53 protein-coding genes, 1 pseudogene and 1 riboswitch (1 of these 55 only partly in view) are annotated in these 55,476 nt (G+C 72.1%); of the genes and pseudogenes, 29 read left to right on the top strand and 25 right to left on the bottom strand.

What is annotated here, in order from left to right:
* The 3 genes in view from ACIBBH_RS23855 to otsB are tightly spaced (at most 36 nt apart) and all read left to right on the top strand, a layout consistent with a single transcriptional unit that may run on beyond the window.
* On the top strand, positions 1–988 hold the 3' portion of the coding sequence (locus ACIBBH_RS23855) for an extracellular solute-binding protein (protein WP_399407989.1). The gene continues 233 nt to the left of window position 1, outside the view; the window shows 988 of its 1,221 coding nt (coding positions 234–1,221); its start codon lies beyond the left edge, outside the window; the stop codon is at positions 986–988.
* 35 nt (positions 989–1,023) lie between these two features.
* A complete protein-coding gene (locus tag ACIBBH_RS23850) occupies positions 1,024–1,257 on the top strand; it encodes a DUF3263 domain-containing protein (RefSeq protein WP_399407706.1) in 234 nt (77 codons plus the stop codon).
* Positions 1,258–1,293: 36 nt separating this feature from the next.
* Entirely contained in the window at positions 1,294–2,169 is an 876-nt protein-coding gene (gene otsB / locus ACIBBH_RS23845) for a trehalose-phosphatase (RefSeq protein WP_399407704.1), read from the top strand.
* A 279-nt stretch (positions 2,170–2,448) separates the two neighbouring features.
* On the opposite strand, the gene ACIBBH_RS23840 is transcribed toward otsB, so the two are convergent.
* A complete protein-coding gene (locus ACIBBH_RS23840) occupies positions 2,449–3,849 on the bottom strand; it encodes a trehalose-6-phosphate synthase (RefSeq protein WP_399407703.1) in 1,401 nt (466 codons plus the stop codon).
* Positions 3,850–3,921: 72 nt separating this feature from the next.
* Positions 3,922–4,866 carry a glucosyl-3-phosphoglycerate synthase gene (locus ACIBBH_RS23835; RefSeq protein ID WP_399407701.1) on the bottom strand — a complete coding sequence of 315 codons (945 nt, stop codon included), beginning with the start codon at positions 4,864–4,866 and terminating at the stop codon, positions 3,922–3,924.
* Between the two features lie 165 nt (positions 4,867–5,031).
* Positions 5,032–5,187: riboswitch (SAM riboswitch) on the top strand.
* Positions 5,188–5,205: 18 nt separating this feature from the next.
* Here ACIBBH_RS23835 and thrC point away from each other — a divergent pair.
* The 4 genes from thrC to groL all read left to right on the top strand — a co-directional run bounded on the left by thrC (position 5,206) and on the right by groL (position 9,335).
* Positions 5,206–6,489 (top strand): threonine synthase, encoded by a 1,284-nt coding sequence (thrC, locus tag ACIBBH_RS23830; RefSeq protein ID WP_399407699.1) that lies wholly within the window; start codon positions 5,206–5,208, stop codon positions 6,487–6,489.
* Positions 6,486–6,761: a MoaD/ThiS family protein gene (locus ACIBBH_RS23825; protein WP_399407697.1), complete on the top strand. Its 276-nt coding sequence runs from the start codon at positions 6,486–6,488 to the stop codon at positions 6,759–6,761. The genes thrC and ACIBBH_RS23825 overlap by 4 nt, the downstream gene beginning before the upstream one ends.
* A 442-nt stretch (positions 6,762–7,203) precedes the next feature.
* Complete coding sequence (locus ACIBBH_RS23820; protein ID WP_004986573.1) at positions 7,204–7,407, top strand: cold-shock protein; 204 nt, start codon at positions 7,204–7,206, stop codon at positions 7,405–7,407.
* Between the two features lie 305 nt (positions 7,408–7,712).
* Positions 7,713–9,335, top strand: coding sequence for a chaperonin GroEL (gene groL / locus ACIBBH_RS23815; protein WP_399407695.1), 1,623 nt, complete (start codon positions 7,713–7,715; stop codon positions 9,333–9,335).
* A 135-nt stretch (positions 9,336–9,470) separates the two neighbouring features.
* On the opposite strand, the gene ACIBBH_RS23810 is transcribed toward groL, so the two are convergent.
* On the bottom strand, positions 9,471–9,680 hold the full coding sequence (locus tag ACIBBH_RS23810) for a DUF397 domain-containing protein (RefSeq protein ID WP_399407693.1): 210 nt from the start codon (positions 9,678–9,680) through the stop codon (positions 9,471–9,473).
* The gene (locus tag ACIBBH_RS23805) at positions 9,664–10,503 is read right to left on the bottom strand and encodes a helix-turn-helix domain-containing protein (RefSeq protein ID WP_399407691.1); all 840 of its coding nucleotides are present in this window, start codon (positions 10,501–10,503) and stop codon (positions 9,664–9,666) included. Before ACIBBH_RS23805 ends, ACIBBH_RS23810 begins: the two co-directional genes overlap by 17 nt.
* 116 nt (positions 10,504–10,619) lie before the next feature.
* Here ACIBBH_RS23805 and ACIBBH_RS23800 point away from each other — a divergent pair, with 116 nt between their 5' ends.
* From ACIBBH_RS23800 to ACIBBH_RS23785, 4 genes are all read left to right on the top strand, one after another.
* Positions 10,620–10,853, top strand: a complete 234-nt coding sequence (locus ACIBBH_RS23800; protein WP_399407690.1) for a hypothetical protein — start codon at positions 10,620–10,622, stop codon at positions 10,851–10,853.
* Positions 10,850–11,074 carry a hypothetical protein gene (locus tag ACIBBH_RS23795; RefSeq protein WP_399407997.1) on the top strand — a complete coding sequence of 75 codons (225 nt, stop codon included), beginning with the start codon at positions 10,850–10,852 and terminating at the stop codon, positions 11,072–11,074. Before ACIBBH_RS23800 ends, ACIBBH_RS23795 begins: the two co-directional genes overlap by 4 nt.
* A 143-nt stretch (positions 11,075–11,217) precedes the next feature.
* Positions 11,218–12,339 (top strand): NADH:flavin oxidoreductase, encoded by a 1,122-nt coding sequence (locus tag ACIBBH_RS23790; RefSeq protein ID WP_399407688.1) that lies wholly within the window; start codon positions 11,218–11,220, stop codon positions 12,337–12,339.
* Between the two features lie 113 nt (positions 12,340–12,452).
* A complete protein-coding gene (locus tag ACIBBH_RS23785; protein WP_399407686.1) occupies positions 12,453–14,015 on the top strand; it encodes a carboxylesterase/lipase family protein in 1,563 nt (520 codons plus the stop codon).
* 29 nt (positions 14,016–14,044) lie between these two features.
* Here ACIBBH_RS23785 and ACIBBH_RS23780 read toward each other — a convergent pair whose 3' ends face one another.
* The 4 genes from ACIBBH_RS23780 to ACIBBH_RS23765 form a co-directional block, all read right to left on the bottom strand.
* On the bottom strand, positions 14,045–14,617 hold the full coding sequence (locus ACIBBH_RS23780) for a hypothetical protein (RefSeq protein WP_399407684.1): 573 nt from the start codon (positions 14,615–14,617) through the stop codon (positions 14,045–14,047).
* A gap of 301 nt (positions 14,618–14,918) precedes the next feature.
* On the bottom strand, positions 14,919–16,313 hold the full coding sequence (locus ACIBBH_RS23775) for a PTS transporter subunit EIIC (RefSeq protein ID WP_399407682.1): 1,395 nt from the start codon (positions 16,311–16,313) through the stop codon (positions 14,919–14,921).
* 16 nt (positions 16,314–16,329) lie between these two features.
* Positions 16,330–17,265, bottom strand: a complete 936-nt coding sequence (gene murQ / locus ACIBBH_RS23770) for an N-acetylmuramic acid 6-phosphate etherase (protein WP_399407680.1) — start codon at positions 17,263–17,265, stop codon at positions 16,330–16,332.
* A 79-nt stretch (positions 17,266–17,344) separates the two neighbouring features.
* On the bottom strand, positions 17,345–18,241 hold the full coding sequence (locus tag ACIBBH_RS23765; protein ID WP_399407677.1) for a MurR/RpiR family transcriptional regulator: 897 nt from the start codon (positions 18,239–18,241) through the stop codon (positions 17,345–17,347).
* 55 nt (positions 18,242–18,296) lie between these two features.
* Between ACIBBH_RS23765 and ACIBBH_RS23760 the strand changes: the two genes are divergently transcribed.
* Both ACIBBH_RS23760 and ACIBBH_RS23755 read left to right on the top strand, forming a co-directional pair.
* Entirely contained in the window at positions 18,297–18,680 is a 384-nt protein-coding gene (locus ACIBBH_RS23760) for a hypothetical protein (protein WP_399407675.1), read from the top strand.
* 7 nt (positions 18,681–18,687) lie between these two features.
* Positions 18,688–18,969, top strand: coding sequence for a DUF4031 domain-containing protein (locus tag ACIBBH_RS23755; protein WP_399407673.1), 282 nt, complete (start codon positions 18,688–18,690; stop codon positions 18,967–18,969).
* Here ACIBBH_RS23755 and ACIBBH_RS23750 read toward each other — a convergent pair.
* Complete coding sequence (locus ACIBBH_RS23750) at positions 18,945–20,039, bottom strand: GNAT family N-acetyltransferase (RefSeq protein ID WP_399407987.1); 1,095 nt, start codon at positions 20,037–20,039, stop codon at positions 18,945–18,947. The two genes, ACIBBH_RS23755 and ACIBBH_RS23750, sit on opposite strands and share 25 nt — an antisense overlap.
* 37 nt (positions 20,040–20,076) lie before the next feature.
* Positions 20,077–20,715, bottom strand: a complete 639-nt coding sequence (locus tag ACIBBH_RS23745; RefSeq protein ID WP_399407671.1) for a hypothetical protein — start codon at positions 20,713–20,715, stop codon at positions 20,077–20,079.
* Positions 20,716–20,774: 59 nt separating this feature from the next.
* Here ACIBBH_RS23745 and ACIBBH_RS23740 point away from each other — a divergent pair, with 59 nt between their 5' ends.
* Both ACIBBH_RS23740 and ACIBBH_RS23735 read left to right on the top strand, forming a co-directional pair.
* Positions 20,775–21,443 (top strand): maleylpyruvate isomerase family mycothiol-dependent enzyme, encoded by a 669-nt coding sequence (locus ACIBBH_RS23740; protein ID WP_399407669.1) that lies wholly within the window; start codon positions 20,775–20,777, stop codon positions 21,441–21,443.
* A gap of 109 nt (positions 21,444–21,552) precedes the next feature.
* The gene (locus ACIBBH_RS23735; RefSeq protein ID WP_399407667.1) at positions 21,553–22,254 is read left to right on the top strand and encodes a copper homeostasis protein CutC; all 702 of its coding nucleotides are present in this window, start codon (positions 21,553–21,555) and stop codon (positions 22,252–22,254) included.
* A gap of 9 nt (positions 22,255–22,263) precedes the next feature.
* Here ACIBBH_RS23735 and ACIBBH_RS23730 read toward each other — a convergent pair whose 3' ends face one another.
* The 3 genes from ACIBBH_RS23730 to ACIBBH_RS23720 all read right to left on the bottom strand — a co-directional run bounded on the left by ACIBBH_RS23730 (position 22,264) and on the right by ACIBBH_RS23720 (position 28,696).
* Complete coding sequence (locus tag ACIBBH_RS23730) at positions 22,264–26,121, bottom strand: hypothetical protein (protein WP_399407665.1); 3,858 nt, start codon at positions 26,119–26,121, stop codon at positions 22,264–22,266.
* Entirely contained in the window at positions 26,118–26,489 is a 372-nt protein-coding gene (locus ACIBBH_RS23725; RefSeq protein ID WP_399407664.1) for a hypothetical protein, read from the bottom strand. The genes ACIBBH_RS23730 and ACIBBH_RS23725 overlap by 4 nt, the downstream gene beginning before the upstream one ends.
* Positions 26,490–26,584: 95 nt before the next feature.
* Complete coding sequence (locus ACIBBH_RS23720; RefSeq protein WP_399407663.1) at positions 26,585–28,696, bottom strand: HelD family protein; 2,112 nt, start codon at positions 28,694–28,696, stop codon at positions 26,585–26,587.
* A gap of 270 nt (positions 28,697–28,966) precedes the next feature.
* Here ACIBBH_RS23720 and ACIBBH_RS23715 point away from each other — a divergent pair, with 270 nt between their 5' ends.
* Genes ACIBBH_RS23715 through ACIBBH_RS23705 form a run of 3 tightly spaced genes read left to right on the top strand, consistent with a single transcriptional unit; the run spans position 28,967 to position 30,705 of the window.
* Positions 28,967–29,146, top strand: coding sequence for a hypothetical protein (locus ACIBBH_RS23715; RefSeq protein ID WP_399407661.1), 180 nt, complete (start codon positions 28,967–28,969; stop codon positions 29,144–29,146).
* Positions 29,147–29,182: 36 nt separating this feature from the next.
* Entirely contained in the window at positions 29,183–30,319 is a 1,137-nt protein-coding gene (locus ACIBBH_RS23710; RefSeq protein WP_399407659.1) for a glycosyltransferase 87 family protein, read from the top strand.
* An 8-nt stretch (positions 30,320–30,327) separates the two neighbouring features.
* Positions 30,328–30,705 (top strand): hypothetical protein, encoded by a 378-nt coding sequence (locus ACIBBH_RS23705; protein ID WP_399407657.1) that lies wholly within the window; start codon positions 30,328–30,330, stop codon positions 30,703–30,705.
* A gap of 5 nt (positions 30,706–30,710) precedes the next feature.
* On the opposite strand, the gene ACIBBH_RS23700 is transcribed toward ACIBBH_RS23705, so the two are convergent.
* Both ACIBBH_RS23700 and ACIBBH_RS23695 read right to left on the bottom strand, forming a co-directional pair.
* Positions 30,711–32,354: a DNA repair helicase XPB gene (locus tag ACIBBH_RS23700; protein ID WP_399407656.1), complete on the bottom strand. Its 1,644-nt coding sequence runs from the start codon at positions 32,352–32,354 to the stop codon at positions 30,711–30,713.
* Positions 32,355–32,435: 81 nt separating this feature from the next.
* Entirely contained in the window at positions 32,436–35,009 is a 2,574-nt protein-coding gene (locus ACIBBH_RS23695; protein WP_399407654.1) for a helicase-associated domain-containing protein, read from the bottom strand.
* 245 nt (positions 35,010–35,254) lie between these two features.
* On the opposite strand from ACIBBH_RS23695, the gene ACIBBH_RS23690 reads away from it, so the two are divergent.
* Both ACIBBH_RS23690 and ACIBBH_RS23685 read left to right on the top strand, forming a co-directional pair.
* Positions 35,255–36,226, top strand: a complete 972-nt coding sequence (locus tag ACIBBH_RS23690) for a hypothetical protein (protein ID WP_399407652.1) — start codon at positions 35,255–35,257, stop codon at positions 36,224–36,226.
* A gap of 67 nt (positions 36,227–36,293) precedes the next feature.
* On the top strand, positions 36,294–36,914 hold the full coding sequence (locus ACIBBH_RS23685) for an HAD family hydrolase (RefSeq protein WP_399407650.1): 621 nt from the start codon (positions 36,294–36,296) through the stop codon (positions 36,912–36,914).
* Between the two features lie 10 nt (positions 36,915–36,924).
* On the opposite strand, the gene ACIBBH_RS23680 is transcribed toward ACIBBH_RS23685, so the two are convergent.
* Positions 36,925–37,179, bottom strand: a complete 255-nt coding sequence (locus ACIBBH_RS23680) for a hypothetical protein (protein ID WP_399407648.1) — start codon at positions 37,177–37,179, stop codon at positions 36,925–36,927.
* A 163-nt stretch (positions 37,180–37,342) separates the two neighbouring features.
* Between ACIBBH_RS23680 and ACIBBH_RS23675 the strand changes: the two genes are divergently transcribed.
* The gene (locus ACIBBH_RS23675; protein ID WP_399407646.1) at positions 37,343–37,726 is read left to right on the top strand and encodes a cold-shock protein; all 384 of its coding nucleotides are present in this window, start codon (positions 37,343–37,345) and stop codon (positions 37,724–37,726) included.
* An 18-nt stretch (positions 37,727–37,744) separates the two neighbouring features.
* Here the strand turns inward: ACIBBH_RS23675 and ACIBBH_RS23670 are convergent, their stop codons facing one another.
* The 4 genes from ACIBBH_RS23670 to ACIBBH_RS23655 all read right to left on the bottom strand — a co-directional run bounded on the left by ACIBBH_RS23670 (position 37,745) and on the right by ACIBBH_RS23655 (position 41,256).
* Positions 37,745–38,602: a 1,4-dihydroxy-6-naphthoate synthase gene (locus ACIBBH_RS23670; protein WP_399407644.1), complete on the bottom strand. Its 858-nt coding sequence runs from the start codon at positions 38,600–38,602 to the stop codon at positions 37,745–37,747.
* Positions 38,583–39,296 carry a futalosine hydrolase gene (locus tag ACIBBH_RS23665; protein WP_399407642.1) on the bottom strand — a complete coding sequence of 238 codons (714 nt, stop codon included), beginning with the start codon at positions 39,294–39,296 and terminating at the stop codon, positions 38,583–38,585. The genes ACIBBH_RS23670 and ACIBBH_RS23665 overlap by 20 nt, the downstream gene beginning before the upstream one ends.
* Positions 39,266–39,766, bottom strand: a complete 501-nt coding sequence (locus ACIBBH_RS23660; protein ID WP_399407640.1) for a DUF2771 domain-containing protein — start codon at positions 39,764–39,766, stop codon at positions 39,266–39,268. Before ACIBBH_RS23660 ends, ACIBBH_RS23665 begins: the two co-directional genes overlap by 31 nt.
* Positions 39,767–39,828: 62 nt before the next feature.
* A complete protein-coding gene (locus tag ACIBBH_RS23655; RefSeq protein ID WP_399407638.1) occupies positions 39,829–41,256 on the bottom strand; it encodes an MFS transporter in 1,428 nt (475 codons plus the stop codon).
* A gap of 313 nt (positions 41,257–41,569) precedes the next feature.
* Between ACIBBH_RS23655 and ACIBBH_RS23650 the strand changes: the two genes are divergently transcribed.
* The 4 genes from ACIBBH_RS23650 to ACIBBH_RS23635 all read left to right on the top strand — a co-directional run bounded on the left by ACIBBH_RS23650 (position 41,570) and on the right by ACIBBH_RS23635 (position 47,384).
* Positions 41,570–42,496 (top strand): DUF3027 domain-containing protein, encoded by a 927-nt coding sequence (locus tag ACIBBH_RS23650; RefSeq protein ID WP_399407636.1) that lies wholly within the window; start codon positions 41,570–41,572, stop codon positions 42,494–42,496.
* 109 nt (positions 42,497–42,605) lie between these two features.
* A complete protein-coding gene (locus ACIBBH_RS23645; RefSeq protein WP_399407634.1) occupies positions 42,606–45,776 on the top strand; it encodes a sacsin N-terminal ATP-binding-like domain-containing protein in 3,171 nt (1,056 codons plus the stop codon).
* A gap of 179 nt (positions 45,777–45,955) precedes the next feature.
* Positions 45,956–46,867: a hypothetical protein gene (locus ACIBBH_RS23640; protein WP_399407632.1), complete on the top strand. Its 912-nt coding sequence runs from the start codon at positions 45,956–45,958 to the stop codon at positions 46,865–46,867.
* A 220-nt stretch (positions 46,868–47,087) separates the two neighbouring features.
* Positions 47,088–47,384, top strand: coding sequence for a hypothetical protein (locus tag ACIBBH_RS23635; protein WP_399407630.1), 297 nt, complete (start codon positions 47,088–47,090; stop codon positions 47,382–47,384).
* Positions 47,385–47,412: 28 nt separating this feature from the next.
* Here the strand turns inward: ACIBBH_RS23635 and ACIBBH_RS23630 are convergent, their stop codons facing one another.
* Positions 47,413–49,791 carry an HAD-IC family P-type ATPase gene (locus ACIBBH_RS23630; RefSeq protein ID WP_399407628.1) on the bottom strand — a complete coding sequence of 793 codons (2,379 nt, stop codon included), beginning with the start codon at positions 49,789–49,791 and terminating at the stop codon, positions 47,413–47,415.
* Positions 49,792–49,908: 117 nt separating this feature from the next.
* On the bottom strand, positions 49,909–50,175 hold the full coding sequence (locus ACIBBH_RS23625) for a DUF2530 domain-containing protein (protein ID WP_399407626.1): 267 nt from the start codon (positions 50,173–50,175) through the stop codon (positions 49,909–49,911).
* A 284-nt stretch (positions 50,176–50,459) separates the two neighbouring features.
* On the opposite strand from ACIBBH_RS23625, the pseudogene ACIBBH_RS23620 reads away from it, so the two are divergent.
* A pseudogene (locus ACIBBH_RS23620) lies at positions 50,460–50,723 on the top strand (NCS2 family permease); the annotation flags it as partial.
* 10 nt (positions 50,724–50,733) lie between these two features.
* On the opposite strand, the gene ACIBBH_RS23615 reads toward ACIBBH_RS23620, so the two are convergent.
* Positions 50,734–50,916 carry a ribbon-helix-helix protein, CopG family gene (locus ACIBBH_RS23615; RefSeq protein ID WP_399407624.1) on the bottom strand — a complete coding sequence of 61 codons (183 nt, stop codon included), beginning with the start codon at positions 50,914–50,916 and terminating at the stop codon, positions 50,734–50,736.
* A gap of 155 nt (positions 50,917–51,071) precedes the next feature.
* Here ACIBBH_RS23615 and ACIBBH_RS23610 point away from each other — a divergent pair, with 155 nt between their 5' ends.
* Both ACIBBH_RS23610 and ACIBBH_RS23605 read left to right on the top strand, forming a co-directional pair.
* Positions 51,072–51,509 carry a MarR family winged helix-turn-helix transcriptional regulator gene (locus tag ACIBBH_RS23610; RefSeq protein ID WP_399407622.1) on the top strand — a complete coding sequence of 146 codons (438 nt, stop codon included), beginning with the start codon at positions 51,072–51,074 and terminating at the stop codon, positions 51,507–51,509.
* A 59-nt stretch (positions 51,510–51,568) separates the two neighbouring features.
* On the top strand, positions 51,569–52,921 hold the full coding sequence (locus ACIBBH_RS23605; protein ID WP_399407620.1) for an MFS transporter: 1,353 nt from the start codon (positions 51,569–51,571) through the stop codon (positions 52,919–52,921).
* A 20-nt stretch (positions 52,922–52,941) separates the two neighbouring features.
* Here the strand turns inward: ACIBBH_RS23605 and ACIBBH_RS23600 are convergent, their stop codons facing one another.
* Positions 52,942–53,454, bottom strand: coding sequence for a GNAT family N-acetyltransferase (locus ACIBBH_RS23600; protein ID WP_399407619.1), 513 nt, complete (start codon positions 53,452–53,454; stop codon positions 52,942–52,944).
* Between the two features lie 40 nt (positions 53,455–53,494).
* On the opposite strand from ACIBBH_RS23600, the gene thpR reads away from it, so the two are divergent.
* On the top strand, positions 53,495–54,079 hold the full coding sequence (gene thpR / locus ACIBBH_RS23595) for an RNA 2',3'-cyclic phosphodiesterase (RefSeq protein ID WP_399407618.1): 585 nt from the start codon (positions 53,495–53,497) through the stop codon (positions 54,077–54,079).
* A gap of 134 nt (positions 54,080–54,213) precedes the next feature.
* Here the strand turns inward: thpR and ACIBBH_RS23590 are convergent, their stop codons facing one another.
* Positions 54,214–55,206, bottom strand: a complete 993-nt coding sequence (locus ACIBBH_RS23590) for an aldo/keto reductase (protein WP_399407617.1) — start codon at positions 55,204–55,206, stop codon at positions 54,214–54,216.
* Between the last annotated feature and the right edge of the window lie 270 nt (positions 55,207–55,476).

Genomic DNA, 55,476 nt, shown 5'->3' with positions numbered 1-55,476 from the left:
CATGGCCCAGATCGGCGCCTACGCCGACTACGCGGCCGCGGGCAAGCTGTACGAGGCCTCCGAGCTGCTCTCCATACCCGTCCAGGCCGACTTCCTCTCCCAGCTCGCCGAGGCCGGCCAGTGGAACCACACGCAGTACGGCATACCCTTCGCCGCCTCCACGCGCGTGCTCTTCTACAACAAGACCCTCTTCACCAAGGCCGGCCTCACCCCGCCCGCCACCTGGAGCGAGCTCGCGGCCGACGCCGAGAAGCTCAAGGCCCGGGGAGTGAAGTACCCCTACGCGCTGCCGCTCGGCCCCGAGGAGGCCCAGGCCGAGACCATGCAGTGGCTGCTCAGCGGGGGCGGCGGCTACACCGACGACATCGGCGGCTACTCCATCTCCTCCGCGCAGAACGTGCAGACCTTCACCTGGCTCAAGGACGAACTCGTCGGCAAGCGCCTGACCGGTCCGGTCGCCCCCGGCAAGCTCAACCGCGCCGACGCGTTCGCCGCCTTCGCCGACGGGCAGGTCGGCATGCTCAACGGGCACCCCACGCTGATCCAGCAGGCCAGGAAGAAGGGCGTGAAGTTCGGCATGGTGCCGATGCCGGGCCGGACCTCGCAGGCCAAGGCGTCCATGGGCGTCGCCGACTGGATGATGGCGTTCAAACAGAACGGCCACGCCGAGCAGACAGGCGACTTCCTGAACTTCGTCTACAGCGACAAGAACGTCCTCGACTTCTCCCGCCGGTACGGTCTGCTGCCGGTCACCAGCTCCGCGTCCGACGTCATGGCCGGCTCCTCCCGGGACAAGGCCATGCGGCCCTTCCTCGAGGAGCTCCCCACCTCCGAGCTCTACCCCGTCGGCAAGACCTCCTGGGCATCGGTCAGCGCCGACGTCAAGAAGACCATCGGCCAGGCCGTCACCCCCGGCGGCAGCCCCGCCGGCGTCCTCAGCCGCCTCCAGTCGGCGGCCACCTCGGCCGACAGCGGCTCCGCGGGCTGAGCCGCCTGTCAGTGCCCCGCGTTAGCGTTCAGGACATGGAACGGGACGAGCTGGGCCGACGCGAACAGGACATCCTCGCCCTGGAACGCCGGGGCTTTCCGGGCCCCGGCGCGAAGGAACGCGCGATACGCGAGGAACTGGGCCTGCCCCCCGTGCGCTACTACCAGCTCCTCAACGCCCTCCTCGACGACGAGCGCGCCCTGGCCCACGACCCGGTCACGGTCAACCGCCTGCGCCGGGTCCGGGAGGAGCGCCGCTCCCAGCGCTGAGGAGTGCATCCGGGCCTGCGTGGATAAGGTCGCTCTATGGGCATCCACACGACGGACTCGACGGACCCGGACAACCCGATGGACCCGCTGCCGACCCCCGCCACCCAGGCCGGGCGGGACGGGCTGCGCGCGCTGCTCGAGCGCCCCCGATCGGCGGTGATCGGGCTCGACTTCGACGGGACGCTGGCCCCGATCGTCGCGGACCCCGACCAGGCCCGCGCCCACCCGGAGGCCGTCCCCGCGCTCGCCGCCCTCGCCCCGAAGGTGGCCGCCGTAGCCGTGGTCACCGGCCGCCCGGCCGGCGTCGCCGTGCGGTACGGCGGCTTCGCGGGCGTCCCCGGCCTGGAGCACCTCGTCGTCCTCGGCCACTACGGCGCCGAACGCTGGGACGCCGTCACCGGCACCGTCAGCGCCCCCGCCCCGCACCCCGGCGTCACCGCCGTCCGCGCCGAACTGCCCGGCTTCCTCGACCGCATCGGCGCCTGGCACGGCACCTGGATCGAGGAGAAAGGGCGGGCCGTCGCCGTGCACACCCGCCGCGCCGACGACCCCCAGGCCGCTTTCGAGGCCCTGCGCGAACCCCTCACGGACCTCGCCACCCGGCACGGCCTCATCGTCGAGCCCGGCCGCATGGTCCTCGAACTCCGCCCGCCCGGCATGGACAAGGGCGTCGCCCTCCTGGAGTACGTCCGCGAGGCCGGCGCCGAGTCCGTCCTCTACGCCGGCGACGACCTCGGCGACCTCCCCGCCTTCGCCGCCGTCGACAAACTCCGCTCCGACGGTGTGCCCGGCCTCCTGGTGTGCAGCGGCAGCACGGAGGTGACGGAGCTCGCGGAACGGGCGGACCTGGTGGTGGACGGCCCGCAGGGAGTCGTGGGCCTGCTCCGACGGCTCGCGGCAGCCCTGGGCTGACCGGCGCAGCGCCTCAGCCACCCGGCGGCCACGCCGTCGCCCGCTGGTTGCCCGTTGCGGCCCCGTGCCGTCAGCGGTCGGCCGGCTGCCGTCGCCCGGCCGTCGGCCGCCAAGTGGCAGACTGCCGACCGCACGCCCGCTGCCGCGCGTGACCGACGTGCCGCCGCGGCGGCAGCCACCGTTGCCCGGCCGTCGCCCGCTGCCCGACGTGTCGGCCGCCCCGGTCACGTCGTTGCCGGGTCAGGGTGGGCAGGGCCACGCCGCCGCGCCCGGCCGGGATCAGGTGTCCAGGGCCCTCAGCTGGTCCAGGAACCACCGCGCCGGCGGCAACGCGGTGGCCGCGGCGGCCAGTCGCTTCGTGCGTTCCGCGCGCTCGCCGTCCGGCATGGTGAGCGCCTGGTGCAGGGCGCGGGCCGTGCCGCCGATGTCGTACGGGTTCACGGTCACCGCGTCCTCGCCCAGCTCCTCGTACGCCCCCGCCTCGCGCGACAGGACCAGCACGCAGCCCTCGTCCGAGACGACCGGGACCTCCTTGGCGACCAGGTTCATGCCGTCCCGGATGGGGTTGACCAGGGCCACGTCGGCCAGGCGGTACGCGGCGAGGGAGCGGGCGAAGTCGTCCTTGACGTGGAGGACGACCGGGGTCCAGCCGGGCGTGCCGTAGGAGGAGTTGATCTCCTCCGCCACCCGCTGCACCTGAGCCGTGTAGTCGCGGTACACCGCGAGGTCCTGCCGCGAGGGGTAGGCGAACGCCACGTGCACCACCCGCTCGCGCCACTCCGGGTGGTCGTCGAGGAGCTGCCGGTAGGCCAGCAGCCCGCGCACGATGTTCTTGGACAGCTCGGTGCGGTCGACCCGGACGACAGCCTTCCGCCCCTCGCCGATCTCCGTCCGCAGCGCCGCCATCCGTTCGTTCACGTCCGGCTGGTGCGCCCGCTGCCGCAGGAAGTCCGCGTCCGCGCCCAGCCCGTGCACGCCGATGCGCGTACCGGTGGGGATGCCGGGGCCCAGGACGGCGTGACAGCAGTCGGTGAACGCGTCCGCCCAGCGCTGTGTGAGGAAGGCCGCCCGGTCCGCGCCCAGGATCCCGCCGAGCAGCTCGGCCGCGATGTCGTCGGGGAGGAGGCGGAAGTAGTCCGGCGGGGCCCAGGGGGTGTGCGAGAAGTGGCCGATGCGCAGGTCGGGGCGGAGTTCGCGGAGCATCCGGGGAGCCAGGGCCAGGTGGTAGTCCTGGATGACCACCGCCGCGCCCTGCGCCGCCTCCTGAGCCAGCGCCTCCGCGAAGGCCCGGTTGTAGGCCTCGTACGACACCCACTGGCGGCGGAACTCCGCGTCGAAGACCGGCTCCAGCGGCGTCTGGTACAGCATGTGGTGGACGAACCACAGCACCGAGTTGGCGATGCCGTTGTAGGCGTCGGCGTACACGTCGGCCGGAATGTCCAGCATCCGTACGCCGGCCTCGCCCACCCCGCGCCGTACCGCCTCGCGGTCGCCGTCGGACAGCGCCGCGCACACCCACAGGGCGTTCGCGTCCGAGCCGATCGCGGACAGCCCGGAGACCAGTCCGCCGCCGCCCCGCTTGGCGTGCAGCGAGCCGTCGGGGCGTACCTCGTACGAAACCGGGCCGCGGTTGGACGCGACCAGCACCTCAGCACCGTGCGTGGAAGCCGTGGAAGCCATAAGCCTCAACCTAGCCCGGCCCGGAAACGCTCAAACGTACGGCCCCTCCCCGGTCGGGTGACACCACCGGGGTCAGGCCACTCGCCGTTCGGCGTACTCCGCGATCTCCACCATCGGCGGCCGCTCCTCCGTGTCCACGGAGAAGGTGCGCGGCTCGAAGCCGTCCTCGCCCCGCTCGAACTGGGTGAGGGAGGGACGGATGAGGTGCCCGCGGGCCAGCCGGAGCTGGGCGGTGCGGTAGATCGCCGCGGCCATCCGGCCCAGCGCCTGCCCGTCCTGGTGCCGGTGCTTGCGGACCCCGACGTCCACCTGGGCCAGGGCGTCCAGACCCACCAGGTGCAGCGCGTCGACCAGCATGCCCAGCTCCACGCCGTACCCGACGGGGAAGGGCAGCTGCTCGAGCAGCGAGCGGCGGGCCGCGTACTCGCCGCCGAGCGGCTGCACGAACCCGGCCAGTTGCGGCCAGTGCATGTTCAGCAGCGGGCGCGCCATCAGCTCGGTGACCCGGCCGCCCTGGCCCGCCGCCCCACCGAGCGGACGGTCGTACATGCCCTTGACCAGGTCCACCTCCGGGTCGGTCAGCAGCGGGCCGACGATCCCCGAGACGAAGTCCGAGGAGAAGTCCTTCAGGTCGGCGTCGATGAAGCAGACGATGTCCCCGCCGGTGACCAGCAGGGAGCGCCACAGGACCTCGCCCTTGCCGGGCACGGCCGGTATGCGCGGCAGGATGTCGTCGCGATGGACGACCCGGGCGCCGGCCGCGGCGGCCACCTCGGAGGTGCGGTCGGTGGACCCCGAGTCGACGACCACGATCTCGTCGACGAGCGGGACCTGCTGCATCAGGTCGTGACGGATGATGGCGACGATGTCGCCGACCGTCTCCTCCTCGTTGAGAGCGGGCAGCACGACACTGACCGACTGGCCCGTGCGCTGCTTGGCGGCCAGGATCTTGTGGAGCGGGCGATCGGTCACGGACCAGGAGCGGGTGCTCAGCCAGCGCTCGACTTCCTTCAGCACAGTGCGCGGCTCCTCTGCGTTCTCTCGGCGAGCTGCGGATCGGGTGGTATGTGATCCATCTCGCGGTTCGGACGGCTATCTCAACTGTCCTGGCCTTCGGTTACAGTCTTGAACAACGCTGATGACCATCGCATGTCGGGGGTCGTTGTGCGTACAACCACATACCGCTCATCCAGAGGGGCAGAGGGACACGGCCCGTTGAAGCCCCGGCAACCCTCCAGCCGGTCTCGTAGATCAGTGTTGATCATTTCAGCGAGGCTCCCGGCTAGGGAAGGTGCCAAATCCGTCTCACGGCGAGATGCGTCGTGGGGAAGATGAGGAGAAAGGGCCTCGCCTCACATGGCTGTGCAGACTGTTGCAAGCACCACCGACTCCACCGTAGACCTCGGCCCCGCAGCGGCGCTGAGCTGCCGCGAGTGCGGCCACCGGGTCCCGCTCGGCCCGGTCTTCGCCTGCGAGGAGTGTTTCGGCCCGCTCGAGATCGCCTACGACTTCTCGGCCTACGACACCGAGGAACTCCGCAAGCAGATCGAGGCGGGACCCGCGAACATCTGGCGCTACGCCCCGCTGCTGCCCGTCCCGGCCGATGTGGCGACCAAGCCCAACATCAACCCCGGCTGGACCAAGCTCGTCAAGGCCGACAACCTCGCCCGCGAGCTCGGCGTCACCGGCGGTTTGTATGTGAAGGACGACTCCGGTAACCCGACGCACTCCTTCAAGGACCGTGTCGTCGCACAGGCGCTGGAAGCGGCGCGCGCCTTCGGCTTCACCACCCTCTCCTGCTCCTCCACCGGCAACCTCGCCGGCGCCGTCGGCGCCGCCGCCGCCCGGGCCGGCTTCCGCTCGTGCGTGTTCATCCCGCACGACCTGGAGCAGGGCAAGGTCGTCATGGCCGCGGTCTACGGCGGCGAGCTGGTCGGCATCGAGGGCAACTACGACGACGTCAACCGCTTCTGCTCCGAACTGATCGGCGACCCGGCCGGCGAGGGCTGGGGCTTCGTCAACGTCAACCTGCGGCCGTACTACGCGGAGGGGTCCAAGACCCTGGCGTACGAAATCTGCGAGCAGCTCGGCTGGCGGCTGCCGGACCAGATCGTCGTCCCGATCGCCTCCGGCTCACAGCTCACGAAGATCGACAAGGGTCTGCAGGAGCTGATCAAGCTCGGGCTCGTCGAGGACAGGCCGTACAAGATCTTCGGCGCCCAGGCCGAGGGCTGCTCGCCGGTGTCGACCGCGTACAAGGCGGGACACGACGTCGTACGCCCGCAGAAGCCGAACACCATCGCCAAGTCGCTGGCGATCGGCAACCCGGCCGACGGGCCGTACGTCCTCGACATCGCGCGCCGCACCGGCGGGGCGGTGGAGGACGTGACGGACGAGCAGGTGGTGGACGCCATCAAGCTGCTGGCCCGCACGGAGGGGATCTTCGCGGAGACGGCGGGCGGCGTGACGGTGGGCGTCACGCGCAAGCTGATCGAGAACGGTGTCCTCGACCCCACCAAGACGACGGTCGTCCTCAACACGGGCGACGGCCTGAAGACCCTGGACGCGGTGGCGGGCACCGGCCTGACCGCTACGATCCGCCCGAACCTCGACTCCTTCCGAGAGGCTGGCCTCGCATGAGCGTGACCGTCCGTATCCCGACCATCCTGCGCACCTACACGGGCGGCCAGGCCGAGGTGAGCGCCGAGGGCACGACCCTCGGCGAGGTCATCGCCGACCTGGAGAAGAACCACACCGGAATCGCCGCCCGTGTCCTGGACGACCAGGGCAAGCTGCGCCGCTTCGTCAACGTGTACGTCAACGACGACGACGTGCGCTTCGAGCAGGGCCTGGAGACGGCGACCCCGGACGGCGCGGGCGTCTCCATCATTCCGGCCGTAGCCGGCGGCTGACCGAATGACCGATCATTACCATCGGTAACACCAGTTACCGAGAGTTCATCGAATTGCCCCCTCCGTGAGAGAAGCGGAGGGGGCAATTCAGTGTGATTGAGCGCGGTACAGTTGGGGAACACGCTCCCGAGCCCGGGCCGCAAGCCCTGGATTCGTGCCGCACACCCGATGAGATGTAGCCAAAGTGTGCGTGCTTTTTGCGGCTTTTGTGCCTTTTGTGGAGCCCGACTTGCCCCGAATTCCGCCGAATTTTTGGCAGATTTCCGACCGGGCCCGGCCGGAATTCTCGTCCGATTGACCTGTTGCAGACGGCAGTTGGACAGATACATTCAGCCGCGGTCGACGCGTTCCGGCGCACGCCCCCAAACCATTGGGGGGTGAGGTCTGACCCGGGTCCGCGAAGTGTGGATCTGTGCAAGGGCCAGTAATAGGGGAGTTAGGCATGGCTCAGGGCACCGTCAAGTGGTTCAACGCGGAGAAGGGGTACGGCTTCATCGCGGTCGACGGTGGTGCGGACGTCTTCGTCCACTACAGCGCGATTCAGATGGACGGCTACCGCACCCTGGAAGAGGGCCAGCGGGTCGAGTTCGAGATCTCGCAGGGCCAGAAGGGTCCGCAGGCCGACATGGTTCGCGTCACCGCCTGAACGTTCTTATTGGCGGAGGGCTCGCATCCGGCAGGGTGCGGGCCCTTCGTCCTGTCCGGACACGGTCACGCGCCCGTCCGTGCGGCGGAGCGCCCCGCCCGAACCCCGGTAGCCGCTTGCACTCGCAGGGGGCGAGTGCTAATCATTGGCGTTAGCACTCTGAAGGTGAGAGTGACAGCGAAGGACCGGGTCGGTGAGGCCCGCAGGCCAAGTGGGGCAAGGAACCACGGGGCCCGCGAGCCGTCCGTCGCGGGCGCGGGCGCGGTCCGAAGGAATCACCCCCAGTCCTGGAGGGACCACTTCACATGGCCAAGATCATCGCGTTCGACGAGGAGGCGCGGCGCGGCCTCGAGCGCGGCATGAACCAGCTCGCGGACGCCGTCAAGGTCACCCTCGGCCCCAAGGGCCGCAACGTCGTCCTCGAGAAGAAGTGGGGCGCCCCCACGATCACCAACGACGGCGTCTCCATCGCCAAGGAGATCGAGCTCGAGGACCCGTACGAGAAGATCGGCGCCGAGCTGGTCAAGGAAGTCGCCAAGAAGACGGACGACGTCGCCGGTGACGGTACGACCACCGCGACCGTCCTGGCCCAGGCCCTGGTCAAGGAGGGCCTGCGCAACGTAGCCGCCGGCGCCAACCCGATGGCCCTCAAGCGCGGCATCGAGAAGGCCGTCGAGGCCGTCTCCGCCGCCCTGCTGGAGCAGGCGAAGGACGTCGAGACCAAGGAGCAGATCGCCTCCACGGCCTCCATCTCCGCCGCCGACACCCAGATCGGCGAGCTCATCGCCGAGGCCATGGACAAGGTCGGCAAGGAAGGCGTCATCACCGTCGAGGAGTCCCAGACCTTCGGTCTGGAGCTGGAGCTCACCGAGGGTATGCGCTTCGACAAGGGCTACATCTCGGCGTACTTCGCCACCGACATGGAGCGTATGGAGGCCGTCCTCGACGACCCGTACATCCTGATCGCCAACTCCAAGATCTCCTCCGTCAAGGACCTGCTCCCGCTGCTGGAGAAGGTCATGCAGTCGGGCAAGCCGCTGCTGATCATCGCCGAGGACGTCGAGGGCGAGGCCCTGTCGACCCTGGTCGTCAACAAGATCCGCGGCACCTTCAAGTCCGTCGCCGTCAAGGCCCCGGGCTTCGGCGACCGCCGCAAGGCCATGCTCGGCGACATCGCCATCCTCACGGGCGGCGAGGTCATCTCCGAGGAGGTCGGCCTCAAGCTGGAGAACGCGACCCTGGACCTCCTGGGCCGCGCCCGCAAGGTCGTCATCACCAAGGACGAGACCACCATCGTCGACGGTGCCGGTTCCTCGGACCAGGTCAACGGCCGCGTCAACCAGATCCGCGCCGAGATCGAGAACAGCGACTCCGACTACGACCGCGAGAAGCTCCAGGAGCGCCTGGCCAAGCTCGCGGGCGGCGTGGCCGTCATCAAGGCCGGTGCCGCCACCGAGGTGGAGCTCAAGGAGCGCAAGCACCGCATCGAGGACGCCGTCCGCAACGCCAAGGCGGCCGTCGAGGAGGGCATCGTCGCCGGTGGTGGCGTGGCGCTCATCCAGGCCTCCTCGGTCTTCGAGAAGCTGGACCTGGAGGGTGACGAGGCGACCGGCGCCAACGCCGTGCGCGTCGCGCTCGAGGCCCCGCTGAAGCAGATCGCCGTCAACGCCGGCCTCGAGGGCGGTGTCGTGGTGGAGAAGGTGCGCAACCTGACCCCGGGCCACGGCCTGAACGCCGCGACCGGCGAGTACGTCGACCTGGTCAAGGAAGGCATCATCGACCCGGCGAAGGTGACCCGTTCCGCCCTGCAGAACGCCGCCTCCATCGCCGCGCTGTTCCTCACCACCGAGGCCGTCATCGCCGACAAGCCGGAGAAGGCCGCCGCGGCCGCTCCGGGCGGCATGCCGGGCGGTGACATGGACTTCTGATCGACCTCTGGTTGATCTGCGTCCTTACCGAGGGCGGCACCCCCTGTTCCGGCGGAGGGTGCCGCCCTCGGGCGTGTCCCTCCACCCATTCCAACCATTCCAAGCAAAGAGGGCTCGGGTGTCGGAGCCCGAAGCTCAGGGCCTGGTGTCCTTGAGGTTTTCGACGAACGCCGACCATGACTCCGCCCGGAACACGAGCTTCGGGCCAAGGGGGTTCTTGGAGTCGCGGACGGGGACGATGGTGGGGTGGTTGTCGGCGACTTCGAGGCAGTCGTTGCCGCCCTGGCTGTAGCTGGATTTAGTCCATGCGGCCGTGCTCAGGTCGTACTCAGGGATGTTCCTCATGGGTGTAATCCTGTGCCAACGCCTCGATGAGAGCCAGGGACTTCTCCTGCGAGAGGGCGGAGGCCACGAGGAGATCGAACACGAACCTCAGCTGGGCGACGGTGGCAGGGTCGTCCTCCAGCCGCCCGGTGCGCACCCCCTCGAAGTAGACCAGCGGTGGGGCGTCCGCGAACTCCATCAGCTTCAGGGCGCCCTGCATCGCCGTGTGCGCTCCCGCGCTGAGCGGTACCACCTGCACGATGGCCCGGTTCCGGCGGACCAGGCCTGCGATGTGGCGCAGGGCCTCCGCCATCACCGCCCGGCCACCGGTCTCCCGGCGTAACGCCGCCTCGTCGAGCACCACCCACAACAACGGCTTTGTTGGATGGTCGAGAAGGCGGGTCCGCTCCATCCGGCCTTCCACCCACTCGTCGATGGTTTCCTTCCGCGCCGTCGGGTCGTACGCGCGGTTCACGGCCCGTGCGTACGCGGGCGTCTGGAGCAACCCGGGGATCAGGAGCGGGGCGTACTGCCTGATCGCCGCAGCCTGTGTCTCCGCCTCCGCTGCCTCCTCGAAGGGCTCCTCGTACTTCGACTTGGCCGACGCCCCACAGTTCCGCTGGAAGAAGCCATCCGTCCCCAACGCCTCGTCCAGCATCCGCGCGTACTCCGGCTGCATCCGCCGCGTCCCCGCCTCCAGTTGCCCGATGAACGACCCGCTCACGAACAGCCGCTGGCCCAACTGCTCCTGGCTGAGCCCCTTCCGCTCGCGGACGTGGCGTAACTCGGCGCCCAGCAGCGCACGCGGCGACGACGACGGGTCGAGGTCCTTCGGTCCTGGCATGGACATCTCCTGGTCCTACAGGCGAGGTTGTTGGGACGCCGTACCTGGCCAGGCTAGAGCCGCGTCGGCCACTCTGTGTAGTGAACGTGAGTACTCAGCGTGGAGGGATTGGCGCAATGGAGATGACACCGACGGTGGCGGACGAACGGCCCGCCCGGTCCGCCGAGGAGGCCGTCGAGCGGCTGCGTGCCGCCCTGTACGAGGTGGGGATCATCCTGCCGTCGCTGCGGATCGACCCGGTGACCGGCGCGCACGGCGACCCGTACGCCCTGGTCGACCTCGGCCGGTGCAACCTGAGTGTGGCCTCCCGGCTGGCCGCCGCCCTGCGCGTGCGGAGCGTCGAGGCGTGAGCCGTACGCCCACGTACGCCGTGGACGGGCGGGACGGCCGGATCGGTGAGGTCATGGGCCGGATGGGCGGGTACGTGCAGCTGCGGCCGGTGGGCGGTGGCCGGGAGTGGGACTGCCCGCCCGAGGAGCTGGCGGAGGCGGCACCGGCCGACGTGCTGCGGGAGCGGGTGCGGCGGCTGAACCGGGACGCCCTCCCCCGCGCACCGGTCGAGCTGCCCTGACGTCCGGGCGTGTGCTGGATCACACGGAGTCGTGCCCAGGGGGAGGAATGCGTGACACGGGGCGGCGAGTTCCTTAAGGAGGTGCAACAATGCGTGTGCACATACCCGCCGGTCCACCCCGCAACTCACGAGGAGTTCCCCACGTGACCGTCACGCCCCCCGCCTCCCGCGCGGCCCAGATCCTCTCCCGGCCGACGACGATCAACGGCCTGACCGTCCCGAACCGCATCGCGATGGCGCCGATGACCCGTATGTTCTCCCCGGGCGGCATCCCCGGTGAGGACGTGCTGTCGTACTACGCCCGCCGTGCCGCCGCCGGTGTGGGTCTGATCGTCACCGAGGGGACGTACGTCGGCCACGAGTCGGCGGGCCAGAGCGACCGCGTCCCCCGCTTCCACGGCGAGGAGCAGCTCGCGGGGTGGCAGAAGGTGGCCGAGGCGGTGCACGACGCGGGTGGCACGATCGTCCCGCAGCTGTGGCACATCGGCACGGTCCGCAACCAGGGTGATCAGCCCTACCCGGACGCGCCCTCCGTCGGCCCCTCCGGCCTGCGCATCAACGGCACCGCCGACGCCAAGGAGATGACCCGGCAGGACCTGGACGACGTCATCGGAGCGTTCGCCCAGGCCGCCGCCGACGCCGAGCGCATCGGCTTCGACGGCGTCGAGATCCACGGCGCCCACGGCTACCTCGTCGACCAGTTCCTCTGGGCCGGCACCAACCGCCGCACCGATGCCTACGGCGGCGACCCCGTGGCCCGTACCCGGTTCGCGGCCGAGATCGTCGCCGCGGTCCGCGAGAAGGTCTCGCCGGAGTTCCCCGTCCTGTTCCGCTACTCGCAGTGGAAGCAGGAGGCCTACGACGCCCGGCTCGCCGAGACCCCCGAGGAGCTGGAGGCCATCCTCACCCCGCTCGCCGCGGCCGGCGTCGACGCCTTCCACGCCTCCACCCGCCGCTACTGGCTCCCCGAGTTCGACGGCGCCGACCTCAACCTCGCCGGATGGACGAAGAAGCTCACCGGCAAGCCCACCATCAGCGTGGGCTCGGTCGGCCTCGACGGCGACTTCATCAAGGCCTTCCAGGGTGAGGGTTCCGCGGTCAAGGGCATCGACGACCTCCTCGACCGCCTCGAGGCCGAGGAGTTCGACCTGGTCGCCATCGGCCGCGCGCTGCTCCAGGACCCCGAGTGGGCGGCGAAGGTCCTCGCCGGCCGCTTCGACGAGCTGAAGCCGTACGACGCCGCCGCGCTGAAGACGCTGAGCTGACGACGGAGAGCCGACGACGGAGAGCCGACGGCTCAGATGCGGAGCCGGGGCCGGGACACCGGTCCTGGCTCCGCTGCCAACGCCCGGTTACCGTACGGGCGAAGGGAGCATTGATGACCACAACGCAGTCCCACGGGGCGACGGCCTCCTCCTCGGCCGAGGGGCCCGTCGTACGAACCACCGCGGGCGCCGTGCGCGGGCGCCGCGAGCACGGCCTGGCGGTCTTCCGGGGCATCCCGTTCGCCGAACCCCCGGTCGGGCCGGCGAGGTTCGCGGCCCCACGCCCGGCCCGGCCCTGGGACGGGACCCGGGAGGCGTACGAGTTCGGGCCGCCGCCCCCGCAGGAACCGGGCCTCCAGGCTCGTACGGGCGCCGTACCGGCCACCCCGCGGGACGACGACTGGCTGACGGTCAACGTCTGGACCCCCGACCCGGACCCGGCGTCCGCCCGCCCCGTCATGGTGTGGATCTACGGCGGCGCCTACAAGCTGGGTCACGCGGGCAGCCCCGGCTACGACGCCCGGCACATCGCCCGCGACGGCGACCTCGTCGTGGTCACCTTCAACTACCGCGTGGGCGTCGAGGGCTTCGCGTCACTGGAGGGCGCCCCCGCCAACCGCGGCCTCCTGGACCAGGTGGCGGCCCTGGAGTGGGTACGGGACAACATCGCGGCGTTCGGCGGCGACCCCGGACAGGTCACCGTCATGGGTGAGTCGGCCGGCGCCGGTTCGGTGGCCTCGCTGCTGGCGATGCCGAGGGCGAAGGGCCTCTTCGGGCGGGCCGTCGCCCAGAGTGTGCCGGGCACGTACTTCTCCGACGCTCTCGCCCGGGACATCGGCACCGCCCTCGCGGCGGAGGCGGGCCTGCGCCCGACGGCCGCCGACCTGTCGACGGTCGACCCGCGCGAACTGACCTACGCGGGACTGGCACTGGGCGAGAAGATGGTCCGGTACCTCGACCGGTGGGGCCAGGCCGCACCCACGACGACCCCCTTCGCCCCGGTCGTCGACGGCGAGGTGCTGCCCACGACGCCCTGGCAGGCGCTGGCGTCCGGAGCCGCCCGCGACATCGACCTCGTCGCCGGCCACAACCGCGACGAGTTCCGCCTCTTCCTCGCCCTGGGCGGTATGACCGGCCGGATCACCGACGAGCGGGCGACCTCCGCGCTGCGCCTGTACGCGCCGGGCGGCGAGGCCGGCGAGCGGGCGTATCGGGCGGCGTTCCCCGAGGCCACACCGGCCGAGCTGTACGAACGCGTCCAGACCGACTGGCTGTTCGCCATCCCCACCCTCCGCTTGGCTCAGGCCCAGCGCGCGGGCGGCGGCCGGGTGCACTACTACGAACTCACCTACCCCGCCCCCGGAAACGGAGGCACCCTGGGCGCCTGCCACTTCCTCGACGTGCCGCTGCTGTTCGGCAATTTCAAGGCCGACCTCGGCGCCCTGCTCTTCGCCGGCGTCGACGTCCCGCCGGAGGCGGAGGCACTGTCGTCCCGCTTCCGCCGGTCCTGGACGGCGTTCGCCCGGACGGGCGACCCGGGCTGGCCGGAGTACGACGACGAGCGGCGCCTGGTGCAGGTACTGGACGTGGAGCCGACGGTGACGGCGTTTCCGCAGGAGGCGAGCCGGCGGTTGTGGGAGGGGCACGGGTTCGAGGCGCTGCCGTTGGCCGGCTGAGGCGGGCGGGGTGCGGGGGCGTCTGGGGGCTACAGATTCCCCATCGGTTCGATGTCGACCTGCACGGGGTTGCCCCACACCCGCAGCACCTCGTAGTCGGTGAACTCGTGCACGAGCCGGTACGCCATCGCGGGCCGCGAGCCGCGCCGCTGGGCGGCGAGGTACAGCTCGGCCTCACGCCGGTCCCGCCTCGGCGTACCGCACAACTGCCACTCCCGTCCGTTCCACAGCTCCGGCAGCCAGCGCTGCTGGGGCTGGGGACGGTCCCCGCGGACCCCGTAACGGGACGGGGCGGAGGCGACGGCCTCGACCGGCTGCGGCCGGCCACCGCCGAACTCGGACCGCCGGGCGGCCCGGCGCCGGGTCTCGCACAGCAGACACCGGTCGGGGGCGCTCTCGTCGACGGGCCCGGTCGGATGCTCGGCGCACCGCGTGGTCGTGGGCGCCGTGCTGACGCTGTCCTCCAGCAGGTCCAGGGCCCGGCGCAGGTCTGCCTTGACCTCGTGCAGCTTGGCGTCCGGGGTGTCGGCGGTGAGGGACTCACCGTGCTCGCCGAGGAGCCGGAGGGCGCGGCCGAGGGCGGTGAGCTGGGCGTGGTTCATGGCTACGCGTCTCCATCCCGGGGCCGGAGCCCCCCGAGGGAAGTCAGGCAGTCGCCGACGGTCCCGGCCGCGCGGCGGACATCAGCGGTCACGGCGGCGGTCACGGCGGTATGGGCCCGCCGCGGGACCTTCTGGCGGGTGCGGACACCGTTCAGCTGCCTGCGCAGACTCCGGCACCGCACCTTCCGCACACCCTCGGCCTTCATGGGGGCAGGGTAATTCTCCCGCGCGTCCTCACCGGCCCCGCCCTCGTCTCCGCAGGACCGCGACCGGCGCGGGCGCCCGCCCGAGAGCTCGATCATCAGGTGGACCGCCCGGGTGCCGGGCTACCGGGCGGCCTGACGGCCACGTACGTCGCCAGAAAGCCCACCCCGTAGCCGACCAGCAATCCCCCGGCATAGATCGAGGCCGTCAGGGCCGGCCCCCCGTTCCCCGCCAGCAGGGGGAACAGCGCCCACCCCGACGGCCCGATCGCCGTCGCCCCGACCCGGTCGCCCAGCATCGCGAAGAACCCCACGAAGCCCCCGCCCGCCGCCCCGCCCGCACAGGCGGTCAGGAACGGTCGGCCGAGGGGGAGGGAGACGCCGTAGATGAGCGGCTCGCCGACGCCCAGCAGGCCGGCCGGGAGCGCCGACCTGATCGTCGTACGCAGGGAGGTGTCGTGGCGGAGACGGACGTACACGGCCAGGGCCGCGCCCACCTGGCCGGCGCCCGCCATCGCGAGGACGGGGAGCAGGACCGTGTAGCCCTGCTGTTCGATGAGGGTGGTGTGGATGGGGATCAGGGCCTGGTGCAGGCCCAGCATGACGAGGGGCAGGAACAGGCCGCCGAGGACCAGGCCCGCGAACGCTCCCGTGGTCGTCAGCAGCCAGTCGGCCGCCGTGCCGATCGCCGAGGACACCGCGCCGGCCGCGTACATGAGGCCGTAGAGCGTCACCAGCCCGGCGACCAGGACGGTCACGGCCGGGGTCAGCAGGACGTCCAGGGCGCCCGGCATCCGCCCCCGGCACCGCTTCTCCACGTACGTGGCCAGCAGCGCCGCCGCCAGCGCGCCCAGTACCCCGCCCTGCCCGGGCGCCAGGTGGACGCCGAACGCGGTCACCTTCGCCACGCCCGGGTAGACGACGATGGCCGCCACCGCCCCGCCGAGCACCGGCGTGCCCCCGAACTCCTTCGCCGTCTGGTAACCGACGAACACCGCGATGATGGCCATGAAGGCGGAGGCGATGGCGGCCAGAGCGGGGGTGAGGCCCGGGAGCCAGCCGGCGTTCACCAGCAGTCCGCCCAGGCCCGCGAGGACGCCGCAGCCGATCAGGGCGGGAATCAGGGGGACGAAGACGTTCGCGACGCGGCGGAGGGCGGTCTTGACCGGGGTCGTGTTGCGCTGCCGTCGCCGCTCTCTCAACTCGGCGCCGCGAGCGGCCGGTTCCCCGGCCGTCGTCCGGGCCGCCAGCAGTGCCTCGACCTCCGCCGTGACCTCCGTGACCACGCCCGGCCCCAGCACGATCTGGTACGACCCCCCGTCCACGACCAGGCCCAGCACCCCGGGCACCCCCCTCAGCCCCTCCTCGTCGACGGCCGACGGATCGGCCAGCCCCAGCCGCAGCCGGGTCACGCAGTGGGCGACGGACGTGACGTTCGCGGGGCCGCCGACCAGGCGGAGGAGAGCGGCGGCGGTGTCGTACGAGGTGTGCATCCTCCGAGCGTGCGGGTCAGCCGGCCGTCGCGGCCAGCGCGGCACGCAGGTGGCCGCCGGACTCCTCCAGAAGGCGGGCGGCCGTCGGGCCGTCGACACCGGCCAGCAGCACCAGGATCGCGTTCTTCACCTCGCCGCCGGTCTCCGTGAGGGCCTTCTCGATCTCGTCGTCGGTGGCGCCCGTGGCCAGCGCGACGATGCGGCGGGAGCGGGCGCGCAGTTTGTCGTTCGAGGCGCGTACGTCGACCATCAGGTTCCCGTACGTCTTGCCCAGGCGGATCATCGTGATCGTCGACAGCATGTTGAGGACCAGCTTCTGGGCCGTGCCGGCCTTCAGCCGCGTCGAGCCCGTGATCAGCTCGGGGCCGGTGACGACCTCGATGCCGTGGTCGGCCGCCGCCGCGAGGGCGCTGTCCTTGTTGCAGGCCAGGCCGATGGTCAGGGCGCCGTGGGCGCGGGCGTGTTCCACGGCGCCGATCGCGTACGGGGTGCGGCCGGAGGCCGAGATGCCGACCACCGTGTCGTCGGGGGTCAGCTTCAGCGCGTCCAGGTCCCTCTGCGCCAGCTCCCTGGAGTCCTCCGCCCCCTCCACGGACGTGACCATGGCGTCCGGGCCGCCCGCGATCAGGCCGACGACCCGGTCGGGGTCGGTGTTGAAGGTCGGCGGGCACTCGGAGGCGTCCAGCACGCCGAGCCGCCCGGCGGTGCCCGCGCCCGCGTAGATCAGGCGTCCGCCGCGCCGCATGCACTCGGCGACGGCGTCGATCGCGGTCGCGATGCGCGGGAGCTGTTCGGCGACGGCGGCGGGTACGGCCGTGTCCTCGCCGTTCATCAGGCGGGCGATCTCGAGGGTGGGGAGCCGGTCGATCCCGGCGAGGTCGGGGCGGAAGGCTTCGGTGGTCAGCGCGGCAAGCTCGGAACGGAGGTCACGGGGCTCGGAGGCGGAGGTCATGGGGGATGGCTCTTTCCGGTTTCCTTGGTGGCGAGGATTTCCGTGGGGACGGCGTGGGGACGGCGCGGCTTGCCCGGGCTTACCGTGAACCACTGCGATGCCGATGAGCCAACGCCTCGTACGAAGCGGCCAGCGCCGGCGCCGCCGTCTCGTAGGTCCGCTGGGCGACGCCCACGAACAGGCAGTCCACCACCAGCAGTTGACTGGTCCGCGAGGACATCGCCGCCGGCCGCAGCTCGCTCTCCCGGGCCGTGGACGTGGTCAGCACATGGTCGGCGTACTGGGTGACCGGCGAGTCCGGCCTCCCGGTGATCGCCACCGTCGTCGCCCCGTGCTCGAAGGCGGCCCGCAGCGGCTCTATGACGTCCCCCGTCGACCCGGAGTGCGTGATCGCGATCGCCACGTCGCCCGTCCGTAGCTGTACGGCGTTGGTCACGGCGAGGTGCGGGTCGCTGTGGGCGTGGGCGATCAGTCCTATTCGCAGCAGTTTCTGGGTGAGGTCCTGCGCGACGAGACCCGAGGCGCCTATCCCGTACACGTCGGTGCGCCGCGCGGCGGCGAGCGCGGTGACGGCGGCGTCCAGCTGCACGGTGTCCAGGCCGGCGGCGGTGTCGGCGAGGGTCTGCTGCTCGTCGTAGGCGAGCTTGGCGACGACATCGGCGATGGGGTCGTCCACCGCTATGTCGGTGGTGATGGCGGGCGCGCGGCCGGACTGCTGCTGGGCGGCGAGGCCGGCCAGGGCGAGGCGCAGGTCGCGGTAGCCCGGATAGCCGAGCAGGCGGGCGGTGCGCACGACCGTGGCCTCGCTGGTGCCGGTGAGTTCGGCGAGGCCGGTGACCGTGAGGGCCGCGCAGCCCGCCGGGTCGCTCGCGACGGCCTCCGCGACGCGTTGCATGGAGCGGGTCATCGACGGGGCGAGCGTGCGGACCTTGGCGGCCAGGGCGCCACCGAAAATTTCCTTCACGTCCCGGGTCACCCGTGAAAGATATTTTCGGTTCGGTGTCCCGGTCAAGAGTGCGCACAATAGGGGCATGAACCCCATCAGCCCCCTGGAGCAGGCGTTGCACGCGGCACGCGCCCTCGTGCTGGCCGACCTGGTCGCGGGCGAGGTCGCCGAGGCGGACGTCGTCTCGCTGGTCGAGGAGTCCGTCGTACAGCGGCGGTGGTGGGTCGAGCAGTGGCCGGAAGGGGTGAGCTATGTGGCCGGGCTGGTCGCGCAGGACGTGCAGGACGCGCTCCTGGAGCGGTACGGCCGCTGGCCGCTGTGCCCGGTGTGCGGCTCCGGCGACCCGCACGCCCTGGACGTCGAGCCGGAGCTCGGGCCCGACCCGCACTGGGTGTGCCACAAGGCAGGGGTGAAGGTCGCGGCGGTGGGGTCGCTGGGGTCGGCGACGGGCGGGGAGCCGTCCTCGTGAGGCTCCCGTGACGGTGTACATCGACCCGCCGGCCTGGCCCGGACACGGGCGCATGTGGTCGCACCTGGTGAGCGACGTGTCGTACGACGAACTGCACGCCTTCGCCGAGGAGCTGGGCGTGCCCCGGCGGGCCTTCGAGCGCGACCACTACGATCTTCCGTCGCACCGGTACACCGATGCCGTCCGCGCCGGAGCGGTGGAGGTCAGCAGCCGCGAGGTGGTGCGGCTGCTGCACAAGTCGGGGCTGCGCAGGCGCAAACGCCGTCAGGACCGGCGCAGGTACAGCTGAAACACGCTGTCCAGGTCCTGTTCCTCGTGCGCCGTCCGCTCCTCCTCCACGGCCGCCCGGGTGTAGCCGGACCGCGTGAGCACGCCCTGCGAGGGCAGGTTGTCCCGTTCGACGGCCGCCATCAGCAGCTGGAGGTCCTCCCGGGCCAGCGCCCACTCCGACAGCGCGCGCAGGGCCTCGGTGGCGTAGCCCTGGCCGCGGGCGCCCTCGGCGAGGTCGTAGCCGACCTCCGCGCGGCCCTCCTCGTCCGGGGTGCCGTGGAAGCCCATGCCGCCGACGGCGCGGCCGTCCTCGCGCCGGACGAGCACGAACAGCCCGAACTCCGGCCGGTGTACGCCCGCCTCGTACGCCTTGACCACCATGCCGGCCGCGTCCCGCGTGCCCTGGAACGGCCCGCCCTCGACCCACTCGAAACCGCCGTCGCCGCCCAGGCGCAGGTCGCGGGCGGCGGCGGGACGCACGCCGACCAGGGTGAGGCGTTCGGTGGGGATGACCAGGTTGTTGCGCCAGCGCCAGTCGGTGACCGGGGCGCGGCCGGGCAGCTCGCCGCGGCCGGTGGCCCACAGCAGGGTCGGCCAGGCGGCCGGGCCGGGCTGGACGTGCGGGAAGAGCCAGGTCAGGACGGACTCGGTCAGCTCCTCGGACGGCTCGTAAGGGAGCCCCAGGCCCTCGGTGATGTCGTGCGTGTGCAGCAGTACCTCGGCGATGCCCATCGCGGCGAAGCCCTCGCGGTCGGCGCTGCCGAAGGGGTAGGGGTGGAAGGCGCGGACGTCGCGCGGGGCGGTGCGGACGGCGGCGGCGAGGAGGGCGCCGGTCGTCTCGATCACCTGCAGAAGGCCCGTGTTGCCGGTGCCGTCGTCGAGGGTGATGTCGAAGGGGGTGTAGTCGTCCTGGGCGCGGCCCGCCAGGTTGCCGGCGTACGCGATGAGGTCCTCGGCGACGTGGAACGCCGTCTGGTGGCAGCTCCACTCCAGCCTGTTCGCCTTCACCGCCGCCCAGTCCCGGTCCACCGCCGGCCGCAGCGCGGCCACGCAGCCCGCGACGGCCTCTTCCACCTGATCCCCGCCCATGGCACGCATGGGCCGCACACTAGGCGGGCCGGACCGCTCAGGTCGACAGGATTTCCAGCTCGGCGGCGAGGTTGTAGCGGGCCGTCGCCTCCCACTTCTCCTGCCCGTACGGCGTCCTGAACAGCCTTGGCAGATCGAGGAGTTGGCGCAGGACCGCGGTCCGTCCCGCGCGGAAGGCGTCGTTCGGCACGAAGTGGTACTCCTCGCGGACGGCGGCGGTGTAGGCGGCGTACGCGGACGGCGGCGCGGCGAGGATCGCCAGGTCGGCGTCGCACAGCACCTGCCCGTCACGGTCGTCGTCGGCCGGGTCGTGGCCGGCGGTGAGCCGGACCAGGCGGGCCACCTCGGCGGTCTTCGCCTCCGGCACGCCGGCCTCGGGCAGGGCGCGCTCGGCGAGCCGGGCCGACCGCTCCTCGTTCTCGGAGCGGTCGGGGAGGTAGACGGCGTCGTGGAACCAGGCGGCCAGGCGTACGACGTCCGGGTCGTCTGCGTACTCCTCCAGTACGTCCACGTGATCGAGGACCGCGGTGAGGTGCGCGAGGGTGTGGTAGCGGCGCTGCGGTTCCTGCCAGCGGCCGAGCAGGTTGTCGGCGTACGGCAGCGGGTCGGGGCCGGTGCCGCGGGCTCCTTCGAGGGCACGGGCGAAGCGGGCACGCAGGACGTCGAGGTCGGGCATGGGCTCATTCTCCCGCGTATGCGACGCCGGGCGGCCCGACAGGTCCTAGCTTGGTCGTCATGACTGACGTGAACGAATCACGAGACCCCGAGCTGCCCGGACGCCTGCTGACCGTCGAGCGAGACGCGCTGGTACCGCTGCTGCGGGCGCGGTCCGAGGAGGATTTCGCCCTGGCGACCGCCGCGTGTCCGGGGTGGACGGTGCGGGATGTGCTCGCGCACTGTTCGGCCGCGTTGATCCGGGTGGTGGAGGGCCGTTTCGAGAAGGGGGTGTTCTCTCCCGAGTCGAACGACCGGGACATCGCCGAGCGCGCCGAGTGGACGAACGCGCGCGTGGTGGACGAGCTGGAACGCGGGATGACCGAGGCGGGGCCGGTGATCGCCGAGGCGGGCGGCGTGCTGGACATGATCGCGCTGGGGGAGTGGGTGCACGCCGGTGACGTGCGCGACGCCTTCGGCGAGCCGGGGGCCTATGCCGGCGACGGACTGCCGCACGCGCTCACTCTGCTGGCCCGGGTGACCCGCGAGAAGGGTCATCTGCCGCTGCACGCCGACCTCGACGACGTGGACGAGCCGCTGCGGCTGGGCGTGGAGAGCGGGACGCGGACCCCGGCGCGGTTCATCGGCGACGCCGCCACGCTCGTACGGCTGTACTCGGGCCGGCCGCTCGCGGGGGCGGAGTACGAGCTGGCGGGGGCGGAGGCGGGGGAGCTGAACATCTTCGGCTGACGGGGTGCAGGGGGGCGGTCTCGCTAACCCGCGCCTTCCCGACGTACCCTGAGATTGGACTAGACCTGTAGCCGCTCCAGGGAACACCGACGGAAGGGGTCCGATGAGCATGCGCACACATGCGGTCCTGGAGGTGATCGCCCTCGACCCCGAGGACGCGGTCGCCGCCCAGGCCGGAGGTGCGGACCGCCTCGAGCTGGTCACCGACATGGCGGCCGACGGGCTCACCCCGCCGGCCCGGACCTTCGCCGGGATCCGCGCCGCCGTCGACCTCGACCTGCGCGTGATGCTGCGGCTCGCCGACGGGTTCACGGCGGGAGCCGCCGAGGACGTGGACCGGCTGGTGCGGGTCGCGGGGGAGATGCGGGCCGCGGGGGCCGACCAGTTCGTGTTCGGCTTCCTCGACGCGGACGGCCGGGTGGACCTGGACGCGGTGGAGCGGGTCGTCGCCGAGCTGGACGGCTGCCGCTGGACCTTCCACCGGGCGATCGACCGGGCCGCCGACCGCGACGCCCTGCGCAAGCAGCTCGCCGACCTGCCCGGGCTGGACTGCTACCTCACCGCCGGCTCGGCGTCCGGCGTGGACGACGGCCTGCCCACGCTGCTCGCCGAGGCGGGTCGCTGCGGGGAGCCGGGATACGAGCCGATGCTCCTCGTCGGCGGCGGCCTCCGCCTCGACCACGTACCCCCCCTGCGCACCGCCGGCATCGACGGCTTCCACATCGGCGGCGCGGCCCGTCCGGACGGCTGGGCGGGGCCGGTGTCGGCGGGGGCGGTCGGGGAGTGGCGGCGAGTCATCGACGCCGTCTGACCCGGTTCCTCACTGCCGCGCGCACGGCGGGTCGTAGTCCAGCTGGGCGATGTACCTGTGCCAGAGCGCGGGTGTCAGCAGGTTGCCGGTCGCCCGGCAGACGTAGTTGGCGGCGGTCTGTGTGGACAGCGGCAGGACGCGTACGGTGTACTCGCCGTCGCCGAGGAAGAGGTAGTGGCCGTCCGGGGAGAACACGATCTGGTTGACCCAGTTGACGATGCCGGTCACCGGCAGTCCGTGGGCCCGGACGTGGCTCCGGTCGCCAACGTCCCACAGCCGGAGTGTCGTATCAGAGCTACCGCTGACGAGAGTGCGCCCGTCAGGGGTGAAGGCCAGGGTGTTGACGGGGTCTGTGTGGCCGGTCAGGGGCGGCCCCACCGCTGTGGGGTGTGTGCGGTCGGTCAGGTCCCACAGCCGGATCGTGTCGTCGCTTCCGGCGGTGGCGAGGGTGCGGCGGTCCGGGCTGAAGACGACTGTCTGGAGCGGATCCGCGCTGACCCGCAGAGGTGTACCCAGCGCCCTCGCGTGTGCGGGTTCGGTGATGTCCCACAGGTGGAGGCTGCCGTTCTGCGTCGCGACGGCGAGCGTACGGCCGTCCGGGCTGATGGCCAGGCAGATCACTTCGCCTCCGTGCGTGTTCAGCGACGGTCCGAGGGCGGCTGGACGGGACAGATCGGAGACCTCCCACAGGCTGACCGTGCCGTCGTTGTTGCCGCCTGCCAGGGTGTGCCCGTCGGGTGTGAACGCCAGGACGCGGAAGCCCTCCTGGGAACGGTGTGGCGGACCACCCAACAGCCTGGGACTCGTCGGCGCGGTCATGTCCCACAGCTGGACGTCCCGCCCGTCCGCGACGGCCAGCACCCTTCCGCGGGGGCTGAACGCGACCCAGTTGATGTACGGGGTGCGGCCGCGGATGGACGCGCCGACCGGGCGGGGAGCGGCCGGGTACCCGACGTCCCAGAGGCGGACGGTGTCGTCCTCGGAGCCTGAGGCGAGCAGGTACCCGTCCGCGCTCAGGGCCACGGTGTCGACATACCCCGCGTGTCCGTCGAGGATCGTGCGCGGGATCGTCCACAGCCGGATGGTGCGGTCGGCGCCTGAGGTGGCCAGCATGCCGCCCCTCGGGTTGAAAGCCAGCGCCAGCACATGTCCCGTGTGGCCGCTCAGGGCGGGCGTGAGATTTTGTGAGGCATTCGGATCCGTGACGTTCTCGAGCCAGACGTCGTTGTCGTCGCCGCCGTACGCCATGAGGTGGCCGCTGTGGGAGAAGGCGACGGTGTTGACGACACCGTTGCTGATCGGGCTGTCGAGCGCGGTCGGCTTCGCGGGCTTCGTGACGTTCCACAGGTGCGTGGCCTGGTCACTCCCGGCCACGGCGAGCGTGCGGCTGTCCGGGCTGAAGGCGACCGCCTGGGCTGAACCTGGGACCCCCGCCTGGAAGGGGATGGGTTCCGGCACCCGGCCGACGGCGGACGCGTGCCGCAGGTCGGTCACCTGCCACAGCCGTACCGTCGCGTCGCTCCCGCCGCATGCCAGCAGCTTGCCGTCCGGGCTGAAGGCGACCCCGTTCACCTCGCCGTCGGCTCCGGTGAGCGGCTTGGCAAGGGGCTTGGGGCGCCTGGGGTCGGCGATGCCCCACAGCCGGATGCGTCCGTCTTGTCCCGCCGCGGCCACGGCGTGTCCGTCGGGGCTGAAGCCCAGCGTCTTCAGGGCACCGCCACCGGCCCGGACGGGGGCTCCGAGACCGGCGGGGTGGCGGGCGTCGCCTACGTCCCACAGGCGGACCGTGCCATCGTCGCCGGTGACGGCGAGGAGGTGGCCGACAGGACTGAAGGCGAGCGCCCGGATCGCGTCCGGGGAGCTGCGCAACGGGGTGCCCAGCGCGACCGGTTGGCCCGGCCGGGCGGTGGTGTTCCACAGGCGGACCTTCCCGCTGCTGTCCGCGCTGGCCAACAGGCGTCCGTCCGGGCTGAAACCGACGGTGTTCACCCGGTCCCGGTGGCCGGTCAGCACCCTGGCCAGTGCCATGTTCTGGTCCCCGAGCAGGTGCGCCCGGGTCGACGCGGCCGGTGACATCCGGTGTGCCACCAGGTCCAGCTGGGCGGCCAGCGACGGGTCGGTCTCGCGCACCTGGTCGGCCTCGGCCCTGATCTCGCCGAGGATCGCGGCGTTCCGTTCGTGCTGTGCCGTGCCGCGCTGCTGAAAAGCGAGGGCGGCGGAGAGCGCGGCGAGTACCGTCAGTACGGTCAGCCCGGCGATGACCCCTTGGCGGATCCGGCGCGTGCGGTGTTGCTGGCGCACTGACGCGGCCAGGAACGCGGACACGACCGGATCGAACTCGCCCGTCACCTCGTCGTCGGCCAGAGCACGGGCCTCGTCCACTCTCTGGCCCCGGTACAGCAGCCCCGGATCACGCCCGCCCTCATCCCACGCGGCGGCCGCGTCCTCCAGCCGCTGGCGGGCCATGTACTGGGCCCGGTGCGCCTCGATCCACTCCCGCAGGCGCGGCCAGGCCTGCAGCAGCACCTCGTGGGTAATGGTGACCGTGTCCTGCTCACGGGTCAGCAGCCGCCCGCGGGTGAACGTCTCGATGACCTCGGCGGCTTCGCCGGAGCGCCCGCCGTGGCCCAGCAGTTCGGCGTACCGCACCGGGCGGCGTGTGTCGTGGGTGCGGTCGCCGAACTTGACCAGGCGCAGGAAGACGGTCTGCGCCGTCCGCTGGGCCTGAGGGTCCAGCCGGTCGAAGCAGCGGTCCGCCTCGGCCGTCACACTGTGGGCGATGCCGCCGGTGGACTCGTAACCGTCCACGGTGAGGACGTGGCCCGCCCGGCGCAGCCAGGTGGCCCGCAGGGCGTGGGCGAGCAGCGGTAGCCGCCCGATCTCGTAGGCCCCGCACTCGTCCGTGCCCTCCCGCCCGTCCCCCCTGCCCCCCGCGCCGAGGTCGCGCAACAGCACCTGCACGAGACCCGGTTCGACGTCCAGCCCGACCGCGCGTGCGGGGTGCAGGATCGCCTCCCGCACGCCCGCGCAGGAGAGGGGTCCCACCATCACCTGGTTGCGTTCCACGGCGTCGAGGAGTCCCGGATGGGCGGCGCACTGCGTGTAGAAGTCCGAGCGCAGGCCGAACACGACCAGGCCGACGGGCGGTTCGCCGTCAGGGCCCACCTCCGCCAGGGCCAGGACCGCGTCCAGGAAGTCCCGCCGCTCACGCTCGTCGGTGCACAGCGTGAACAGTTCCTCCAGCTGGTCCACGACCAGCACCAAGCGGCGTTCGGCGCCGGTCCCGCCGTCGCTCTCGGCGGCGAGCGCACGGCGCAGGACGGCCGGCCGCCACGCCGGGCCGTCCGGTCCGTCGCCGGACGCCCCTCGCATTCCGCCCGTCCGCCCGCCCGTCAACTCCGACAGGCGGGCACCGAGGACCGCCATGGGGCGGGCGGTCGGCGTCAGCCACACCCGAGGCCAGCGCGCCGAGCCCGGCAGGGCGCCCCGCGCGAGTTCGGCCAGGAGTCCCGCTCTGAGCAGCGAGGACTTCCCGGCCCCGGAGGGCGCGACGACGACCAGTGCCCCGCCCACCGCGAGGCAGGCGTCCAGCCGCACCAGCAGCTTGGCCACCAGCGCGTCCCGGCCGAAGAACCACTGGGCCTGTTCGGCGCTGAAGGCGGCCAGGCCGGGATACGGGCACTCCTGCGAGATCTCGGAGGTTCGCACCCGGCGGGCGGTTCGTAGGCCGTCCTCATAGTGCAGGTGCAGGTCCCGCTCCGACACGTACAGGTCGCGGCGCGCCTGGTAGATCCGGGCCCGCTCCGAGGCATGAGCCTCCAGCCGGATCTCCTCTCCGGGCGCGGGCTGTCTGCCGGCGGGGCTCATGGCCCGCAGATGTGCTGGTCACGGCCGGCCTGGTACACCCGGCCGTGTCCGGATGCCTCGGCCCGGAACTCGTGCGAGCCGGTCCGGGGGCCGCTTTCGTGGCGCAGGAGCGGGGCGATCTCCTCGTCGACCAGCCGCCGCAGCTCGTCCACCAGCGCGGGGTCGTCCCGCAACAGTGCGGTCAGCCGGGATCCCCAGGCCGCGACCATGTGCGACTCCGCGTCCTCGTCCCCTGCCCGGCGGGCCGTCAGCATCCGGTCGCGGGACTCCACGAGCGCCGCGTCGACCCGCCTTGCCTGACGTGGACGCACCCGGCGCCACCAAGTGACGAGAGCCGCGCGGGCCTGTTGCCATGCGTCGGTGGTCATGGCCCCCACCAAGGCCGTGGCTGCCGACGACACGATCGCATCCATCGCCATCAACCTCGCTGCGTCCCGCTTTATCCTGCTTATTACTAATGTACTCAATAGGGGCGATATCGAGCGACTTCGTTGAAGCTGGAAACACCGGTACGGGGACGCGGCGGTCCGACCGGCTGGGCCAGCTGCGGCGGCAGCGGGGCCGTGTGCGTCACGATCAGGCCCGACACCGCTCGGGTCAGGGTCACGTACAGGCGCCGCAGGCCCGTTCGCTCGTCCGGTTCGCCGTCGACGACGGCCTGGGGTTCGTCGAGGACCACGTAGTCGTACTCCAGGCCCTTGGCGAGTGAGGCCGGGACCAGGGTCAGCCGGGTCTCCTCGGTGGTCTCCTCGCCGGGGGCCAGGCAGGTGATCCCGGCCGCCGTGAGGGCCTCGGCGAGGACGGGGACGCGGGCGTCGGCGGCGATGAGGCCGGTGGAGCCCTCGTTGCGCAGCAGCTCCTCGCAGGCGGCCACCACTTCGGCGGTGCCGGTGATCGTGCGGACCTCGAAGAGGCCCGGGTTCTCCCGGACCGAGGCGACCGGGGTGAGGCCGGGTGCGATGTGCGGGAGGAGACGGGAGGCGTAGGTGATGACGTCCGTCGGGACGCGGAAACCGGCGGTCAGCTCCTCGACCACGCCGTCCGGCTTCCCGAGGTGGGCGAGGGCCTCGTCCCAACCCCGGGTCGCCCAGGGGGTGGTGCCCTGTGCCAGGTCGCCGAGGACGGTCGCGGAGCCGGTGGTGCAGCGGCGGCCGACAGCCCGGTACTGCATGGGGGAGAGGTCCTGCGCCTCGTCGAGAACAACGTGCCCGAGCGAGTGCGTGCGCTGGATCAGGTCCGTCGCCTCGTCGATCAGCACCGCGTCCGCCGCCGACCACCTGGCCGACTTCACGCCGCGCACCGGCTTCGCCCACAGGATCGTCTTCTGCTCCTCCTCGCCGAGGACCCCCTCGGCGTGTACGGCGAGGAAGTCGGCGTCGGTCAGCAGGCGCAGGACGAGTTTCGCCGGGTCGACGGCCGGCCAGACCGCCTTCACCGCCGCCTTCACGGCGCTGCCCCGGGCCACCGCGTCCTGCACCCGGTCGTCCGGGGCCTCGCCGGAACGTTCCATCTGCACCAGCACCGCGTGCGCGATGCGCTGGGGCAGGGCCTCGCGGGCGGCGCCGTAACGGATGTCGCGGGCCAGCAACTCCCGGACGATGTCCTCCAGTTCGTACGCCGGTACGCGCCAGCGCCGTGACCCGCGCGCCACGACAACCGGCTCGGTGGGCATGGTGACGTGCGAGTAGAGGGCCCTTCTGAGCACCTCCGCCATCCGCGCGTCACCCTTGACGATCGCCGCCGCCGCGTCGTCGGTGCCGCGCACCTCCACCTGGCCGACGAGGTCGTCGACGGTGGCCTGCCGGACACTCAGTTCACCGAGCGCCGGCAGCACTTGCTCGATGTAGTGCAGGAAGGACCTGTTCGGCCCGATGACCAGGGTGCCGGTACGGGCGAGCCGCTCGCGGTGGGCGTAGAGGAGGTAGGCGACCCGGTGCAGGCCGACGGCCGTCTTCCCGGTGCCGGGGCCTCCCTGCACGCACACGGTCCCGCCCAGCCCACTCCGTACGATCTCGTCCTGTTCCGGCTGGATGGTGGCGACGATGTCACGCATCGGGCCGACGCGCGGGCGCTCGATCTCCTGCTGGAGCAGCTTGCTGGTGGTGGCCGCCTCGGCCGGGTCGGAGAGGTGCTCGTCCTCGTACGCGGTGAGCGCGCCGCCGGTGTACCCGAAGCGGCGGCGCAGCGCGACGTCCATCGGGTCCTTCTTGGACGCCCGGTAGAACGGCTGCGAGACCGGCGCGCGCCAGTCGATGACCATCGGGTCGCCGTCGGCGTCGTGCACATGCCGGCGCCCGATGTAGAAGCGCTCGCCCTCGGCGCCTTCGGCACGGTCCGCGCCGGGGGCGTACAGATAGTCGAGGCGGCCGAAGAACAGCGGGGTGTCGCTGAGGTCGGCCAGCGCCTTGATGCGCTCGTCGATCTGGTGGGCGAGCACCTCGGCGTTGACCCAGTTCGCGGTGACGTCGCTGATGTCGAGCGACTCCACGCCCTCCCGCATGGCACGCAGGGCGGCACGGGAGGCGGCGAGGCGGGAGCGTTCCCGGGCGAGGGGGTCGTCGGTGGGCGTGGACAAGGGGGTGCCTCCGGTGGGCCTGCTGGGTGGGCGCGTGGTGGGTGCCGTCCGGTTTCCGGCCGGGCGGCGGCACTCCGGGAGGGAGGCGGGCAAGAGCGGAGATTTTAGTGAGGCGGACTGGGCGGCGGCCAATCGTTTTCCGTCCGATCCCCTAGGGGACGCGCTCCTTCGGCGTAGGGGAGGGGGTCCATCCGTGGGTGGACGGAGATATGCCCGTGATTGGCTCTCGAGGCCGATGCGATCGCCGTGTCCGAGTTCCACCATGGAGACATGAGCGCAGCAACCATCACTCCAGTCCCCGCCCGACCGGCCGGAGCCACGGCCGTGGAGGGCGTCCACCACCATCCCCTGGGCGACGCCCTCCGTGCCGTCAAGGTGTTCGTGAGCGCGGCGTTCAGAGTCGTCATCCTCGGCGAGTACGGCGAGGAAACGGGCATACACCGCAAGTAACCGCATAAGTTCATCGCCGTGCCAAAACGGTCGGTGATGCCTTGTGTTCTCCTCGCGGTCTCCCTCTCCTCGCTCGCCGTCCTCTGCGTCTGGCAGCACATTCCCATGGTCGACGTGCTGGTCTACCGCGCCGAGGGCGAGGCCGTCGCCCGCGGCGGCGACCTGTACGGCTTCACGGTCACCGAGTGGCGTCTGCCGGCGACGTATCCGCCCTTCGCGGCGGTCCTGTTCGTCCCCACGACCTGGATCCCCGTCCCGGCCCTCAAGCTCGCCTTCCTCGCGGGCAACGTGCTCCTGCTCGCCCGTCTCGTCACCCTCTCCGCCCGCCTCGCGGCCCGCAGCCTGCCCCTGCCCGCCCTGTGCACGGTCACCGCCCTCGCCCTCTGGCTCGAACCGGTTTTCCAGACGCTCCTGTTCGGCCAGATCAACCTGGCGATCGCCTGCCTGGTCCTGTGGGACCTGACCCGCCCGCCCGGCGCCCGGGCCAAGGGTGCGGCCGTGGGCATCGCGGCCGGGATCAAGCTCACGCCGGCCGTGTTCGTGGTGTACCTGTTCCTGACAGGGCGCAGGCGGGAGGCGGTGACAGCGACGGCCGCCTTCGCCGCCAGCGTCGCCCTGGCCGCCCTCGCCCTGCCCACCGCCAGCACCGGCTTCTGGACCCGCCACCTGTACGAGACCGACCGCGTGGGCAGGTCCTGGATCGTGGACAACCAGTCCCTGCGGGGCCTCGTCGCACGGGCGCTGGGCGATCCCGCGCCGGGGCTCGTCTGGCTGCTCCCGGCGGCCGCCGTCGGGGTGGCGGGCCTGTGGCTGGCCGCCCGCGCCCGGGAGGACCGCTGGGGGATCCTGCTGACGGCGTTCACCGCCCTGCTCGTGTGCCCCATCAGCTGGTCCCACCACTGGGTGTGGTGCGTCCCGCTCATCGCCGTACTCCTGGCGGAGGGCCGCATCCGCCTCGCGGCGGTGACGGCCGCGGTGTTCACGGCCCGCACGATGTGGCTGGTGCCGCACGAGGGGGACCTGGACCTCCGGCTGCCCTGGTGGCAGCAGCCGTCGGCGGCGCCGTACCCCCTGCTGGGCCTGGCCCTGCTCGCGCTGTACGCCGTGCTGAGTACCACGACCCCGGGAGATGAGTATGCGCACCGAGGCCCAGGCGTTCCCCGCAGGGCTTGACTGTCCGTATGACGACACAGCACATCGGCGGGGTCGGCGGCCCGCCGTGCTCGGCCGAGCGGGACCGCCGGGCCTGGGTGGCGCCGCTCATCGCCACCGTCCTGCTGGGACTTCTGGGCCCGCTCGCGGCCATCCTGGGCGGGCTGTCGGCGATGGCCACGGACTCCTGCGGTCCCGACGACTGCTCACCGGCCCTGACGACCTCGCTGTCCTGGATCTACACAATCCTCTTCTTCGGCGGCTGGGTGAGTTTCGCGGCGCTGGTCACCGCGTGGGTGCTGCCCTGGAACCGCCGTTGGCGCGCGCTGCGCCTCTGGTCGGCCGTCGCCATGCCGGTGCCGCCGCTGGCCGTACTCTTCCTGGTGTTCACCCTTCCCGCGCCCTGACGGGTTCAGCTCTCCGCCAGGATCTCGTCCGCATCCATGATCCGGTACGCGTACCCCTGCTCCGCCAGGAACCGCTGGCGGTGGGCGGCGAAGTCCTGGTCGAGGGTGTCGCGGGCGACGACGGAGTAGAAGTGGGCCTGGTGGCCGTCGGCCTTCGGGCGGAGTACCCGGCCGAGCCGCTGGGCCTCCTCCTGGCGGGAGCCGAAGGTGCCGGACACCTGGATGGCGACGGTCGCCTCCGGCAGGTCGATGGAGAAGTTGGCGACCTTGGAGACGACGAGGACGCTGATCTCGCCCTGCCGGAAGGCCTCGAAGAGCTTCTCGCGCTGGGCGTTCGACGTCTCACCCTTGATCACCGGGGCGTCGAGGTGTTCGCCCAGCTCGTCGAGCTGGTCGATGTACTGCCCGATGACGAGGATCTGCTGCCCGGCGAACCGCCGCACGATCGCCTCGGTCACCTTCCGCTTGGTCTCGGTGGTGGCGCAGAAGCGGTACTTCTCCTCCGCCTCGGCGGTGGCGTACGCAAGCCGCTCGGAGTCGGTCAGGTTCACGCGGACCTCGACGCAGTCGGCGGGCGCGATGTAGCCCTGCGCCTCGATCTCCTTCCACGGCGCGTCGAACCGCTTGGGCCCGATGAGGGAGAACACGTCCGACTCGCGGCCGTCCTCGCGCACCAGGGTGGCCGTCAGACCGAGCCGCCGCCGCGCCTGCAGGTCGGCGGTGAACTTGAAGACCGGCGCCGGCAGCAGGTGCACCTCGTCGTAGACGATGAGGCCCCAGTCCCGGGAGTCGAACAGCTCCAGGTGGGGGTAGATCCCCTTCCGCTTGGTGGTCAGCACCTGGTAGGTCGCGATGGTGACCGGCCGGATCTCCTTCTTCGTACCGCTGTACTCCCCGATCTCGTCCTCGGTCAGCGACGTCCGCTTCACCAGCTCGTGCTTCCACTGCCGGGCGGAGACGGTGTTCGTGACGAGGATCAGCGTCGTCGACTTGGCCTCGGCCATCGCCCCGGCCCCGACCAGCGTCTTCCCGGCACCACAGGGCAGGACGACGACGCCGGACCCGCCGTGCCAGAAGTTCTCCACGGCCTGCTTCTGGTAGGGCCGGAGCGCCCACCCGTCCTCGGCCAGCTCGATCGGGTGCGCCTCACCGTCCACGTACCCCGCGAGGTCCTCGGCGGGCCAGCCCAGCTTCAGCAGCGTCTGCTTGATCTGCCCGCGCTCGGAGGGGTGCACGGCGACGGTGTCCGGGTCGATCCGGGCGCCGACGAGCGGAGCGATCCGCTTGGACTTCAGCACCTCCTCCAGCACCGGCCGGTCGGTGGTGGTGAGCACCAGCCCGTGCGCCAGGTGCTTGGTCAGCGTCAGCCGCCCGTACCGGTCCATCGTCTCGGCGATGTCGACGAGCAGCGCGTGCGGCACCGGATAGCGGCTGTACTGCACGAGCGCGTCCACGACCTGCTCGGCGTCGTGCCCGGCCGCCCGCGCGTTCCACAGCCCCAGGGGCGTCACCCGATAGGTGTGGATGTGCTCCGGCGCCCGCTCCAGCTCGGCGAACGGCGCGATGGCCCGACGGCAGTCGTCGGCCCGCTCGTGGTCGACTTCCAGGAGCAGGGTCTTGTCGGACTGGACGATCAGCGGACCATTCACGCGGGGCACCCTTTCCGTATGGCCATCGGCATGGGCCAAACGTCCAGTGTGCCCTACCGGCGGGCGATCACGGGCGGGCGATCACGTCTGGTCCTCCGCCAGCTCCGCCACCCCCGTCACCCGGTGCAGCGGATACGTCCGGACCTCGTCCGCCGTGTGGTCGTACGCCGTCACGAAGCCGCCCTCGACACGGATGGGGGCGATGACACGCTGGCTGGCGGTGCCCTCGGCGTTGACGTAGCCGATCCAGAGGGCCTCGCCGGTGAGGACGGCGGCCTGCATGGTGGCGAGGGTCTCGGCGGGGCTGGTGCGGGGCAGGTCGCCGTCGGAGACCGGGGTGCCGGTGGCGGGCTTGCGGGGAGCGGTGGCGGCGAGGTCGCCCGCGCGGATCGCCCGGATCGCGGCCGACAGGAGCGTGGCGTCGGGGGTCGGCGGGCCCTCCGGGACCGGTTCGGGGGCCGTGCGGGGCGGGGTGCGGTGGGCGTGGGCGCGGGTGATCAGCACGTCGCCCTCGGCGGACTCGGCGGCCGGGGCGTACCCCAGCCCCCGCAGGCCCTCGAGCAGCGTCGCCGGGTCGGCCTGGGCCGCCAGCACCGTCGGTGCCAGGCGGCGCAGCCGCAGGGCCGCCGCCCGCTTGTCGGCGAGGATCTCGCTGAGCACCGCGTCGTCGTCGCAGCGCACGTACGCCGACGCGGCACCCACCCGCAGGTGGCCGTGTCTGCGGGCCACGTCGTCGATCAGGTACGCCAGCGGCTGCGGGACCGGCGTGCGGGAGTGGGCGGCGAGGAAGGCGTGCAGGTCGGACGCGGCGCTGCCGGCGTCGAGGGCACGGCGTACCGAGGCGGGCGTGAACCGGTAGACGGTGGCACCGCCCTTCGACTCCACGTCCGCGAGCACGCCCAGCATGTCGGCGAGCGGCCGCTGGAGCGGGCCAGGGGCCACCGCCGTGAGGTCGGCCTGGAGCAGGACGTGGTCCAGTGGCTCCGGGAGCAGCGGGGCGAGGACGCGGGCGGCGGCGGCCGTGGCGACGGCCTGCTCGGCGGGGGAGAGGGGCTCGCGGAGGGCGGGCTGGTGATGGCGGTGGTGGTGCACGGGGAGCTTGTCACCGGGACCGGCGGATTCCCCGGCCGGCACCTGCGGCGGCCCGGAGGGCGACACGTCGACCGGCCGCGAAGACGGCCCACCGAGCAGCGCCCGCCCCTGCGCGGACAGCGCGCCCCGGCCGGTCACGCCGAGCAGCTCCGCCTCCGTCAGGGTCCACCGGGCGAGCCGGGAGCGCAGATCCTCGTCCCGCTGGGGCCCGCGCAACGGGCGTTCCCAGCGCAGCCGCTCCAGCACGGACTCGGCGGACGGCGCACCGCCCGCCGGGAGGGCGGCCAGCAGGGACAGCACCCGGTGCCGTACCTCGGGAGCGGCCGACCGGTCGAGCCCCGGCCCCAGCGCCGACAACGTACGGTCCTTCGCGTCCCGCCCCCCGATCAGCCCCGGCGTCCGCGTCGCCGTCAGCCATGCCTCCGCCAGCCGCGCCCAGCGCTCGGCGGCGGGCTGCTCCAGCCACTCGTCGTAGGCCGGGGTCGGCGCGTACCGCTCGTCGGCCTCGCCGTCGGAGGCCAGCAGGCCGGCCGCGTAGGCCAGCTCGACCCAGAAGGCGGCGACCGGCTCGGCCACGTCCAGGGCGACGGCCGTCCGCTTCAGGTCCCGCACGCTCAGGCCCCCGGCCCGCAGCACGGCGGGCCCGCCCTCGTCCCACTCCTTCAGCAGCTCCTCGACGGTGGCCAGCGCGGTGTACGCCTGCCCGGCCGCCGTCGCGTCCACGACCTGGGGACTGTGTGTCGAGGCGGGCTCGACGGCGGGCGACACCGGCTCCGGCGCGCGGTGGGCGCGGCCCGCGCGCAGGTGCAGGGCGACCTCGCGGGGCAGTACGACCGTGCCGGGCGCCGTCGGCAGCAGCAGACCGCGGTCCAGCAGCCAGCGCAGGCGGGGCGCCGGGTCGGCGGTGACCTGCCCGTACGGCGGCCCCCAGACGAGTCGCGAGAGCACCTCCCGCGACTCCTCCGGCGCCTGGCCGAGCAGCGCCGCCATCCGCTTCCGGTCGGTGAACAGAGCGGTCAGCGCGGCCACGGCGGACACCGAGTCATGGGTGGACGGCAGCCCGGCGGTGGCGACGATCTCCTGGATCCGCCCCGGCGACATCCCCGCCGTCGCCTCCTGCACCGCCGGGCCCAGTCCCGTCGGGGACGGGTGCTGCGGGGACGGCGCGAGCACCTCACGGGCGGTGCGCACCAGCCGCAGCCGGTCGTCGCCGCCCCAAACGAGGGCCTGCTCGCGGAGGGTGCCCAGGGCGCGGGGCAGCGCGCCGGAGACCACCGGGTCCCCGGCGTCCCCCGCCATCAGCCCCAGCACCTCCTCGTACGACGCCGGGTCTCCCGCCACGGCCAGCGCCTCCGCCGTCTGCAGCGCGAACCGGTCCAGCCGCTCCAGGGCCCTCAGGACCGAGGCCCGGGTCCCCGCGCGGGTCGCCAGCTGGGTGAGGTCGGTGGGGACGGGAGTGATGAGATCGGGGCGGCTGCGCAGGAGCGCGGCAAGGGAGGCGTCGTCACGCGCGCGGAGCGCTTCCGCGAGGGAGCGGGGCGCCGGGCGGTCCTCGGTGCTCATCTGCCCCACGGTAGCCGGTGGGTACGGGGATGAGCTGCCCCTCGGTTTGCGAGAGCGTCCGGGCCGGCGCGGGGGAGGGTCGCGCGGCCGGGGTGCCGCGGGTGGGTACCGGTCCGCGTCAACCAGCCCGGGTGCTTGAGGACGAGGCCGTTCAGGCCGATGCGGGGGGGCTGGGGGGTGGCAGCCCCCCGGCGCGGTACCGTGACCAACGGGGACAACAACGGCCAACCCCCCGGAGGGACTTCGTGGGGATCGAGAGCGACCAGGTCGTCTACGAATACCTGAGCCGCGTCGGCGACGTGGCCCAGCAGCGCCAGTTGCCGTCGGCCGCGCGGATGCGCCTCGTGGCGGACCTGCGCAATGAGATCGACCGGCGCCGGGCGAAGACACCGGTGGACAGTCCCGCAGCCGTCCGCCGCATCCTCGACCGCCTCGGCAGCCCGGACGAGGTGGTCGCGGCGGCGGGTGGCAGCGCCGGTGCGGCGGAGGCGCCGCCCGCCACGGTGCCCGCACAGCGGGACGGTGAGGGGGCCGCGCGGCCGAAGGGGCTGCGCCGGGTCGTACCGCGCCCGCGCCCGGCCGAGCCGGATCCCACCCCGCCCTCGCGCGGGCCGTCCCCGCCCCACCTGGCGGGCGAGGACGAGCTGGGTGACAGCGCGACGCAGCCCGACTGGTGGCGGCTGGACAGCGGCCCTTTCGGGGCGGGCGACAGCGTGCCGGGGTTCGTCGGCGGGGTGGAGATCCCGGAGCTGCTCAAGCAGCCGCAGAAACTGGAGAAGGCGCCGGAGAACGAGCCCGGGCCCGTCGTCGAGGACGCCGTGACCACCCCGGACCCCGCCGCCCCTGCCCCGCGCCGCAGGCTTCCGCTGCCCCGCCCCACCGCCGGCTGGACCAACCCGCTCCTCCTGCTCGCCGCCGCCGCTCTCGTCGCCGGCGCGGTCATGGGCAACTGGTTCGCGCTGATCCTCGGCTGGCTCATCGCGTACGGTTCCCGCCGTCTCACTCCGGCGGAGACCAAGTGGGCCGTCATGGGCATGCCGGGCCTGGCGGTCGCGGCCGGGGTGGTCTGGCTGTGGGGCAGAAACGAGGGCCGCTGGGGCGAGCCCATCGCCCACGGTCACATGAACGATGCCCTCGCCCAGACCTGGCCCTGGGTGGTGCGCGGAGCGGCGGTGGCGTCGGCGCTGTTCCTGGTGTGGCGCTCGCAGAGACGGTGACCGCGGGGTCGCGGAGCTCACACTTCCGGCGAGCCTGGCTGCCGTACCGCCTGGGCAGAATGCCCCCATGACCTCCCAGCCCCTGACCGTCGGCTTCGACCTCGACATGACCCTGATCGACTCCCGCCCCGGCATCCGCGCCTGCTACCAGGCCCTGTCGGAGCGGACGGGGACGTACATCGACGCCGACCTGGCGGTCACCCGGCTGGGCCCGCCGCTGGAGGAGGAGCTGGTCCACTGGTTCCCGGCCGACCGGACAGCGGCCGTGGCCGAGCTCTACCGCGCGATGTACCCGGCGCACGCCATCACCGGCACGCTCGCGATGGCCGGCGCCCGTGAGGCCGTCGCCGCCGTCCGTGAGGCGGGCGGCCGGGCGATCGTCGTCACCGCGAAGTACGAGCCGAACGCCAAGCTGCACCTGGAGCACCTGCGCATCGACGCGGACGCGGTCGTCGGCAACCTGTGGGCGGAGCGGAAGGCGGAGGCGCTGCGCGAGCACGGCGCGACGGTCTACGTCGGCGACCACGTGGGTGACGTACGCGGCGCACGCAGGGCCGGCGCCCTGTCGGTGGCGGTGGCGACCGGCCCGTGCAGCGCGCGGGAGCTGCGCACGGCGGGCGCGGACGTGGTCCTCACGGACCTGACCGAACTCCCGGCCTGGCTCACCACGTACCGCGAGGCCGCCTGAGGCGAGACGGTTACCGCGAGGCGGCCTCCCGCGCCCGCCGCCGCGCCGCCGCGATCGAGCGCAGCACTCCCGCGCCCGCGACGAGGAAGCCGACGCCCATCAGCATGCTCAGGCCGAACATGTACGTCGGAAATGGCTTCGCTCCGAGGATGAGCGGTGCCACGGTGACCAGAGTGGCCACGGCACCGATGAAGAACACGACGGCACCGGCGCGGATCAGTCCGTCACCGGGTGCGGCGGAATTCGTTTGGGTTTTGTCACGCACCGGACCAGGGTAGTTCCCTGCGCGAAGGAACAACCGGGTGACGTCTTGTCACCCGCCCGAAGACCATTAGCCTTGGTACCGGCGGGTCATGGTCGACCCGCCCGAGTGCTATCAAGAGCCGTTTCCGAGTAGTTTTCCGACGAGTACGAGGACGAGGACAGACGTGCCTACCGGCAAGGTCAAGTGGTTCAACAGCGAGAAGGGCTTCGGCTTTCTCTCCCGCGACGACGGCGGTGACGTCTTCGTCCATTCCTCGGTCCTCCCCGCCGGAGTCGACGCACTCAAGCCGGGACAGCGCGTGGAGTTCGGTGTGGTCGCCGGTCAGCGCGGCGACCAGGCGCTCTCCGTCATCCTGCTGGACCCCACGCCCTCGGTGGCGGCCGCCACCCGCAAGAAGCCGGACGAGCTGGCCTCCATCGTGCAGGACCTGACGACCCTCCTCGAGAACATCACCCCGATGCTCGAGAAGGGCCGCTACCCCGAGAAGGCCTCCGGCAAGAAGATCGCCGGTCTCCTCCGCGCGGTCGCCGACCAGTTGGACGTATAGCCGCACACGTACAGCCGCTCACGGGAAATCGAGCGCGTTCGGGCCGAGGGGCGGCACCAGCCCCTCGGCCGCCGCGCGTGTCAGCAGGCCCCGGACTGCCGCGTACCCGTCCTCGCCGAGTTCCGAGGTGAACTCGTTGACGTACAGCCCGATGTGCTGGTCGGCGACGGCCGGGTCCATCTCCTGGGCGTGTTCCATGACGTACGGGCGGGAGGCCTCGGGGTCGTCCCAAGCGGCTCGTACGGACATACGAATCGAGTCGGCGAGCAACGTCAGCGTCTCCGCGCCCAGCGACCTCTTCGCGATGATCGCGCCCAGCGGGATCGGCAGCCCGGTGGTGTCCTCCCAGTGCTCGCCCATGTCGGCGAGCTTGTGCAGGCCGTAGTCCCGGTACGTGAAGCGAGCCTCGTGGATGACGAGCCCCGCGTCGGCCTTCCCGTCCCGCACGGCCGGCATGATCTCGTGGAACGGCATGACCACGATCTCGCCGACCCCGCCCGGCAGGGTGTCCGCGGCCCACAGCCGGAACAGCAGGTACGCCGTCGACCGCTCGCTCGGCACCGCGACCGTACGGCCCGTCACGTCGGCCCCCGCATCCCGCGTGAGCACCAGCGGCCCGCACCCCCGGCCCAGCGCGCCCCCGCACGGCAGCAGCGCGTACTCGTCGAGGACGTACGGCAGCACCGCGTACGACACCTTCAGCACGTCGAACTCGCCACGCTCGGCCATGCCGTTGGTGACGTCGATGTCCGCGAAGGTGACGTCGAGGGCGGGCGCCCCGGGGACGCGGCCGTGGGCGAGGGCGTCGAAGACGAAGGTGTCGTTGGGGCAGGGCGAGTACGCGATCTGCAGCTTTTCAGGAATCTGCGGGCTCATGCTCGTTCCAACTCTCCAGTACGGGCGCCAGCTTCCCGAACCCGTCGGCCAGGGCCGCGAGGGCGTCGCCGATGCGCCAGGCGGCGCGGTCACGGGGGCCGACGGGGTTCGAGACCGCGCGGATCTCCAGTACGGGAGTGCCGTGCGCGGCGGCCGCCTCGGCGACCCCGAACCCCTCCATGGCCTCGGCGAGGGCCCGGGGGTGGCGGGCGCGGAGCTCGGCGGCGCGGGCGGCGGTGCCGGTCACGGTGGAGACGGTGAGGACGGTTCCGGCGAGCGCGCCGGTCGCCGCGGTCACCTCTCGTACGAGTGATTCCGGCGGACGGTGGGTGACGGTCCCGAAGCCCAGCTCGGTGACCGGGAGGAACCCCTCGGGCGTCTCGGCGCCCAGATCGGCGGCGGTGATCTCGTCGGCGACGACGAGGGAGCCGTGCGGCGCCTCGGGGAGGAAACCGCCGGCGATCCCGGCCGAGACGACCAGGCCGTAGGGGGTGCCGCGCAGGGCGGCGGTGGTGAGGGCGGTCGCGGTGGAGGCGGCGGCGAGGGCGGGGCCCACACCGGCGGCGATGACGTCCGCACCGGGAAACGCCCGAGCCACCGCGTCCCGTTCGGCGGGCACCGCGGTGGCTACCAGGACCCGGAGGTCAGGCGACGACGACGTGGTCAGGAGTCCTTCTTCAGCTTGAAGGACCACAGGCCCTTGGCCGTCTTGTCGCCCTCCTTGATCGACACCAGGGTCGAGTTGCCCTGGGCGCCGTACTGGGCGTTGAAGAACACGCTGCCGGGGATGGTGCGGTACGTCTTCTTGCTGGAGTCGGTGAGCGGCTGACCGTTCATCAGGATGGTCCAGCCCTCGTCCGCGATCTCCGGGTCGACCCCGAAGCGCACGGTCTCATCGGGATCCACCTTGATCGACTTGATGTCGGTGTCCTTCAGGCACTTCGTCAGCGACGCCGAGTCCAGGGCGTCGCCGTCGTTGTAGCAGGTGGCCTCGGAGTTGACCGAGCTCGTGCCGACGGTGATCGTCGACATCGGCGTCGGCTTGTCGCAGGCCGACAGCAGAAGCAGTCCGGCGGAAACGGCGCCGGCGGCGGCGACGGCGCGGCGGCGTCGCACAGCATCGCGGCGTACATCAGCGGCTTCGCCGCGGGGCAGCGTGGTCATGTCCGAAGGCTATCTGGCCCGCCCGGCCCCCTCCCCACGCGGGGTGCGGCGTGCCGGGTTCGTTACGCCACTCGCGGTCGCGCCCGGCCGCCGTGCCGCGCCGAGCTCAGCAGACCGCGCAGCGTGCCCAGCCAGCCCGCGGCGACGAAGGCGGCGCCCACCGCCAGGCCCAGGGTGCCGTTGAGCGGCATCACGATGCCGACCGCGCCGCCGAACACCCAGGCCACCTGCAGCAGCGTCTCCGAGCGCGCGAACGCCGAGGTGCGCACCAGCTCCGGCACGTCCCGCTGGATGAGCGCGTCCAGTGACAGCTTGGCCAGCGCCTGCCCGAACCCGGCGACCGCGGCCAGGCACGCCACCAGGAACGCGCTGAAGAACACCGCCGCGATCACCGCCGCCCCCAGCACCCCCGCGACCACGGTCACGATGATGATCTCCGGCGCCCGGGACCGCAGCCACGCCCCGACCGCCGTACCGAGCGCGTTGCCCGCGCCCGCCGCCACGCCCACTATCCCCAGCGACACCGCCGCGCTCTCGCCGGTCAGCGGGTGCTCGCGCAGCAGGAAGGCGAGGAAGAAGATCAGGAAGCCGGACAGGCAGCGCAGGGCGGCGTTCGCGCCGAGGGCGTGCGTGACGGCCGGACCGACCGTGCGCAGCCCCGGCCGCTTCTGGTCCTGCTTGCGGTGCGGGCCGTGCAGGTGCCCCTCGTCGGCGGCGAGCAGCGCCACGTCCTCACCCTTGGCCGAGTCGACCTTCGCGGGCAGCGAGAAGGACAGGAACGTTCCGGCCACGAAGATCACGAAGGCGCCGTAGAGCGGCCACGGGGAGCCGATCGCCTGGAGCCCCGCCCCGACGGGCGCGGCGATCCCGGTGGCCAGCAGCCCGCCCAGGGTCACCCGCGAGTTCGCCTTCACCAGCGAGAACCGGGGCGGCAGCAGCCGCGGCACCACGGCACTTCTCACCACCCCGTACGCCTTGGAGGCCACCAGAACCCCCAGCGCCGCCGGATACAGCTCCAGACCGCCGCTGGCCGCCGCCCCCGAGATGACCAGCGCGAGCAGGGCACGGGCGAGCATGGCACCGGCCATCGCGGCACGGCGGCCGTGCGGCAGCCGGTCCAGGAGCGGGCCGATCACCGGCGCGAGGACCGTGAACGGGGCCATGGTGATGGCCAGGTAGAGCGCGACCCGCCCCCGCGCCTCGTCGGTGGGCACCGAGAAGAACACGGTGGAGGCCAGCGCGACGGTGATCATGACATCGCCGGCGCCGTTGACCGCGTGCAGCTCGATCAGCTTGCCGAGCCCGGACTCCCCGGCGCCGTGCGCGTGCGTCGCCTTGCGGATGCCCCGTGCGGTTCCGGTCACGGGGAAGTGCAGGGCACGACCGACCACGCGGGCGGCCCCGCGCACCGGACCCGCACCGCCACCTCGACTGCTCCCCCCGGTCCCACCGGTCCCGGTGGCGCCCTGGGGCGGCCTTGTGGCTGCCACGACGTTCATAGTGCCCCGAGAGGGGGCTTGATAGTGCGGTTACCGCGCGTATGGCGGGTGACTTTGTGCCTGACCGAGCCGGGTCGGCGGGTGTGAAACACCGCCGCGAAGCGGCGAACAACTCCATCGGTGTAGGCCGAGCGCCGACGACCGGGTAGCGTGCGTATCTCAGCCATCCCGCAGAATGGATGACAGAGGTGCGCCCGAGCGCGATCGGACGCGGACGTCGATGCGGCCCACAGGTCCGCTCCGTCCGCCCCACCGCCTTCAGGCCCGCGCACCCGTGAGACGGCGTAGGAGAGAAGCGATACCTGTGAGCGCAGCGACAACGCGAAGCCGCACCCCCGACCGCCTGTGCGCCGAGGCCGTCGACCTAGCCCGCGCCGCAGCCGAGGAGGCCGCCGCGCCAGGCGTCGTCGGCGAGCACGTGGGCCTGGTGGCCGAGGGCGACCGCGTTGTCACGCACTTCTTCGAGTGCAAGGAGCTCGGGTACCGCGGCTGGCGCTGGGCGGCGACGGTGGCCCGCGCGTCCCGCGCCAAGATCGTGACGCTGGACGAGGTGGTCCTCCTCCCCGGCCCCGACGCCCTCCTCGCCCCCGAGTGGGTGCCGTGGAGCGAACGCCTCCGCCCCGGCGACATGGGCCCCGGCGACCTCCTGCCCACCGACGCCGAGGACCTCCGCCTCGAACCCGGCTACACCGGCGAGGAGGAGCCGCCGCCGAACTCCGTGTTCTCCGAGGAGATGGCGGAACTGGCGGAGGCGGAGGACGCGGAGGTCACCCCCGGCGCCCCGGCCGCCCAGCCGGTGGCCCCCGCCCGCGGCACGATCGCCGCGATCGCGGAGGAACTCGGCCTGCGCCGCGCCCGCGTGCTGTCCCGCTACGGCCTGCGCGTCGCCGCCGACCGCTGGGAGGACGCGTTCGGCCCCAAGACCCCCATGGCCCAGGCCGCCCCCGCCTCCTGCGCCAGCTGCGGTTTCCTGGTTCCTGTCGGCGGCTCCCTCGGCCAGGCCTTCGGCATCTGCGCCAACGAGTTCTCCCCCGCCGACGGCCGCGTCGTCTCCCTGGCGTACGGCTGCGGCGGCCACTCGGAGGCAGCGGTCATGCCCAAGCCGCCCCAGCCGGCGCCGCCGGTGATCGACGAGACCAGAGTGGACCCCTTCCCGCTGCGACCGGCGCCGGATTCCGGTTCGGTACCGGCGGTCGGGGACGAGGAGACGGCGGAACTGGGGCACTCGTAGGGCACTTCCCGGCCGAACCGGTCGGGCGGGCGGGCTGGCAAAACCGGCGTCCCGGCACAGCCGTGCCGCACGGTACCTTCATCATCACGCCCGACGATGGAGAGTGAACGTGAGCAAGTACGTGCGCCCGGCGACCGAGGGCGCCGACCCCTTCGGCACCGCCCGTCTGCGCCGCGGCGTTCTCGACGCCTGGGCCACCAGCCCCGCCCGCTTCCGCGAGGACGCCAACGCCGAGGAGGACCTGGTCCTCGGCGGCTACCGGGACCGCCTCGTCGTCGAGCTGGCCCAGAACGCCGCCGACGCCGCCGCCCGCGCCCACGTACCCGGCCGCCTCCGCCTCACCCTCCGCGACGGCGTCCTGGCCGCCGCCAACACCGGCGCCCCCCTGGACGCGGCCGGCGTCGAGTCGCTCTCCACCCTCCGCGCCTCCGCCAAACGCGACCCCCGGCAACCCGGCGAAGCCCCCGAAGGCCACGCCACCGTCGGCCGCTTCGGCGTCGGCTTCGCCGCCGTCCTCGCCGTCACCGACGAGCCCGCGGTCGTGGGCCGGCACGGCGGCGTCCGCTGGTCCCTCGCCGAGGCCCGCGAGCTCGCCGCCGACACCGCCCGCCACAGCCCCGGCCTGGGCGACGAGATCCGCCGCCGCGACGGACACGTACCGCTGCTGCGCCTTCCGTTCGCCGCCGAGGGCACCGCCCCGGACCCGTACGACACCGTCGTCATCCTCCCGCTGCGCGACACGGCCGCCACCGACCTCGCCGAACGCCTCCTGCACGCCGTCGACGACGCCCTGCTCCTCGCCCTGCCCGGCCTGGAGGAGGTGGTCGTCGAGGTGGGCGACGACACCCCCCGCACCCTGCGCCGCCGCACCGAGGGCGCCCACACGGTCGTCACCGACTCCCGCGACGGCACGACCCGCTGGCGTACGGCCGCCGCCCACGGCCCCCTCACCCCGGACCTGCTCGCCGACCGCCCGGTCGAGGAGCGGCTGCGCCCGTACTGGTCGGTCACCTGGGCCGTGCCCGACCCCGACGGCACCCCGGCCCGCCCCCGCAGCACGCCCGTGGTGCACGCCCCCACCCCCAGCGACGAGCCGCTCGGCGTCCCCGCCCTGCTCATCGCCTCCTTCCCGCTGGACACCACCCGCCGGCACGCGGCCCCCGGCCCGCTGACCGACTTCCTGGTGCAGCGCGCGGCGGACGCGTACGCCGAACTCCTCGCCGACTGGCGCCCGGTGACCGAGGGCGTCATCGACCTCGTGCCCGGCCCGCTGGGCAAGGGCGCACTCGACGGGGCCCTGCGCCAGGCGATCCTCGACCGCCTCCCGCGCACCGCCTTCCTGCCCCCGGCCGCGTCCCCGAAGCACCACGCCGAGGGTGAGGACCACGGGGTCACCGCCGAGCTCCCGGAGGCCCTGCGTCCCCGCGACGCCGAGATCGTCGAGGGCGCGGGCTCGGACACCGTCCGGGTCCTCGCCGAGGTCCTGCCCACCCTGCTCCCCGCCGGGCTGGAACGCCGCGCCGAACTGCGCACGCTCGGCGTCGCCCGCCTCCCGCTCGCCCACGCCATCGACCGGCTGGCCGGGCTGGAGAAGCCCGCGCACTGGTGGTGGCGGCTGTACGACAGCCTCGCCGGAGTCGACCCCGACCGGCTCTCCGGCCTGCCCGTGCCGCTGGCCGACGGCCGTACGACCATCGGCCCCCGCCAAGTCCTGCTGCCGACCCCGGACGCGGGCGCCGTCGAGCCCGAGGTCCTCGCCCGGCTCGGCCTGAAGGTCGCCTACCCGGACGCCGCGCACCCGCTGCTGGAGAAGCTCGGCGCCCTGCCCGCGACCCCGCGTGCCGTCCTGACCACCCCGCAGGTGCGGGCCGCCGTCGCCGCATCCCTGGACGACGAGGGCGCCGTGGCCTGGGAGGAGGACGCCCTCGACGCCGAGGAGCTGGCCGACACCGTCCTCGCCCTGGTCCGCGACGCGGGCCTGGAACCCGGCGACGAGCCGTGGCTGGGCGCCCTCGCCCTGCCCGACGAGGACGGCGAACTCGCGCCCGCCGGTGAACTCGTCTTCCCCGGCAGTCCTTTCGCCGGGGTCATTCGCGAGGGTGAACTCGCGGCCGTGGACGCCGAGTTGGCCGAGAAGTGGGGTGAGCAGCCGCTGGCCGCCTGCGGCGTGCTGGCCGACTTCGCCCTCGTACGCGCCACGGACGTCGTCCTCGACCCGGACGAACTGGAGCCCCGCGAGGGCGACTTCGCCGAGCCGGACGACGCGGGCCTCCTCGACGCCGTCGACGTGTGGTGCGAGGACATCCTCGACCGCTTCCCCGACACCCCCGTGCCCCCGGTCGCCACCGAGGTGGTCGCCGTCCGCGACCTCGACCTCGTCGACGACGACCACTGGACCCGGGCTCTCGCCCTCCTGGCGAAGCCCCCCTTGCGGGATGCGATCGTCCAGCCCGTACGGATCCTGCTGCCGGACGGCACCCACGAGGTCGTACGGCCGTACACGGCATGGTGGCTGCGCGGGCACCCGGTGCTCGACGGCCGCCGGCCCGCCGGCCTCCTGGCGGCCGGCGGCGACCCGCTGCTGCGCGGCCTGTACGACGAGGCGGACGCCACCGGCTTCGAGGACGAACAGGTCCTCAAGGCCCTCGGGGTCCGCACGTCCGTCGCCGCGCTCCTCGACGAACCCGGCGGCGCCGCCGAACTGCTGGACCGCCTCGCCGACCCGGAGCGCGCGGTGACGGCCGCCCAGCTGCACGGCCTGTACACCGCGCTGGCCGACCTCGACCCCGAGCAGGTGACCCTGCCGGACGAGCTGCGGGCCGTGGTGGACGGGCGGGTGAGGGTGGTGGACGCCGCCGATGCCGTGGTCGTCGACTCGCCGGACCTGCTGCCGTTCACGGCCGGAGTCCCGCTGCTGCCGGTCCGCCCGTCGCGGGCCGCCGAGTTGGCCGAGCTGTTCCAGGTACGGCGGCTGAGCGAGTCCGTGACGGGGGAGGTGGACTCCGAGGGCACCGAGCACGACGTACCGGAGCCGGTCCGGGTGCTGCTGGGCCCGCGCACCCCGGACTCCTACGTCGAGCACGACGAACTCGTCGTCGACGGCGTGGAGATCGACTGGCGGCTGACCGACGACGGCGTGCTGCATGCTGCCACCCTCGAGGGCGTCGCCGCCGGCCTCGCCTGGGCGGCCGGGCAGTGGCCGCGGCGCTTCGAGGTCGCGGCGCTGCTGGAGGACCCGTCGCGCACGGAGGAGCTGTCACGGGACCGCTGGTTCGACTGACGGTACGGCCGGGGCCGGTGTGTGGGTGGGGGGAAGGTTCGGCTGAGGTTTGAAGATTTCTCCACAAATTCTTCAACCCTCGTACAACCATTCCGCCTGGTCGCGGATCTGATCACCTGAGTCAACAGACTCCACGATCACCTGGGCCCCGTGCCCACCCTTCTCCACCAGGGGAATACATGCGCATTCGTGCCACCGTGGCCGCCGTCTCCGGCGCCCTGGCGCTCTCCGCCTTCGCCATGCCGGCCGCCCAGGCCGCCGACGCCCCGAAGGTTCCCGCGGATGTCGCCGCCGCCTTCAAGGCCGCCCACTCCGCCTCCGGCAAGACCGCGTACACCGCCACCGTGGACGGTGAGCCGTACGCCCTCGACGCCTCCTTCTCGAACGTGAAGGTCAACAACGGCAAGAACATCGCCGTCGGCATCACCAACGTGGTCAAGGTGCCGGTGTCGTTCACGCTGACCCACGGTGCGGACGTCGACATCACCGCCTCCGACTTCTTCGCGGGCGTCGACCTGTACCGCGGTCCGTCGTTCGACGAGTCCCTCTGGGACTTCGTCAGCGACGACGCGACCTGCACCGAGTCCTCCGCCACCGTCGCCTCCTGCACCGCCACGGTCGAAATCGACCCGGTGGAGCTGCTGAACGAGGACGCCGGCTCCTGGAAGGCGGCGGCCTTCGCCGTCGCGTTCAACGGTGAGGACCAGTCCGACCCGAACCTGGACAACGTCGGTGTCGCCGTCCAGGACCCGGTCGCCGCCTTCAAGCTGCAGCGCTACTCCAAGCTGACGGTCAACGCCGCGCCGGAGCCGGTGGTGAAGGGCAAGACCATCACGGTCACCGGCAAGCTGTCCCGCGCCAACTGGGACACGAGCGCGTACGCGGGCTACACCAACCAGTCCGTCAAGCTCCAGTTCCGCAAGAAGGGCTCCAGCACCTACACCACGCTGAAGACCATCACGTCGGACTCCACCGGCAACCTGAAGACCACGACCACCGCGTCGGTCGACGGTTACTACCGCTACAGCTTCGCGGGCACCACGACGACCCCGGCCGTCAACGCCACGGGTGACTTCGTCGACGTGCAGTAAGCAGTAGGCGCACGGTTCCGGCCCCGGGAAACCCTTCTGTCTCCCGGGGCCGAAGCGTTCCGTCTGCTTTGGGCCATCGGCTCGCAATAGCCGCACAAAATCTGGCCGGATACCGCTCATCGCGTACAACCAGACCCAGGAGTCACTGATCAGGGCAGGGAGTCAAGAGACTCTCAGATCACTTCTCCCACATGGGAACGCAACGCGCATACGAGCCACCGTGGCCGCCGTCTCCGGCGCCCTGGCCCTCTCCGCCTTCGCAGTACCGGCCGCGCACGCCACCGGCACGGCACCCGCCGTCACCTTCTCCGGCATGAAGGTCAACAACGGCAAGGCCGTCACCCTCGGCGCCACCGGCACCGCCGAGCTCCCGGTCACTGGAGGACCGGCGGCCTCGCCGTCGACAAGACGTCGGTCGACGGCTACTACCGCTAAAGCTTCGCGGGCACCTCGACCACCTCCTCGGTCAGCGCCGCGGGCGACTACGTCGACGGGCGACTACGTCGACGTGCAGTAGAACAGGCCGGCCCGGACAGGCCGGTCCTCTAGGCCGGAAAGCGGCGGTCGACCCACTTCCACAGGAACTCCAGGGCGACCGCCGCCACCGCGGCCACGCCGACCGCTGCCCAGGGCATCGCGACGCCCACCAGCCTCAGGGCGAAGAAGGTCTGCAGGGCGGGTACGGCGAGGACGCACACGAACGCCACGGCCATCAGGGCCACCAGGGTCACCCGCCACCAGGTGTAGGGACGGGCGATGATCGCCAGCACCCACAGGGAGATCAGGAACAGGGTCAGCGTGGCCGCGCTCGTCTCCGCGTCCAGGGAACCGTCGCCCGTGTAGTAGTGCCGGGCGATCAGGTACATCAGGAAGGTCGCCACCCCGGCCACCAGCCCGCCCGGGATCGAGTACCGCATCACGCGCCGTACGAAGTGGGGGCGGGCGCGTTCCTTGTTGGGCGCGAGGGCGAGGAAGAAGGCGGGGACGCCGATGGTGAGGGTGGACAGCAGGGTGAGGTGGCGGGGGAGGAAGGGGTATTCGACGCCCCAGCACACCACCAGGACGGCCAGCAGCACCGAGTAGACCGTCTTCACCAGGAACAGGGTCGCGACCCGGGTGATGTTGCCGATGACGCGCCGGCCCTCCGCGACCACCGACGGCAGCGTGGCGAAGCTGTTGTCCAGCAACACGATCTGCGCCACCGCGCGGGTCGCCTCGGAGCCCGACCCCATGGACACGCCGATGTCGGCGTCCTTCAGGGCCAGTACGTCGTTCACGCCGTCACCGGTCATCGCGACCGTGTGCCCGCGCGACTGGAGCGCACCGACCATGTCCCGCTTCTGCTGCGGGGTGACCCGGCCGAAGACGGTCGCCTCGTCGAGGGCCGCCGCCATCTCGTGCCGCTCGGCGGGCAGCCGGCGTGCGTCGACCGCCGTACCGTCGAGCCCCAGCTTGGCGGCGACGGAGCCGACGGAGACCGCGTTGTCGCCCGAGATGACCTTGGCGCGAACGTCCTGGCCGGCGAAGTAGCGCAGGGTGTCCGCGGCGTCGGCGCGCAGCCGCTGCTCCAGTACGACGAGGGCGGCGGGCGTGGTGTGCTCGGTGATGTCGGGGACGTCCAGGTCGTCCCGGGCGGCGCGGGCCAGCAGCAGGACGCGCAGGCCCGCCTCGTTCAGGCGCTCGGTCTCGGCCAGGGCCGGGTCGCCGTCCGGGAGGAGGACGTCGGGCGCGCCGAGCAGCCAGGTGCTGGTCTCGCCGTCGCCCTCGCTGAAGGTGGCGCCGCTGTACTTGCGGGCGGAGGAGAAGGGCAGCGACTCCACGCAGCGCCACTCCTCGCTGTCCGGGTAGGCGTCGATGATCGCCTGAAGGGAGGCGTTGGGGCGGGGGTCGGACTCGCCGAAGGCGCCGAGGACCTGTCGTACGTACGTCGGGTCGCTGCCGTTGAGAGTGCTCAGCTCGCTGACGTCCATGCCGCCCTCGGTGAGCGTGCCCGTCTTGTCCAGGCAGACGGTGTCGACGCGGGCGAGACCCTCGATGGCGGGGAGCTCCTGGACCAGGCACTGCTTGCGGCCGAGCCGGATGACGCCTATCGCGAAGGCGACGGAGGTGAGCAGGACGAGCCCTTCGGGGACCATGGGGACGATGCCGCCGACGGTGCGGGCGACGGAGTCCTTCAACCCGTGCCGCTTGACCACGAGCTGGCTGATGACGAGGCCGATCGCGGTCGGGACCATCATCCAGGTGACGTACTTCAGGATGGTCGAGATGCCGGAGCGCAGCTCCGAGTGGACCAGCGTGAAGCGGGAGGCCTCCTCGGCGAGCTGGGCGGCGTAGGCCTCGCGGCCGACCCTCGTCGCCGTGAAGGCTCCGCCGCCCGCGACGACGAAGCTGCCGGACATGACCCGGTCGCCGGGGGTCTTCACCACGGGGTCGGCCTCGCCGGTGAGCAGCGACTCGTCGATCTCCAGGCCGTCGGCCTCGACGCACTCGCCGTCCACGACGATCCTGTCGCCGGGGCCGATCTCGATGAGGTCGTCCAGCACGATCTCGGAGGTGGCGACCTCGGTGGCGATGCCGTCGCGGCGGACGGTCGGTCTGGCCTCGCCGATCACGGCCAGCGAGTCCAGGGTCTGCTTCGCGCGCCACTCCTGGAGGATGCCGATGCCGGTGTTGGCGAGGATGACGAAGCCGAAGAGGCTGTCCGCGATCGGCGCCACGAAGAGCATGATCAGCCAGAGGCTGCCGATGATCGCGTTGAACCGGGTGAAGACGTTCGCGCGGACGATGTCGGCGAGGGAGCGGCTGCTGCGGACGGGGACGTCGTTGATCTCACCGCGTGCCGTGCGCTCGGCCACCTCTGCCGTGGTAAGGCCGCGTGCCCGTGTCGGCACGTCCAGTTCGGCGCCCGCGTCGGTGTGCGTCATGCATTCGACGGTACGTGCGGATTTGTCACTCCACGATCCGACCTGGGGAGGAGGGGGGTCGTGCGGTGGTTGTAGGGGCGGTTGTAAGGCCGCTCACGGGAACTATTCACACGGGAACTATTCAGAGGACGCCGGCTGAACAGCCGCCGCCCGCTTCATCGCAGCGTCCCGTCTGCGGACGTACCACACGCCGATGAGCCCCAGCCCACCCCCGGCGAGGCAGGTCCACAGCCACCACGTGTGCCCGTGGTCGGCATACCAGCCGTAGAAGGGGAGCTGGACGAGGAAGAGGACGAACCAGACGATCGTGCCGCCGGTGATGGTGGCGACCACGGGGCCTTCCAGGGGTTCCGGCGCCTCGTGCTTGGGGGTCCACTTCGTCATGGGCACAGCTTACGAGGCGGTCAGGTCTACGCGCGGAGACAGCGCCATCAGAGTTATATGTTCATACTGAAACCGTTTGTCTTTGGCCGCTTCTGTTCGTGGGAAACGCCAACCGGGCTCGGGGGACGCCCGCTGGTGAGGAAAGGTCCCGCATGCCCGCCTCGGCCCCCGCCAAGGTCCCCGCCCCGCAGCAGCCGGGCAAGGCGCCCGCGTACGGCGCCCTCGACCGCTACTTCAGGATCTCCGAGCGGGGCAGCAGTGTCGCCCGCGAGGTCCGGGGCGGCTTGCTCGCGGTCGGCTTCCTGATCCTGGCCGGCTCGGTCAAGGAGATCGACTGGGCCGACTACACGATCGCCATCCCGGCCTTCGTGACCATGGTGATGATGCCCTTCACCTACTCGATCACCAACGGCATCGGCATGGGCTTCATCACCTTCGTGGTGCTGCGCCTGGCGGCCGGCCGCGGTCGTGAGATCCCCGTACCGATGTACGTGGTCTCCGCCGTGTTCGCCTTCTACTACCTGATGCCGGCCCTCGGCCTCGCATGATCACCCGGGGTCAGGTGACCCCGTAGAACCTCTCCGTCTCCTCGACGGCGGCCTGGAACCGCTCGTCGAAGTCGTCGCGAAGGAGCGTCCGGACCACGTAGTCCTGGACGCTCATTCCTCGTTTGGCGGCGTGATGGCGGAGCCGTTCGAGCAGCTCGTGGTCTATGCGCAGGCTGAGCACGCTGGTCCCCATGTGCACGAGGGTCGCGGCACCCTTCGGTGCGGTGCGTCACGTTCCGCATGGGGATCACCCATATGAGTGATGTTGGGGTTCAGTGGCCAGGGTCACGGGCCTCCCGGGCATGTTCCGGTGGTCTTTAGCGAGGGTAATGAGTTACCCTAAAGAACATGCCGGACCTTACCCATGGCGACGACGCCGCCGCCGTGAACTCCCTGCGATCAGCTGTCATGCGGCTGTCCCGTCGGCTCAAGCACCAGCGGGTCGACGAGTCGCTCAGCCCCACCGAGATGTCGGTGCTGGGCACCCTGTCCACCTGCGGTAGCGCCACCCCGGGCGAGCTCGCCCGCAAGGAGCACGTGCAGCCGCCGTCGATGACCCGCATCGTGGCGCTGCTCGAGGCCAAGGGACTGGTCCGCCTGGAACCGCACCCGGAGGACCGGCGCCAGAAGGTCGTCACCAAGACCGAGCAGGCCGAGGCGATGCTCGAGGAGAGCCGCCGCAAGCGCAACGCGTTCCTGGCCGGCCTGGTCGAGGCCCTCGACGAGGACGAGTGGGCCACACTACGCGCCGCCGCGCCCGTGCTGGAAAGGCTCGCGCACCTCTGAGTACCCGCGGACACGTACTCACCAAGTACCCAAGTGCCTTTGCAAGGAGGCGAACGCTTTTGAGTTCGGGACCCGGAGCAGCTTCCGCCCCCGCACCGACCACCCACGACTCTCCACCCGCCCCGCGCAAGTCCTCGATGTTCAGCTCGCTGAAGATCCGGAACTACCGCCTCTTCTTCATCGGCCAGGCCGTCTCCAACACCGGCACCTGGATGCAGCGCATCGCCCAGGACTGGCTGGTGCTCAGCCTCACCGGCTCCTCCGCGGCCGTCGGCATCACCACGGCCCTGCAGTTCCTGCCGATGCTGCTCTTCGGCCTGTACGGCGGCGTCCTCGTCGACCGCCTGCCCAAGCGCCCCACGCTGCTGGTCACCCAGTCCGCGATGACCCTCACCGGCCTCGCGCTCGCCGCGCTCACCCTCACCGGCCACGTCCAGGTCTGGCACGTCTACGTCGCCGCCTTCGCCGTCGGCCTCGCCACGGTCGTCGACAACCCGGCCCGCCAGTCCTTCGTCTCCGAGATGGTCGGCCCCGAGCAACTGCAGAACGCGGTCAGCCTGAACTCGGCCAACTTCCAGTCCGCCCGCCTGGTCGGCCCCGCCGCCGCGGGCGTCATGATCACCGGCGTGGGCACCGGCTGGGCGTTCCTCTTCAACGGCCTGTCCTTCGTCGCGCCCATCGCCGGCCTGCTGCTGATGCGCGCCCGCGAGCTGCACGTCGTCGAGCGCGCCCCGAGGGGCAAGGGCCAGCTCCGCGAAGGCCTGCGCTACGTCGCCGGCCGCCCCGACCTGATCTGGCCGATCGTGCTGGTCGGCTTCATCGGCACCTTCGGCTTCAACTTCCCCGTGTGGCTCTCGGCCTACGCCGACGACGTCTTCCACGCCGGTGCCGGCGCCTACAGCCTCTTCAACACGCTCATCGCGGTCGGCTCCCTGGTCGGCGCCCTGCTCGCCGCCCGGCGCGGCACGGCCCGGCTGCGCGTGCTCATCGCGGCCGCCGCGGCCTTCGGCACGCTGGAGGTCGTGGCCGCGCTGGTCCCGTCGTACTGGCTGTTCGCGCTGCTCATGGTCCCGATCGGGATCTTCGGCCTGACGGTCAACGTCACGGCGAACACCGCCGTCCAGATGGCCACCGACCCGGCCATGCGCGGCCGGGTGATGGCCCTGTTCATGATGGTCTTCATGGGCGGTACACCGCTGGGCGCCCCGGTCGTCGGCTGGATCACCGACACCTACGGCCCCCGCGCCGGCTTCGCCCTCGGCGGTGTCGTCTCCGCCGCCGCGGCCGTCACCATCGGCCTGGTCCTGGCCCGCATCGGAGGCCTGCGCCTGTCGGTGGGCTGGCACCACGGCCACCCGCAGGTGCGGTTCGTGCCGCGCGAGCGGCGCGAGAAGCTGGCCACGGCGGCGTGAGCGGGCCGGACCGGCAGTCCTCAGACCCTCCGGGCCAGCACCTGCCCCGGCCACTCGTCCTCGCCGTAGGTGAAGGCCTCCGTCGGCGTGAAGCCGTTGCTCTCGTAGTAGGCGACCAGCTTGCGGTCGTCGCCCGCGTAGCAGTCCACACGCAGCAGGCGGACCCCGGCGCGACGCGTCTCCTCGACGGCGTGCGCGAGCAGCGCGGCACCGGCGCCGTGGCCCTTGAAGCGGCGGTCGGAGGCGAACAGATGGATGTACCGCTCGGGCTCGTCGGCGGGCTCCAGGTACGGGCCGGGCCGCTTGCTCAGGGTGAGGGTGGCCGCCGGAACACCGTCGAGCTCGGCGATGAAGGGCGAGCCTTCGGCGACGTACCGCTGGACCATGTCCACCGCCCGGGGATTCTCCGACCAGGGCGTGGTGCCCCACTGCCGGGTCCGCCCCTGCGCGACGAGCCACGCCACGCAGCTGTCGAGCATGCCGAGTATCACGGGGACGTCGGCCGGGCCGCCTTCTCTGACGTTGATCTCCATCGCCCCATGATGGCAGTCGTCTGATGAGAGTCTGGTGTCCATGAGACTCTTCGCCGCCGTGCTGCCCCCGGAGGAAGTGGCCGACGAACTCGCCGCCGCCGTCGCCGAGTTGAAGAAGCTGCCCGGTGCGGACGGGCTGCGCTGGACCGGCCGCCCCGGCTGGCACTTCACGCTCGCCTTCTACGGCGAGGTCGAGGAGGAGCTCGTACCGGACCTGTCGGCGCGGCTCGCGCGGGTGGCCCACCGCAGCGGCCCCTTCCCGCTGGCGCTGCGGGGCGGCGGGCAGTTCGGACACGGGCGGGCCCTGTGGACGGGGGCGCGGGGTGATCTGGAGGCACTGCGACTGCTGGCAGACCGGGCGGAGGCGGCGGCACGGAAGGCGGGCGTGCCGATGGGGGAGCACCGGCGGTACAAGGCCCACCTGACCGTGGCCCGCAGCCGGGACGCCGTGGACGTACGGCCGTACGTCGAGGCGCTCGCCGGGTTCACCGGCCGCACCTGGACCGTGGGGGAGCTGATGCTGGTCCGCAGCCACCTGCCGAGATCCGGGGTGCCCGGCGAGCATCCCCGGTACGAGACCGTCGACCGCTGGCCACTCGGACAGGTCCCGGGCGGGGCCGGTTAGGCTCGGACACGTGGACCCGAAAACCCGGAACCGGATCATGGCCGGTGCGCTTGTGCTGATGTTCGTGGTGGTGGCGGTGGCGGCGGCGGTCGGAAGGTAGACCGCCACCGCCCGCCTGCCCAGCGCTTACCGGGCTACCAGGCGAAGGCCTCCGGCGACGGACCCGGGCCCGGGAATATCTCGTCCAGCCCCGCCAGCAGCTCCTCCGACAGCTCCAGCTCCACGGCCCGCAGGGCGGAGTCGAGCTGCTCGGCGGTGCGCGGGCCGACGATCGGGCCGGTCACACCGGGCCGGGTGAGCAGCCAGGCGAGCGCGACCTCGCCGGGTTCCAGCACGTGCTTGTCGAGGAGATCCTCGTACGACTGGATCTGGGCGCGGATGCTGGCGTTGGCGAGGGAGTCCGCGGCCCGGCCGCTCGCCCTGCGTCCGCCCTCGACCTCCTTCTTGATGACCCCGCCCAGCAGCCCACCGTGCAGCGGCGACCAGGGGATCACCCCGAGGCCGTAGTCCTGCGCGGCCGGGATGACCTCCATCTCGGCACGGCGCTCGGCGAGGTTGTACAGGCACTGCTCGCTGACCAGCCCGATCGTGCCGTGGCGCCGGGCGGCGATCTCGTTCGCCTGAGCGATCTTGTAGCCCGGGAAGTTGCTGGACCCGACGTAAAGAATCTTGCCCTGCTGGACGAGGACGTCGATGGCCTGCCAGATCTCCTCGAAGGGCGTGCGCCGGTCGACGTGGTGGAACTGATAGACGTCGATGTAGTCGGTCTGCAGTCGCTTCAGACTGGCGTCCACCGCCCGCCGGATGTTCAGCGCGGACAGCTTGTCGTGGTTGGGCCAGGGCTGGCCGTCGGCGGCCATGTTCCCGTACACCTTGGTGGCCAGCACCACCTTGTCGCGCCGCTCACCGCCCTTGGCGAACCAGTTGCCGATGATGGATTCCGTACGGCCCTTGTTCTCGCCCCACCCGTACACATTGGCGGTGTCGAAGAAATTGATGCCCGCGTCCAGCGCCGCGTCCATGATCGCGTGACTGTCGGCTTCGTCGGTCTGCGGGCCGAAGTTCATGGTGCCGAGGACGAGTCGGCTGACCTTGAGTCCGGTACGTCCGAGCTGCGTGTACTTCATGGAGTACTAGCCAACGGCTTGGAGTGCGCTCTATGCAAGCGGTTGTGGGGAAGTGACTGTGGGTGTCGAAGAGGGCGTCTTCATGCGGGCGTCCGGCGTTGAGAGCGCGGGGGCTTGGGTGGGTGTTCCCTTGGGTGGGGTGTGGGGTGGCCGGGTGTGGGGGTGGGTGTTCCCATGGGTGGGGTGTGGGGTGGGCCGGGTGTGGGGTGGGTGCTGAGGCTGGGCCCTGTTGAGATGGTTGCCGTGGGGGCCGCCCGCTTCTTTGTCAGT

Origin of the sequence: Streptomyces sp. NPDC051636, assembly GCF_044453765.1 — a bacterium.
Classification (GTDB): domain Bacteria; phylum Actinomycetota; class Actinomycetes; order Streptomycetales; family Streptomycetaceae; genus Streptomyces.
The sequence above is the reverse complement of the archived record's forward strand: the minus strand, read 5'-3'. Positions and strand labels throughout refer to the sequence as shown.

Excerpts from the sequence above, each read along its gene's own strand:
- ACIBBH_RS23850 (WP_399407706.1), top strand. The coding sequence starts at position 1,024 with ATGGAACGGGACGAGCTGGGCCGACGCGAACAGGACATCCTCGCCCTG.
- otsB (WP_399407704.1), top strand. The coding sequence starts at position 1,294 with ATGGGCATCCACACGACGGACTCGACGGACCCGGACAACCCGATGGAC.
- ACIBBH_RS23840 (WP_399407703.1), bottom strand. The coding sequence starts at position 3,849 with ATGGCTTCCACGGCTTCCACGCACGGTGCTGAGGTGCTGGTCGCGTCC.
- thrC (WP_399407699.1), top strand. The coding sequence starts at position 5,206 with ATGGCTGTGCAGACTGTTGCAAGCACCACCGACTCCACCGTAGACCTC.
- ACIBBH_RS23825 (WP_399407697.1), top strand. The coding sequence starts at position 6,486 with ATGAGCGTGACCGTCCGTATCCCGACCATCCTGCGCACCTACACGGGC.
- ACIBBH_RS23820 (WP_004986573.1), top strand. The coding sequence starts at position 7,204 with ATGGCTCAGGGCACCGTCAAGTGGTTCAACGCGGAGAAGGGGTACGGC.
- groL (WP_399407695.1), top strand. The coding sequence starts at position 7,713 with ATGGCCAAGATCATCGCGTTCGACGAGGAGGCGCGGCGCGGCCTCGAG.
- ACIBBH_RS23810 (WP_399407693.1), bottom strand. The coding sequence starts at position 9,680 with ATGAGGAACATCCCTGAGTACGACCTGAGCACGGCCGCATGGACTAAA.
- ACIBBH_RS23805 (WP_399407691.1), bottom strand. The coding sequence starts at position 10,503 with ATGCCAGGACCGAAGGACCTCGACCCGTCGTCGTCGCCGCGTGCGCTG.
- ACIBBH_RS23800 (WP_399407690.1), top strand. The coding sequence starts at position 10,620 with ATGGAGATGACACCGACGGTGGCGGACGAACGGCCCGCCCGGTCCGCC.
- ACIBBH_RS23785 (WP_399407686.1), top strand. The coding sequence starts at position 12,453 with ATGACCACAACGCAGTCCCACGGGGCGACGGCCTCCTCCTCGGCCGAG.
- ACIBBH_RS23780 (WP_399407684.1), bottom strand. The coding sequence starts at position 14,617 with ATGAACCACGCCCAGCTCACCGCCCTCGGCCGCGCCCTCCGGCTCCTC.
- ACIBBH_RS23775 (WP_399407682.1), bottom strand. The coding sequence starts at position 16,313 with ATGCACACCTCGTACGACACCGCCGCCGCTCTCCTCCGCCTGGTCGGC.
- murQ (WP_399407680.1), bottom strand. The coding sequence starts at position 17,265 with ATGACCTCCGCCTCCGAGCCCCGTGACCTCCGTTCCGAGCTTGCCGCG.
- ACIBBH_RS23760 (WP_399407675.1), top strand. The coding sequence starts at position 18,297 with ATGAACCCCATCAGCCCCCTGGAGCAGGCGTTGCACGCGGCACGCGCC.
- ACIBBH_RS23750 (WP_399407987.1), bottom strand. The coding sequence starts at position 20,039 with ATGGGCGGGGATCAGGTGGAAGAGGCCGTCGCGGGCTGCGTGGCCGCG.
- ACIBBH_RS23745 (WP_399407671.1), bottom strand. The coding sequence starts at position 20,715 with ATGCCCGACCTCGACGTCCTGCGTGCCCGCTTCGCCCGTGCCCTCGAA.
- ACIBBH_RS23740 (WP_399407669.1), top strand. The coding sequence starts at position 20,775 with ATGACTGACGTGAACGAATCACGAGACCCCGAGCTGCCCGGACGCCTG.
- ACIBBH_RS23735 (WP_399407667.1), top strand. The coding sequence starts at position 21,553 with ATGCGCACACATGCGGTCCTGGAGGTGATCGCCCTCGACCCCGAGGAC.
- ACIBBH_RS23730 (WP_399407665.1), bottom strand. The coding sequence starts at position 26,121 with ATGAGCCCCGCCGGCAGACAGCCCGCGCCCGGAGAGGAGATCCGGCTG.
- ACIBBH_RS23725 (WP_399407664.1), bottom strand. The coding sequence starts at position 26,489 with ATGACCACCGACGCATGGCAACAGGCCCGCGCGGCTCTCGTCACTTGG.
- ACIBBH_RS23715 (WP_399407661.1), top strand. The coding sequence starts at position 28,967 with ATGAGCGCAGCAACCATCACTCCAGTCCCCGCCCGACCGGCCGGAGCC.
- ACIBBH_RS23710 (WP_399407659.1), top strand. The coding sequence starts at position 29,183 with ATGCCTTGTGTTCTCCTCGCGGTCTCCCTCTCCTCGCTCGCCGTCCTC.
- ACIBBH_RS23705 (WP_399407657.1), top strand. The coding sequence starts at position 30,328 with ATGACGACACAGCACATCGGCGGGGTCGGCGGCCCGCCGTGCTCGGCC.
- ACIBBH_RS23695 (WP_399407654.1), bottom strand. The coding sequence starts at position 35,009 with ATGAGCACCGAGGACCGCCCGGCGCCCCGCTCCCTCGCGGAAGCGCTC.
- ACIBBH_RS23685 (WP_399407650.1), top strand. The coding sequence starts at position 36,294 with ATGACCTCCCAGCCCCTGACCGTCGGCTTCGACCTCGACATGACCCTG.
- ACIBBH_RS23670 (WP_399407644.1), bottom strand. The coding sequence starts at position 38,602 with ATGAGCCCGCAGATTCCTGAAAAGCTGCAGATCGCGTACTCGCCCTGC.
- ACIBBH_RS23660 (WP_399407640.1), bottom strand. The coding sequence starts at position 39,766 with ATGACCACGCTGCCCCGCGGCGAAGCCGCTGATGTACGCCGCGATGCT.
- ACIBBH_RS23640 (WP_399407632.1), top strand. The coding sequence starts at position 45,956 with ATGCGCATTCGTGCCACCGTGGCCGCCGTCTCCGGCGCCCTGGCGCTC.
- ACIBBH_RS23630 (WP_399407628.1), bottom strand. The coding sequence starts at position 49,791 with ATGACGCACACCGACGCGGGCGCCGAACTGGACGTGCCGACACGGGCA.
- ACIBBH_RS23625 (WP_399407626.1), bottom strand. The coding sequence starts at position 50,175 with ATGACGAAGTGGACCCCCAAGCACGAGGCGCCGGAACCCCTGGAAGGC.
- ACIBBH_RS23615 (WP_399407624.1), bottom strand. The coding sequence starts at position 50,916 with ATGGGGACCAGCGTGCTCAGCCTGCGCATAGACCACGAGCTGCTCGAA.
- ACIBBH_RS23610 (WP_399407622.1), top strand. The coding sequence starts at position 51,072 with ATGCCGGACCTTACCCATGGCGACGACGCCGCCGCCGTGAACTCCCTG.
- ACIBBH_RS23600 (WP_399407619.1), bottom strand. The coding sequence starts at position 53,454 with ATGGAGATCAACGTCAGAGAAGGCGGCCCGGCCGACGTCCCCGTGATA.
- thpR (WP_399407618.1), top strand. The coding sequence starts at position 53,495 with ATGAGACTCTTCGCCGCCGTGCTGCCCCCGGAGGAAGTGGCCGACGAA.
- ACIBBH_RS23590 (WP_399407617.1), bottom strand. The coding sequence starts at position 55,206 with ATGAAGTACACGCAGCTCGGACGTACCGGACTCAAGGTCAGCCGACTC.